The organism is Nocardioides sp. URHA0032, from assembly GCF_000620645.1.
Lineage (GTDB): Bacteria > Actinomycetota > Actinomycetes > Propionibacteriales > Nocardioidaceae > Nocardioides.
Map to the genome: position 1 here is coordinate 57,672 of NZ_JIAV01000002.1, position 56,373 is coordinate 114,044.

The 56,373-nt window shown below is 70.9% G+C and carries 55 protein-coding genes (2 of these 55 running past the window's edge); 31 read left to right on the top strand and 24 right to left on the bottom strand.

What is annotated here, in order from left to right; all coding sequences use genetic code 11:
* The 3 genes in view from N538_RS0101360 to N538_RS0101370 are tightly spaced (at most 4 nt apart) and all read right to left on the bottom strand, a layout consistent with a single transcriptional unit that may run on beyond the window.
* Positions 1-1,075: the 5' portion of an MFS transporter gene (locus N538_RS0101360; RefSeq protein ID WP_028635801.1), read on the bottom strand. 680 nt of this gene lie to the left of the window's left edge; only the first 1,075 of its 1,755 coding nucleotides appear in the window; its start codon is at positions 1,073-1,075; its stop codon lies beyond the left edge, outside the window.
* Complete coding sequence (locus N538_RS23295; RefSeq protein ID WP_197025203.1) at positions 1,072-1,770, bottom strand: LppX_LprAFG lipoprotein; 699 nt, start codon at positions 1,768-1,770, stop codon at positions 1,072-1,074. The genes N538_RS0101360 and N538_RS23295 overlap by 4 nt, the downstream gene beginning before the upstream one ends.
* A 4-nt stretch (positions 1,771-1,774) precedes the next feature.
* A complete protein-coding gene (locus N538_RS0101370) occupies positions 1,775-4,249 on the bottom strand; it encodes a DNA gyrase/topoisomerase IV subunit A (RefSeq protein ID WP_028635802.1) in 2,475 nt (824 codons plus the stop codon).
* A gap of 79 nt (positions 4,250-4,328) precedes the next feature.
* Here N538_RS0101370 and N538_RS23300 point away from each other — a divergent pair, with 79 nt between their 5' ends.
* Genes N538_RS23300 through N538_RS0101390 form a run of 4 tightly spaced genes read left to right on the top strand, consistent with a single transcriptional unit; the run spans position 4,329 to position 9,369 of the window.
* The gene (locus N538_RS23300; protein WP_036569104.1) at positions 4,329-7,016 is read left to right on the top strand and encodes a bifunctional acetate--CoA ligase family protein/GNAT family N-acetyltransferase; all 2,688 of its coding nucleotides are present in this window, start codon (positions 4,329-4,331) and stop codon (positions 7,014-7,016) included.
* 22 nt (positions 7,017-7,038) lie between these two features.
* Positions 7,039-7,662, top strand: coding sequence for a sulfotransferase family 2 domain-containing protein (locus N538_RS0101380; RefSeq protein WP_028635803.1), 624 nt, complete (start codon positions 7,039-7,041; stop codon positions 7,660-7,662).
* Positions 7,663-7,694: 32 nt separating this feature from the next.
* Positions 7,695-8,255, top strand: a complete 561-nt coding sequence (locus N538_RS0101385; RefSeq protein WP_028635804.1) for a DUF5998 family protein — start codon at positions 7,695-7,697, stop codon at positions 8,253-8,255.
* Between the two features lie 4 nt (positions 8,256-8,259).
* A complete protein-coding gene (locus tag N538_RS0101390) occupies positions 8,260-9,369 on the top strand; it encodes an alkaline phosphatase family protein (RefSeq protein ID WP_028635805.1) in 1,110 nt (369 codons plus the stop codon).
* A gap of 5 nt (positions 9,370-9,374) precedes the next feature.
* Here N538_RS0101390 and N538_RS0101395 read toward each other — a convergent pair whose 3' ends face one another.
* Positions 9,375-10,028: a thymidine kinase gene (locus N538_RS0101395; protein WP_028635806.1), complete on the bottom strand. Its 654-nt coding sequence runs from the start codon at positions 10,026-10,028 to the stop codon at positions 9,375-9,377.
* Positions 10,029-10,065: 37 nt separating this feature from the next.
* Here N538_RS0101395 and N538_RS0101400 point away from each other — a divergent pair, with 37 nt between their 5' ends.
* Entirely contained in the window at positions 10,066-10,878 is an 813-nt protein-coding gene (locus N538_RS0101400) for a sulfurtransferase (RefSeq protein ID WP_028635807.1), read from the top strand.
* Here N538_RS0101400 and N538_RS0101405 read toward each other — a convergent pair.
* Together N538_RS0101405 and sepH are read right to left on the bottom strand one after the other, a co-directional pair.
* Positions 10,859-12,853 carry an SDR family oxidoreductase gene (locus tag N538_RS0101405; RefSeq protein WP_028635808.1) on the bottom strand — a complete coding sequence of 665 codons (1,995 nt, stop codon included), beginning with the start codon at positions 12,851-12,853 and terminating at the stop codon, positions 10,859-10,861. The two genes, N538_RS0101400 and N538_RS0101405, sit on opposite strands and share 20 nt — an antisense overlap.
* Positions 12,854-12,885: 32 nt before the next feature.
* A complete protein-coding gene (sepH, locus tag N538_RS27060; protein ID WP_051548567.1) occupies positions 12,886-13,809 on the bottom strand; it encodes a septation protein SepH in 924 nt (307 codons plus the stop codon).
* A gap of 119 nt (positions 13,810-13,928) precedes the next feature.
* On the opposite strand from sepH, the gene N538_RS0101415 reads away from it, so the two are divergent.
* Positions 13,929-14,564, top strand: coding sequence for a trimeric intracellular cation channel family protein (locus N538_RS0101415; RefSeq protein WP_028635809.1), 636 nt, complete (start codon positions 13,929-13,931; stop codon positions 14,562-14,564).
* A gap of 46 nt (positions 14,565-14,610) precedes the next feature.
* Here the strand turns inward: N538_RS0101415 and N538_RS0101420 are convergent, their stop codons facing one another.
* Positions 14,611-15,912, bottom strand: a complete 1,302-nt coding sequence (locus tag N538_RS0101420; RefSeq protein WP_028635810.1) for a D-arabinono-1,4-lactone oxidase — start codon at positions 15,910-15,912, stop codon at positions 14,611-14,613.
* On the bottom strand, positions 15,905-17,104 hold the full coding sequence (locus N538_RS23310) for an MFS transporter (RefSeq protein ID WP_051548569.1): 1,200 nt from the start codon (positions 17,102-17,104) through the stop codon (positions 15,905-15,907). The genes N538_RS0101420 and N538_RS23310 overlap by 8 nt, the downstream gene beginning before the upstream one ends.
* 69 nt (positions 17,105-17,173) lie before the next feature.
* Between N538_RS23310 and N538_RS0101430 the strand changes: the two genes are divergently transcribed.
* The 3 genes from N538_RS0101430 (at position 17,174) to N538_RS0101440 (ending at position 19,507) form a co-directional block, all read left to right on the top strand.
* Positions 17,174-18,265, top strand: coding sequence for a ferrochelatase (locus N538_RS0101430; RefSeq protein ID WP_197025204.1), 1,092 nt, complete (start codon positions 17,174-17,176; stop codon positions 18,263-18,265).
* Positions 18,262-19,092: an inositol monophosphatase family protein gene (locus N538_RS0101435; protein ID WP_028635812.1), complete on the top strand. Its 831-nt coding sequence runs from the start codon at positions 18,262-18,264 to the stop codon at positions 19,090-19,092. The genes N538_RS0101430 and N538_RS0101435 overlap by 4 nt, the downstream gene beginning before the upstream one ends.
* A 121-nt stretch (positions 19,093-19,213) precedes the next feature.
* Positions 19,214-19,507, top strand: coding sequence for a DUF4193 domain-containing protein (locus N538_RS0101440; RefSeq protein ID WP_028635813.1), 294 nt, complete (start codon positions 19,214-19,216; stop codon positions 19,505-19,507).
* A gap of 122 nt (positions 19,508-19,629) precedes the next feature.
* Here the strand turns inward: N538_RS0101440 and N538_RS0101445 are convergent, their stop codons facing one another.
* Complete coding sequence (locus N538_RS0101445) at positions 19,630-19,926, bottom strand: DUF4235 domain-containing protein (protein WP_028635814.1); 297 nt, start codon at positions 19,924-19,926, stop codon at positions 19,630-19,632.
* Positions 19,927-19,948: 22 nt separating this feature from the next.
* The gene (locus tag N538_RS0101450; RefSeq protein WP_028635815.1) at positions 19,949-20,407 is read right to left on the bottom strand and encodes a DUF3093 domain-containing protein; all 459 of its coding nucleotides are present in this window, start codon (positions 20,405-20,407) and stop codon (positions 19,949-19,951) included.
* 53 nt (positions 20,408-20,460) lie between these two features.
* On the opposite strand from N538_RS0101450, the gene dut reads away from it, so the two are divergent.
* The 4 genes from dut to N538_RS0101470 are packed head-to-tail and all read left to right on the top strand — an operon-like array spanning position 20,461 to position 22,652.
* On the top strand, positions 20,461-20,946 hold the full coding sequence (dut, locus tag N538_RS23315; protein WP_051548570.1) for a dUTP diphosphatase: 486 nt from the start codon (positions 20,461-20,463) through the stop codon (positions 20,944-20,946).
* Positions 20,943-21,575 carry a DUF3710 domain-containing protein gene (locus N538_RS0101460; protein WP_028635816.1) on the top strand — a complete coding sequence of 211 codons (633 nt, stop codon included), beginning with the start codon at positions 20,943-20,945 and terminating at the stop codon, positions 21,573-21,575. The genes dut and N538_RS0101460 overlap by 4 nt, the downstream gene beginning before the upstream one ends.
* A gap of 10 nt (positions 21,576-21,585) precedes the next feature.
* The gene (locus N538_RS0101465; protein WP_028635817.1) at positions 21,586-21,957 is read left to right on the top strand and encodes an OB-fold nucleic acid binding domain-containing protein; all 372 of its coding nucleotides are present in this window, start codon (positions 21,586-21,588) and stop codon (positions 21,955-21,957) included.
* On the top strand, positions 21,954-22,652 hold the full coding sequence (locus N538_RS0101470; protein WP_028635818.1) for a DUF3159 domain-containing protein: 699 nt from the start codon (positions 21,954-21,956) through the stop codon (positions 22,650-22,652). Before N538_RS0101465 ends, N538_RS0101470 begins: the two co-directional genes overlap by 4 nt.
* 3 nt (positions 22,653-22,655) lie before the next feature.
* Here the strand turns inward: N538_RS0101470 and N538_RS0101475 are convergent, their stop codons facing one another.
* Together N538_RS0101475 and N538_RS0101480 are read right to left on the bottom strand one after the other, a co-directional pair.
* Positions 22,656-23,327 carry a potassium channel family protein gene (locus N538_RS0101475; RefSeq protein ID WP_028635819.1) on the bottom strand — a complete coding sequence of 224 codons (672 nt, stop codon included), beginning with the start codon at positions 23,325-23,327 and terminating at the stop codon, positions 22,656-22,658.
* 19 nt (positions 23,328-23,346) lie between these two features.
* Positions 23,347-24,009, bottom strand: a complete 663-nt coding sequence (locus tag N538_RS0101480; protein WP_028635820.1) for a potassium channel family protein — start codon at positions 24,007-24,009, stop codon at positions 23,347-23,349.
* 80 nt (positions 24,010-24,089) lie between these two features.
* On the opposite strand from N538_RS0101480, the gene N538_RS0101485 reads away from it, so the two are divergent.
* Complete coding sequence (locus tag N538_RS0101485; RefSeq protein ID WP_028635821.1) at positions 24,090-26,132, top strand: APC family permease; 2,043 nt, start codon at positions 24,090-24,092, stop codon at positions 26,130-26,132.
* Complete coding sequence (locus tag N538_RS0101490) at positions 26,129-27,355, top strand: class I SAM-dependent RNA methyltransferase (RefSeq protein WP_028635822.1); 1,227 nt, start codon at positions 26,129-26,131, stop codon at positions 27,353-27,355. The genes N538_RS0101485 and N538_RS0101490 overlap by 4 nt, the downstream gene beginning before the upstream one ends.
* Before the next feature lie 58 nt (positions 27,356-27,413).
* Here the strand turns inward: N538_RS0101490 and N538_RS29640 are convergent, their stop codons facing one another.
* Both N538_RS29640 and N538_RS23320 read right to left on the bottom strand, forming a co-directional pair.
* Positions 27,414-27,944 (bottom strand): DUF2399 domain-containing protein, encoded by a 531-nt coding sequence (locus N538_RS29640; protein WP_442937132.1) that lies wholly within the window; start codon positions 27,942-27,944, stop codon positions 27,414-27,416.
* Positions 27,945-28,353: 409 nt separating this feature from the next.
* Positions 28,354-29,250: a PIG-L deacetylase family protein gene (locus tag N538_RS23320; protein WP_051548572.1), complete on the bottom strand. Its 897-nt coding sequence runs from the start codon at positions 29,248-29,250 to the stop codon at positions 28,354-28,356.
* Between the two features lie 175 nt (positions 29,251-29,425).
* On the opposite strand from N538_RS23320, the gene N538_RS0101500 reads away from it, so the two are divergent.
* Positions 29,426-30,610, top strand: a complete 1,185-nt coding sequence (locus N538_RS0101500) for a lysylphosphatidylglycerol synthase transmembrane domain-containing protein (RefSeq protein ID WP_197025205.1) — start codon at positions 29,426-29,428, stop codon at positions 30,608-30,610.
* Complete coding sequence (locus N538_RS23325) at positions 30,610-31,785, top strand: glycosyltransferase family 4 protein (RefSeq protein WP_231496107.1); 1,176 nt, start codon at positions 30,610-30,612, stop codon at positions 31,783-31,785. Before N538_RS0101500 ends, N538_RS23325 begins: the two co-directional genes overlap by 1 nt.
* A 193-nt stretch (positions 31,786-31,978) precedes the next feature.
* Here the strand turns inward: N538_RS23325 and N538_RS0101510 are convergent, their stop codons facing one another.
* From N538_RS0101510 to N538_RS0101525, 4 genes are all read right to left on the bottom strand, one after another.
* Positions 31,979-33,241, bottom strand: coding sequence for a COG4705 family protein (locus N538_RS0101510; RefSeq protein ID WP_028635824.1), 1,263 nt, complete (start codon positions 33,239-33,241; stop codon positions 31,979-31,981).
* 102 nt (positions 33,242-33,343) lie between these two features.
* Positions 33,344-34,081, bottom strand: coding sequence for a hypothetical protein (locus N538_RS27065; RefSeq protein WP_051548576.1), 738 nt, complete (start codon positions 34,079-34,081; stop codon positions 33,344-33,346).
* 208 nt (positions 34,082-34,289) lie between these two features.
* Entirely contained in the window at positions 34,290-35,543 is a 1,254-nt protein-coding gene (locus N538_RS23335) for a sensor histidine kinase (protein WP_197025206.1), read from the bottom strand.
* Positions 35,544-35,697: 154 nt separating this feature from the next.
* Positions 35,698-36,363, bottom strand: a complete 666-nt coding sequence (locus N538_RS0101525) for a response regulator transcription factor (protein ID WP_028635825.1) — start codon at positions 36,361-36,363, stop codon at positions 35,698-35,700.
* Between the two features lie 117 nt (positions 36,364-36,480).
* Here N538_RS0101525 and N538_RS0101530 point away from each other — a divergent pair, with 117 nt between their 5' ends.
* From N538_RS0101530 to N538_RS27070, 4 genes are all read left to right on the top strand, one after another.
* Entirely contained in the window at positions 36,481-38,151 is a 1,671-nt protein-coding gene (locus N538_RS0101530; RefSeq protein ID WP_155991912.1) for a hypothetical protein, read from the top strand.
* 8 nt (positions 38,152-38,159) lie between these two features.
* The gene (locus N538_RS0101535) at positions 38,160-39,128 is read left to right on the top strand and encodes an alkaline phosphatase family protein (protein ID WP_028635827.1); all 969 of its coding nucleotides are present in this window, start codon (positions 38,160-38,162) and stop codon (positions 39,126-39,128) included.
* A 72-nt stretch (positions 39,129-39,200) separates the two neighbouring features.
* Complete coding sequence (locus tag N538_RS23340) at positions 39,201-39,956, top strand: polyprenol monophosphomannose synthase (protein WP_155991913.1); 756 nt, start codon at positions 39,201-39,203, stop codon at positions 39,954-39,956.
* On the top strand, positions 39,953-41,287 hold the full coding sequence (locus tag N538_RS27070) for a bifunctional DedA family/phosphatase PAP2 family protein (protein ID WP_051548582.1): 1,335 nt from the start codon (positions 39,953-39,955) through the stop codon (positions 41,285-41,287). Before N538_RS23340 ends, N538_RS27070 begins: the two co-directional genes overlap by 4 nt.
* Before the next feature lie 96 nt (positions 41,288-41,383).
* Here the strand turns inward: N538_RS27070 and N538_RS29645 are convergent, their stop codons facing one another.
* Positions 41,384-41,659, bottom strand: coding sequence for a PepSY domain-containing protein (locus tag N538_RS29645; RefSeq protein WP_081790221.1), 276 nt, complete (start codon positions 41,657-41,659; stop codon positions 41,384-41,386).
* Positions 41,660-41,865: 206 nt separating this feature from the next.
* Between N538_RS29645 and N538_RS0101550 the strand changes: the two genes are divergently transcribed.
* The 3 genes from N538_RS0101550 (at position 41,866) to N538_RS0101560 (ending at position 44,412) form a co-directional block, all read left to right on the top strand.
* A complete protein-coding gene (locus N538_RS0101550; protein WP_155991914.1) occupies positions 41,866-42,306 on the top strand; it encodes a hypothetical protein in 441 nt (146 codons plus the stop codon).
* Between the two features lie 160 nt (positions 42,307-42,466).
* Complete coding sequence (locus N538_RS0101555; protein ID WP_197025207.1) at positions 42,467-43,297, top strand: ZIP family metal transporter; 831 nt, start codon at positions 42,467-42,469, stop codon at positions 43,295-43,297.
* Positions 43,298-44,175: 878 nt separating this feature from the next.
* Entirely contained in the window at positions 44,176-44,412 is a 237-nt protein-coding gene (locus N538_RS0101560) for a hypothetical protein (protein ID WP_051548583.1), read from the top strand.
* Between the two features lie 496 nt (positions 44,413-44,908).
* On the opposite strand, the gene N538_RS0101570 is transcribed toward N538_RS0101560, so the two are convergent.
* Positions 44,909-46,564 carry a sigma-54-dependent Fis family transcriptional regulator gene (locus N538_RS0101570; RefSeq protein ID WP_028635832.1) on the bottom strand — a complete coding sequence of 552 codons (1,656 nt, stop codon included), beginning with the start codon at positions 46,562-46,564 and terminating at the stop codon, positions 44,909-44,911.
* A gap of 298 nt (positions 46,565-46,862) precedes the next feature.
* Here N538_RS0101570 and N538_RS0101575 point away from each other — a divergent pair, with 298 nt between their 5' ends.
* Both N538_RS0101575 and N538_RS0101580 read left to right on the top strand, forming a co-directional pair.
* A complete protein-coding gene (locus tag N538_RS0101575) occupies positions 46,863-47,084 on the top strand; it encodes a hypothetical protein (protein ID WP_028635833.1) in 222 nt (73 codons plus the stop codon).
* 11 nt (positions 47,085-47,095) lie between these two features.
* On the top strand, positions 47,096-47,713 hold the full coding sequence (locus N538_RS0101580; RefSeq protein ID WP_197025208.1) for a sigma-70 family RNA polymerase sigma factor: 618 nt from the start codon (positions 47,096-47,098) through the stop codon (positions 47,711-47,713).
* Here the strand turns inward: N538_RS0101580 and N538_RS0101585 are convergent.
* The 3 genes from N538_RS0101585 to N538_RS0101595 are packed head-to-tail and all read right to left on the bottom strand — an operon-like array spanning position 47,710 to position 50,250.
* A complete protein-coding gene (locus N538_RS0101585) occupies positions 47,710-48,666 on the bottom strand; it encodes an ABC transporter ATP-binding protein (RefSeq protein ID WP_028635835.1) in 957 nt (318 codons plus the stop codon). The two genes, N538_RS0101580 and N538_RS0101585, sit on opposite strands and share 4 nt — an antisense overlap.
* Positions 48,663-49,463: an ABC-2 family transporter protein gene (locus tag N538_RS0101590; RefSeq protein WP_028635836.1), complete on the bottom strand. Its 801-nt coding sequence runs from the start codon at positions 49,461-49,463 to the stop codon at positions 48,663-48,665. The genes N538_RS0101585 and N538_RS0101590 overlap by 4 nt, the downstream gene beginning before the upstream one ends.
* The gene (locus N538_RS0101595; RefSeq protein WP_028635837.1) at positions 49,456-50,250 is read right to left on the bottom strand and encodes an ABC transporter permease; all 795 of its coding nucleotides are present in this window, start codon (positions 50,248-50,250) and stop codon (positions 49,456-49,458) included. The genes N538_RS0101590 and N538_RS0101595 overlap by 8 nt, the downstream gene beginning before the upstream one ends.
* A gap of 139 nt (positions 50,251-50,389) precedes the next feature.
* On the opposite strand from N538_RS0101595, the gene N538_RS0101600 reads away from it, so the two are divergent.
* The 5 genes from N538_RS0101600 (at position 50,390) to N538_RS23350 (ending at position 56,038) form a co-directional block, all read left to right on the top strand.
* On the top strand, positions 50,390-53,203 hold the full coding sequence (locus tag N538_RS0101600) for an aconitate hydratase (protein WP_036569107.1): 2,814 nt from the start codon (positions 50,390-50,392) through the stop codon (positions 53,201-53,203).
* Positions 53,204-53,318: 115 nt separating this feature from the next.
* Entirely contained in the window at positions 53,319-54,635 is a 1,317-nt protein-coding gene (locus tag N538_RS0101605) for a hypothetical protein (RefSeq protein ID WP_028635839.1), read from the top strand.
* Complete coding sequence (locus N538_RS0101610) at positions 54,622-55,098, top strand: SigE family RNA polymerase sigma factor (RefSeq protein WP_028635840.1); 477 nt, start codon at positions 54,622-54,624, stop codon at positions 55,096-55,098. The genes N538_RS0101605 and N538_RS0101610 overlap by 14 nt, the downstream gene beginning before the upstream one ends.
* On the top strand, positions 55,095-55,394 hold the full coding sequence (locus tag N538_RS0101615) for an MTH1187 family thiamine-binding protein (protein ID WP_028635841.1): 300 nt from the start codon (positions 55,095-55,097) through the stop codon (positions 55,392-55,394). Before N538_RS0101610 ends, N538_RS0101615 begins: the two co-directional genes overlap by 4 nt.
* A complete protein-coding gene (locus tag N538_RS23350; protein WP_051548588.1) occupies positions 55,394-56,038 on the top strand; it encodes a DUF3105 domain-containing protein in 645 nt (214 codons plus the stop codon). Before N538_RS0101615 ends, N538_RS23350 begins: the two co-directional genes overlap by 1 nt.
* A 1-nt stretch (position 56,039) precedes the next feature.
* On the opposite strand, the gene N538_RS0101625 is transcribed toward N538_RS23350, so the two are convergent.
* Positions 56,040-56,373, bottom strand: partial view of a GNAT family N-acetyltransferase gene (locus N538_RS0101625; RefSeq protein ID WP_028635842.1) — the 3' end only. The gene runs 443 nt beyond the window's last position; 334 of the gene's 777 nt are visible here — the last part of the coding sequence; its start codon lies beyond the right edge, outside the window — the gene reads right to left on this strand; it ends in the stop codon at positions 56,040-56,042.

Consider the following 56,373-nt stretch of genomic DNA (forward strand, 5'->3'; position numbering starts at 1 on the left):
CGAGCATGGCTCCCCAGGCCGGCGTACGACGGAGCGCGCCGGTCGGCACCAGCGGCGCCTCGGCCCGGCGCAGGTGCAGGACGAAGGCGACCGCGGCCGCCGCCGCGCCGAGGAGGTACCAGATGCCCTGGTCGGAGAAGACCTGGACCTTCGGGTCCGCGGTCGCGAACGCGAGGATCACCCCGGCCAGGGCCAGGGCCAGGAGCAGCGCACCGACCAGGTCCGCCTCTCGCACGGTCCGGGACCAGGCGGGCAGGTCGAGCAGCGGCCGCCTCGCGGTGCAGCACCGGACCACGAGGAGCAGGAACGCCGCGATCGCGGCCACCCCGAGCGGGGTCAGCCACCGGCTGTCGCCGGCCACGGGGATGAACAGCTGGCCCCAGGTCAGGTCGCGCATCAGGGCGTCGGGCTGGGTGAACACCAGGATCCCGGCGCCGAGGGCCACGAGCGCGAGGGCCAGCCCGATCCAGTCGACGCCTCGGTGCACCGCCGCTCGTCCCTCGCGACGGCGCTCGCCGACCGAGAGGGTGCGGATCGCGGCGGCGAGCACCAGCCCGACGGCGAGGTTGACCACGAAGATCACCCGCCAGTCGGCGACCGCCAGCACGAGGGCGCCGAACAGCGGGCCGAGCACGCTGCCGAGCTCCTGGACGGCGGACACCACGCCGAGCGGGACCCCGCGGCGCTGGGCCGGGTAGAGGTCGGCGACCAGGGCAAGGGTCGCGGGCACCAGGCCGCCGCCGCCGACGCCCTGGAGGAACCGACCGGCCACCAGGGTCGGCAGGTCGTAGGCGAGCGCGGTGACCAGCGAGCCGATCGCGAACACCAGCAGCGCGGCGACCAGCACCGGCACCCGGCCGCGCAGGTCGGCGATCCGACCGATCAGCGGCAGCATCGCGACGTAGCCGAGCAGGAAGCCCGAGACGATCGGCGCGGCCCGCTGGAGCTGGTCGATCGGGACGCCGGCGCTGGCCATCATGTCCGGCAGGGCGAGCACCACGACGTAGGTGTCCGCAGCCGCGAACGCCACGGCGACCGCTGCGAGCGCGAGCAGCACCCGCGGCGACCGGGTCATGGCGCCTTGATGTCCTTGTCGGTGCCGTAGTCCTCGAACGTGACCGTGTAGCTCATCGGGACGGAGTCCTGGTAGAAGACGCCGGTGAGGTGGGCCTCGCGGAGCTCGTCGTCGTCGGTGATCGTGTACGTCACGTCGAAGTCGCCGGAGGCGGTCGGGATGATGTTCTTGACGACCTGGCTGGAGACCTTGCCGGAGTACTCGGTGAGGACCTCGCTGTTGTCCTTCCCGCCGCGGACGCTGTCGCCCTTCTCGAGCGCGGTGGTGGCGCTCAGCAGCGAGGAGAAGCCGTGGTCGGGGCTCATCAGCTGCGCGGGGTCGGGGGCGCCGTAGTCGACCGGGTCGATGTCCTGCCAGCCCGAGGTCAGCGGCAGCTGCACGTAGACCTTGCGGTCGACCGCGATCACCGGCACCTCGAAGGCCTGGCCGTTCAGGACCACGGTGATCTTGCCGTCGAACGCCGGGTCGTGGGTGCCCACGCCCTGCGCGTCCTCGACCCCCGTGACGCCGTCGGGGAGGTTGTCGGTGTGCAGCGTGAGGTCCACGCCGCTGGTCTCGTCGAGGGTGGTCTTGGCCGCCGCCAGCACGTCCACGGGCGCCTCGTCGGAACCGCTGGAGCCGCCGTTGCAGGCGGACACGGACAGGAGCAGGGCGCCGGCCGCGAGGGCCGACGTCACCCGGTGGGGAGGGAGCACCCGCTCACCCTTCCACACGCACGCGCAGCGCCACCGGTCCGGCGATCGCCGCGATCGGCTGGCTCCCGGGCGTGCCGGAGCCGTCCCGCTTGCCGGTCGCGGGCGGCAGCTCGACGGGCGCCCCGCTCGCGGCGGCAGCGCGCGGCGGCGCCGTACCGGCCCAGGCCACGACCAGGGCGTCCTCGCCCTTGAGGAACCGGTGGCAGCGCACGCCGCCGGTGGCGCGACCCTTGCTCGGGTACTCCGAGAACGGCGTGACCTTGAGCGCCCCCGGCTCGGTGCCGGGCAGCGCCGTCGAGGAGCCGGAGGCGGTGACCACGACCGAGCCCTCGGGCGCGTCCGGGTCGATCGCGCCGAACCACGCGACCCGCTCGCCGGCGGCGACCCGGACGCCGGCGATGCCGCCGCCCGAGCGACCCTGCGGGCGTACGGCGTCCGCGCCGAAGTGCAGGAGCTGGGCGTCGGAGGTGATGAAGCAGAGCGACTCCCGGCCGGTCGTCAGCTCGACCGCGCCGACGACCTCGTCGCCGTCCGCGAGCCGGATCACCTCCCACTCGTCCCTGCCGAGGACCTCCGGGTTGACCCGCTTCACGATGCCCTGACGGGTCCCGAGGGCGATGCCCGGGCCGTCGGTGGCGAGCGTGCAGAGCGCGAGCAGCCGCTCGCCGCTCTCCAGCGGCAGGATCTCGCTGACCGGCAGGCCGCCGGCCAGGTGCGGGTCGTTCGCGGTGTCGGGGAGCTGCGGCAGCTCGAGCACGCCGATCTTGACCAGGCGACCCAGGCTGGTCAGGCCGCCGACCTCGCCGCGCGCGGTCGCCCGCACCGCCGAGACCACCACGTCGTGGCTGGAGCGGCCGCCACCCTGGCCGGGCTGCTCCGCGTTGGCGGTCCGGGCCAGCAGCCCGCTGGAGGACAGGTAGACGAAGCACGGGTCGTCGGCGACCTCGAGGGCCACGGCGGTCGCGGTGACCGCCGTACCGGCCGACTCGAGCAGCACGGTGCGGCGCGGGGTGCCGTAGGTCTTCGCGACCTCGCTGAGCTCGTCGCCGACGACCTTCCAGCGCAGCTTCTCGTCCTGGATGATCGCGTCGAGGTCCTCGATGGTGCGGCGGAGCTCGTCCTGCTCCTTCTCCAGCTCGATCCGGGAGAACTTCGTGAGCCGGCGCAGCGGCATGTCGAGGATGTAGTCGGCCTGGATCTCGCTGAGGTCGAAGACCGACATCAGCCGCTCCTTCGCGGCCGCGGCGTTGTCGCTGGCGCGGATCAGCTGGATGACCTCGTCGATGTCGAGGATCGCGACCAGCAGGCCTTCGACGAGGTGCAGCCGGTCGGCCGCCTTCCTGCGGCGGAACTCCGAGCGCCGCCGGACCACCTCGAAGCGGTGGTCGAGGAAGACCCGGAGCATCTCCTTCAGCGACAGCGTCCGCGGCTGGCCGTCGACCAGAGCCACGGCGTTGATGCCGAACGTGTCCTCCATCGGCGTGAGCTTGTAAAGCTGCTCGAGCAGCGCCTCGGGCACGAAGCCGTTCTTGACCTCGATCACCAGCCGCAGGCCGTTCTCGCGGTCGGTGAGGTCCTTGATGTCCGAGATGCCCTGGAGCTTCTTGCCCTGCACGAGCGTCTTGATCCGCTCGATGACCTTCTCGGTGCCGACGCCGTACGGCAGCTCGGTCACCACGATGCCCTTGCGGCGGTTGGTGATGCTCTCGACGCGGGCCGTGGCGCGCATCCGGAACGTGCCGCGGCCGGTCTCGTAGGCGTCGCGGATGCCCTCGAGGCCGACGATCTTGCCGCCGGTGGGCAGGTCCGGCCCGGGGATGAACCGCATCAGGTCGTCCACCGAGGCGCTCGGGTGGGCGATCACGTGCCGCAGCGCCTGGACCACCTCGACCAGGTTGTGCGGGGCGCAGTTGGTGGCCATGCCGACCGCGATGCCGGTCGTGCCGTTCACGACGAGGTTCGGGATCGCCGACGGCAGCACCGCCGGCTCGAACTCGCGGCTGTCGTAGTTGGGCTTGAAGTCGACGGTGTCCTCGTCGATGGATGAAGTCATCGCCACCGCGGGTGGCGCCATCCGGCACTCGGTGTAGCGCATCGCGGCCGGGGAGTCGTCGGGCGAGCCGAAGTTGCCGTGCCCGTCGATCATCGGCAGCCGCATCGACCACGGCTGCGCCATCCGCACCAGCGCGTCGTAGATCGCGCCGTCGCCGTGGGGGTGCAGCCGGCCCATCACCTCGCCGACGACGCGGGCGCTCTTGACGTGACCGCGGTCGGGCCGCAGGCCCATGTCGTTCATCGTGTACAGGATCCGGCGCTGGACCGGCTTCAGCCCGTCCCGGGCGTCCGGGAGGGCGCGGGAGTAGATGACGGAGTAGGCGTACTCGAGGAACGACGACTCCATCTCCTGCTTGATGTCGGTGTCGAGGATGTGCTCCTCGAAGTCGTCGGGGAGGTCCTGCTTCGTGCTACGCCGTGCCATGTCCGTGATCCTCTCAACCGGCGCCGACGGAAATGTCGCGGGCACGCCGATGTCACGGCGGCAGGCTAGATTTCACCGCGTGACCGGCACCGACGCACCCAGGCACTGGGAGGCCGACGTCCTGCTCCGCGACGGCCGGACCGCCCACATCCGGCCGATCCGACCGGAGGACCGGGACGTGTTCGTCGAGTTCTACGGCCGGGTGTCGGACAAGTCGAAGTACTTCCGGTTCTTCTCCCCGATGCCCCGTCTCTCGGAGCGGGACATCGACCGGTTCACCCACGTCGACCACCAGGACCGGGTCGCGTTCGTGCTGACCCTCCAGGACCGGATCATCGCCGTCGGGCGCTACGACGTCGTGAAGCCCGGCGAGGCCGAGGTGGCCTTCCTGGTCGAGGACCAGCACCAGGGCCGCGGGATCGGGCAGCTGCTGCTCGAGCACCTCGCCCAGGCCGGGCGCGAGCGCGGCGTGGACCGGTTCGTCGCCGAGGTGCTGCCGGACAACGCCCGGATGATCCAGACCTTCCGCGACGCGGGCTACCGCGTCGCCAGCGAGTACGACGAGGGCGTGCTCCAGCTGGAGTTCCCGATCGACCCGACCGACACCGCGATCGGCGTGATGATGAGCCGCGAGCACCGGGCCGAGGCGGCCTCGATCGAGCGGTTCTTCAAGCCCCGCTCGGTGGCCGTGATCGGTGCCAGCCGCCGCCAGGAGACGATCGGCCAGGCGCTGGTCCGCAACCTCGTGACCGGTGACTTCAGCGGCCGGGTGTACGCGGTGAACCCCAGCGCGAGCGCGGTGAGCGGGCTCCCGACGTACAAGACCGTCGCGGACATCCCCGACGACGTCGACGTCGCCATCGTCGCGGTGCCGGCCGAGTCGGTGCAGGACGTGGTGCTCGACTGCGCGGCCAAGGGGGTGCACGGCCTGGTCGTGATCTCGTCGGGCTTCGCCGAGACCGGTGAGGAGGGGCGCGTGCGGCAGCGGAAGCTGGTCGGCCTGTCCCGCTCCTACGGCCTGCGGCTGATCGGCCCGAACGCGCTCGGCATCATCAACACCGCCGCCGACGTGTCCCTCAACGCCTCGCTGTCGCCGCTGATGCCACCGCGCGGGCGGGCCGGCTTCTTCTGCCAGTCCGGCGCCCTCGGCACGGCGATCCTCGAGAAGGTCTACAACCGCGGCCTCGGCCTCTCCACGTTCGTCAGCGCCGGCAACCGCGCCGATGTCTCCGGCAACGACCTGCTCCAGTACTGGGAGGAGGACGACTCCACCGAGGTGGTGCTGCTCTACCTGGAGTCGATCGGCAACCCGCGCAAGTTCTCCCGGATCGCCCGGCGGGTCTCGCTGCGCAAGCCGATCATCGCGGTGCGGTCCGGGCGTACGACGCAGGGCGTGCCGATGGGCCACGCCGTCCGGAAGATCGCCGCGCCCCCCGCTGCCGTCGACGCGATGTTCCGGCAGGCCGGGGTGATCCAGGTCGACACCCTGGAGGAGATGTTCGACGTGGCGCAGCTGCTCGCGCACCAGCCGCTGCCGCGCGGCCGCCGGGTCGCCATCGTCGGCAACTCCGACGCCCTCGGGCTGCTGGCGGCGGACGCCGCCGCGGCGGTGGGCCTGGTCGTGAACAAGTCCACCGCGCTCGGCGCCGAGGCCAGCGCGGAGGACTTCGAGGACGCGCTGGACGCCGCGATCGACGACCCCGAGGTCGACTCGGTGATCGCGGTCTACGTGCCGCCGATCAACGTCTCCGGCGAGGACGTCGCGAACGTGCTCGCCGCGGTGGGCGAGCAGTCGGACAAGCCGCTGGTGTCCTCGTTCCTGGGCTCCGAGGGGGTCCCGGAGCTGCTCCGGGTCCCGGACGTCGCCGGCTCGACGGCCGGCCGCGGCTCGGTCCCGTCGTACCCCGGTGTGGAGGCGGCGGTGCGCGCGCTCGCTCGCGTCGTCGACTACGCCGTGTGGCTGCGCACGCCCGACGGTGCTGCCGCCGACCCGGCCGAGGTGGACGCCGTGGCGGCGAAGCGGCTGGTCAACCAGCTGCTCGCCGAGAACCCCGACGGCACCGAGCTCGGCGCGGAGCCGCTGACCGAGCTGCTGGCGGCGTACGGCATCGAGCTGTGGCAGACCCGGCCGGTCGCGACCCGCGACGAGGCCGAGGCCGCGGGGGAGGCACTGGCGTGGGACGTGGTGCTCAAGGCGACCGCGGAGCACCTGCGCGAGCGGCCCGACCTCGCCCACGTGTGGCGCAACATCGACAACGTCGAGGAGATGCGGGACGCCTGGGACTCGCTGACCGCGCTGATCACCGAGCCCGAGCGGGCCGGCTTCGTGGTCCAGAAGAACTCCAGTCCCGGCGTGCCCGTGGCGATCCGCAGCATCGAGGACCCGCTCTTCGGGCCGGTCGTCTCCTTCGGCATCGCGGGCCCGCTGACCGAGCTGCTCGCCGACAAGGCATACCGGATCCCGCCGCTGGGGGAGCGTGATGCCGCCTCGATGGTTCGGGAGATCAAGTCGGCGCCGATGCTGTTCGGCTACCGCGGCAGCGAGGTCGTCGACGTCGCCGAGGTGGAGCGGCTGATCCAGCGGGTCTCCCAGCTCCAGAACGACCTGCCGCAGGTCAGCTCGCTCGAGCTGTCGCTGGTGCTGGCGGGGGCGGACGGCGCGACCGTGCTGACCGCGGCGGCCCGCGTCGACCCGGTGACCGACCCGCGGTCGGACTGGTTCGTGCGCCGGATGCCCAGCCCGGCGGGCGATACCTTGCCCAGCTGAGGTTGGACATAGGATCGCCGCCATGGTCATCAGTGACGCCCACAAGCTGCTGTTCGTGCACGTGCAGAAGACGGGTGGATCGACCATCGACAACCGCTTCGACGAGGTGCTGCAAGACACCCGCCACGTGACCGGCCTCGACCGGCACGCGACGCTCGGCCAGATCCTGGCCGCCGAGCCCGACCTCGCGGCGTACTGGACCGTCGGCTTCGTGCGGAACCCGTGGGCCCGGATGCTGTCCTGGTTCCGGATGGTCGAGCGCTTCAAGGATCGCGCCGAGAAGGGCCGCCGCGGCGCCGACGCGTTCCTGAAGAAGAACCAGTTCATCAAGGGTGTCGCCGACGCGTGCCCCGACTTCGAGACCTTCGTGATGAAGGGACCCGAGCAGTGGGCGCGGCTGCGCACCCCCCAGATCCGCTACCTCACCAGCAAGACCCGGCGGGCCGACTTCATCGGCCGTCAGGAGTCGCTCGAGGCGGACCTGCGCGCGATCCTCGCCCGGCTGGAGCTGCCGTGGGAGCCGTTGCAGAGCGTGAACGTCGACAAGCGCCGCCCGGACTACCGCGAGGTCTACACGGACCCGATGCGGCGCCGCGTCGAGGACCTGTTCGCGAAGGACATCGCGGCGTTCGACTACTCGTTCTGACCCCGTCCCACCTGCGTGACAGACTGACCGGCATGCGGAGCAGCACCCCCGAGCTCAGGGACGCCATCAACCGGACCGGGTACTACCCGGACGTCGTCGCCGACGGTGTCGAGTCCGCCGTGGCCGGCGAGAGCGTGGTGTCGTTCTTCGTCCACCACGAGCCGACGTTCGATCGCGACGAGGTGCGGCGGCACCTGTCCGTGGTCGTGCTGACCCCCACCCGCCTGATCCTGGCCCACACCGACGAGCACGAGGGCGACGACCTGCTGCCCGAGCCGTACACGTCGACGTCCACCGAGGCGATCCGGCTCTCCTCGGTGAAGTCCGTGGTCGTGACCCGGATGATCGCCAACCCGGCGTCCGGCCCGAGCCGCCCGGCCGAGGCGGTCGTGACCATCGGCTGGGGCGGCGTGAGCCGGGTCGACCTCGAGCCCGCCGGCTGCTCGGACCCGGAGTGCGACGCCGACCACGGCTACACCGGGGTGCTCGCCTCCGACGACTTCTCGCTGCGGGTCTCGGCCGCGGCCGACGGCACCGAGGCCGTCGACCGGCTGCTCGCGTTCGCTGAGTCCCTGTCCGCCCGGACGCAGTGACCTGGTGTCGGAGTTCCTGGAACCGGCGTACGGCCAGCGCTCCCTGGGGGACGTCGTGCCTGCGGTCGGCGCCGCGCTCGGGTTCCTGGAGCCGGCCGGGCTCGAGCTGCCGACGGGCTCGGCGTACGTCGTGTTCCTGGTCGACGGCCTGGGCGCCCGGCTGCTCGAGCGGTACGCGCATGCCGCGCCGTTCCTCGCCTCCCAGCTGACGGCGTCGTCGGTCGCGACCGCCGGGGTCCCGTCGACGACGGCGACCAGCCTGACCTCGTTCGGCACCGGGCTCACGCCCGGCACGCACGGGCTCGTGGGGTTCACCTCGCGGGTGCCGGGCACCGGCAAGCTGCTCAACGCGCTGTTGTGGGACAAGGACGTCGACCCGGTCGAGTGGCAGCCGCACCCGACGGCGTTCACGCGGCTGCGGGAGCTGGGTGCGACGGTCACCGTGGTGAACAAGCGCGAGTTCGCGCGGTCCGGCCTCACGGTCGCGGCGCACCGCGGCGCGGAGTACGTCGGCGCCGACAAGGTCGGTGAGCGGATCGCGGCCGCCGTCGCGGCGTCAGGGGAGCGCGGCTCGCTGACCTACCTCTACGACGGCGACCTCGATTGGACGGGCCACCGCTACGGCGTCGCGTCGCGGCAGTGGCTCCAGCAGCTCGCGATGGTCGACGCCGAGGCCGAGCAGCTCCGCGAGGCGCTGCCGCCCTCGGTGCGGCTGGTCGTCGTCGCGGACCACGGGATGGTCGACTCACCGACGGAGAGCCGGATCGACGTCGACGAGCACCCCGACCTGCGCGACGGTGTCGCGCTGCTGGGCGGCGAGGCACGGTTCCGCCACCTCTACTGCCCGCGCGGCGCGGTCGAGGACGTGGTCGCCACCTGGCGCGCGTTCCTCGGCACCCGGGCCGACGTGCTGACGCGCGACGAGGTGATCGGCCGCGGCTGGTTCGGCCCGGTCGCCCCCGCCGTGCTCCCGAGGATCGGCGACGTGGTCGTCGCCTGCCACGGCGACGTGGCCGTCCTCTCCACCGCCGACTTCCCCTACGAGGCCACGCTGGTCGGCCTGCACGGCTCGCTCACCCCGGACGAGATGGTGATCCCGCTGCTGGTGAGCTGACCGGACTACCCGAAGGGGAGGGGCTCCGGCGCGAGGGAGACCGCCTTGGCGCGGGCGGCGGTGAGCCGCCGCCGGTGGTGCTGGCGGCAGAGCACCTCGTAGGCCACGTCGGCGGGCGGCTGGTCGATCGCCTCGACGTCGCCGACGACGATCACCTCACCCTCGACCACCATCACGCCGTTCTCGGTCCGGGCGTTGTGGGTCGCGCGCTTGCCGCACCAGCACAGCGCCTCGACCTGGAGCACGTTCATCCGGTCGGCGAGCTCGACCAGCCGGGCGCTGCCCTCGAACAGCTCGGTGCGGAAGTCGGTGAGGATGCCGAACGCGAACACGTCGATCTGGAGCTCGTCGACGATCTTCGCGAGCTGGTCGATCTGGACACGGGTGTAGAACTGCGCCTCGTCGCAGACCAGGTAGTCGATCCGGCCGCCCTGGGTCAGCGAGTCCACGACGTACCGCCAGAAGTCGAAGTCGCGCGCCACCTCGAGGGCGTCGTGGGTCAGCCCGAGCCGGCTGGAGAGCTTGGCCTGGCCGGCCCGGTCGTGGGTGGTGAAGAGCCGGCCGACCCGGGCCCGGGCGGCGTGGTTGTGGTTCGTCTGGAGCGCCAGCGTGCTCTTGCCGGAGTCCATGGTGCCGGTGAAGAAGTGCAGTTCAGCCACGAGCCGGGATCCTTTCACGGTCCGGCAGGATGGGCGCATGCCGACACCCCTCATCTCCGCCGCGGAGCTGCACGAGCGGCTCGGATCGGTGACCGTCCTGGACGTCCACTACCGGACGGGTGGCCCCGGCGGCCGCGCCGAGCACGAGAAGGGGCACGTCCCGAGCGCTGTCTACGTCGACCTGGACACCGAGCTCGCCGGACCCCCGGGCGCGGGCGGCCGGCACCCGCTCCCGGAGACCGCGGTCTTCGAGATCGCGATGCGGAGGGCCGGCGTGCGTGCCGACCGGCCCGTGGTCGTGTACGACGACTGGTCCGGGCTCGCCGCCGGCCGCGCGTGGTGGCTGCTGCGCTACCACGGCCACGACGACGTGCGCGTCCTCGACGGCGGCTGGCCCGCGTGGGTGGAGGCCGGCGGAGCGGTGCACACCGGGACGACGCTGCCCGGTCGGGGAGACTTCGTCGCCCGGCCCGGCCGGCTGCCGGTGGTCGAGGCGGACGAGGTGCTCGGCGTACCGGTGCTGGTGGACGCGCGGGCGCCGGAGCGGTACCGCGGCGAGGTCGAGCCGATCGACGCGGTGGCCGGGCACATCCCGGGAGCGGTCAACGTGCCCACCACCACGAACCTGCGGGCCGACGGGCGGTTCCGCTCGGTCGACGAGATCCGCGCGCTGTACGCCGCCGCCGGCGTGACGGGCGACGAGGCCGTGGCCGTCTACTGCGGCTCGGGCGTCACCGCGGTGCACGACATCATCGCGCTGGAGCTGGCCGGGATCCCGGCGGCGCTCTACCCCGGCAGCTGGTCGGGCTGGATCGCCGACCCCGACCGGCCTACCAGTGGACGCCCTTGAACACCTTCGCGAGCATGATCTGCTCGGACTCGCGGGTGCCGCCGGCCGGGAGCTCGCCCTTGGCCGCGGCCGAGTCCGGGAACACGTGGTAGGCCATGTTCAGCACCCGGAACGCGAGCTTCGGGGTCAGCGTGTGGGCCACCGCACCCGCGTTGCCGAGCAGGGTGTTGATCTCGTGCGGGCGGTCGACCATCGCGTCGATCACCAGGTCCGCGGCCTGCGCCGGTGAGATCGTCGGGAACTTGTCGTAGAGCTTGGTCGGCGCGATCATCGGCGTCCGCACCAACGGCATGTGGATGTTGGTGAACGTGATGCCGTCGCCGACCAGTTCGGAGGCGACCACGTTGCTCCACGAGTCGAGCGCCGACTTGGAGGCGACGTACGCCGAGAACCGGGGCGGGTTGGTCTGCACGCCGATCGAGGAGATGTTCACGATGTGCCCGCGCTTCTGCGCGCGCATCGCCGGGACCAGGCCCATCACCAGCCGGATCGCGCCGAAGTAGTTGAGCTGCATGGTGCGCTCGAAGTCGTGGAAGCGGTCCTGCGAGAGCCGCAGCGACCGGCGGATCGAGCGGCCGGCGTTGTTGACGACGAAGTCGACCGACGGCAGCTCGGCGGTCAGCGTCTCGCAGAGCGCGTCGATGGCCTCGAGGTCGGATAGGTCGCACGGCTGGACGACGGCCTGCCCGCCGCGCTGCTCGATCAGGTCGCGCAGCTCGTCGAGCTTCTCCTTGCCGCGCGCGACGAGCACGGGGGTGCCGCCTGCCTGGGCCACCTTCAGGGCGGTGACCTTGCCGATCCCGGAGGAGGCGCCGGTGACCACGACGTACTTGCCGGTGAGCTTCTCCCGCACCCGGGGGTCCCGGGCGATGGAGTCGTCGAGGTGCTCCTCCCAGAACGTCCAGAGGTTGCGGGCATAGGAGTCGAGGTCGGGTACGCCGATGCCCGACCCGGCGAGCGCCTGCTCGGTGCGCCGGGAGTCGAACGTCGACTGGAAGGACGTGTGCGCCAGCACCTCGGCCGGGATGCCGACCCGACTGGTGGCGACGTCGAGGACCGACTGCACCAGCGGCTGACTGGCGAGCAGGTTGAGCGCACCGGCCGGCGTGAGGGCCCGCGGCACGAACCGCATCCGGCGGCGGTCGACCGGGGTCATGAAGCGCGGCGCGCCGGCCGCCGCGCAGAACGCGTTCAGCATGTCGTGCACCGGCTGCGGCTCCGGGTTGACGAGGTGGAACGCCTCGCCGTCGCGGTCCGGCAGGTGCGCGATGTGGTCCATCGCCGCGCTGACGTAGTCGACCGGCACCACGTTGGTGTCGCCGAGGTCGACGCCGACCAGCGGCAGCCACGCGGGCAGCCGGTCGCGCATCGCCTTGATGATCTCGAAGAAGTAGTAGGGACCGTCGACCTTGTCCATCTCGCCGGTCTCGGAGGCCCCGACCACGATCGCGGGGCGGTACACCCGCCACGGGACGGTCGCCTCGGTGCGCACGATCCTCTCGGACTCGAACTTCGTGCGGTGGTACGCCGAGGGCAGGTGCTGCCCCTCGTCGAACATCGTCTCGTCGAACCGGCCCCGGTGCTCGCCGGCGGCGGCCACGGACGAGACCTGGTGGAAGCACCCGACCTGCAGGGCCTCGGCCAGGGCGAGCGCGTTGCGGGTGCCGCCGACGTTCAGGGCCTCGTTGGTCTCCTCGTCGGCGGTCATGTCGTAGATCGCCGCGACGTGGAAGAAGTGGTCGATGCCGCCGCGGTGCTCTGCGACCCAGGCGGGGTCCACGCCGAGGGCGTCGGTGGCCAGGTCGCCGACGACGGGGACGACCCGGTCGGTGCCCCAGCGCGCCGCCAGCGCCTGCATCCGCGGCAGCGACGACTCGCGCACCAGCACGAAGATCTGACCGTCGCGGTGGTCGATCAGCTCACGGACCAGGTGCCGGCCGATGAAGCCGGTCGCGCCGGTGACGAAGTACGACATGGGGGGACGCTACCCGCAGGTAGACCCCCGGGTCACTCCGTCCCGCCACCGCCGAACATGATCTCGTCCCAGCTCGGCACCGAGGCTCGACCGCGGGTCTTCTTGACCGCGCGGCGGGCGGGCGGCTCGTCCTGGTGGTCCGGTTCGCGCTCCGGGTCGTGGAGATCGTCCTCCGCGGCGGCCTCCTCGGCCTCCTCGCGCAGGTCCGACTGCTGCCGCTCGAGCTCCGGCTCGGCCGGCGGCTCGGCGTCGAGGAACGCCTCGACCGGCTGCTCGGAGACCAGGTCGATCGCGTCGTCCCCGAGGGGGAGCTCGTCGTCGCCGACCGTGCTCAGCCGGCGCTGGCGGGCCTGGCGGAGGTCGTCGCGCGCCTCGGGCGCGGCGGCCACGGCCTCGCCGACCAGCCAGCGAGCGTCCTCGTTGTCGAGGGTCACGTAGTTGCCGGGGGCGTCGAAGGTGAGCTCCGCGGTGCCGCTGCGCTCGGCGGTGGAGTAGCGGCCGACCAGCGACCAGCGGCCGTCCTCGCGGCGCCAGGCGTCCCACTCGACGGTCTCGGGGTCGACGTTCAGCGCCCGGAGGTGGCTGGCCACGGCGTCGCCGAGGGTGCGGGCGCCGTGCGGGGCCGACCCCTCGCCGCGGCGTACCGAGGACCGCTGGGCGCGCTCGGCGACGTGCTGGCGCTCGGCCATCACGGGCGCGGCGAACGCCATGATCTTGTCCACGGACGTCTGGGCTGCCTGTGCCACCGCCTCGGGACTCTCGCCCGCGCGGATGCGCGCCTGGATGTCACGGGGCCGGAGGGCACTGTCCATCTTGTTCTCCAATCGGCGGGACTCGCCGCGGGTGGCGGACCGGAGACGCTCGTCGAGGTCGACGGTGTGCTCGGTCCCGTCCTCGTCGACCAGGCGCAGGCGCTTCCCGTCGTCGCTCACTCCAGCGAGCGTCAGGTGCGCCATGGTGGGTCGTGCTCCTGTCCCATCGTGCGAGGTACGTCTTCGGTGCGCCGAGCCTACGCCAGCGGGGGCGCCGGAGCCGGGAGCGTCGCCGCGTGGCTCGGGACACGTACCCTCCTGTCGTGTCGACCTCCGAGCCCAGCGCGATCCTGGTCGTCTTCGACCTGGTGGGCATCTTCGTGTTCGCGATCTCCGGCGCCCTGGTCGCGGTCCGGAAGGGCCTCGACGTGTTCGGCGTCCTCGTCCTGGCGGGTACGACGGGCCTCGGCGGTGGCTTCCTCCGTGACGTGCTCATCGACGCGACGCCGCCGGCCGCGCTCGCCGACTGGCGCTACCTCGTGGTGCCCGTCGCCGCGGGCCTGCTGGCGTTCTTCTACCACCCGGTCCTCGGCCGGGTGGAGCGCTCGGTCAACGTGCTCGACGCGTTCGGGCTCGGGCTGTTCTGCGTCACCGGCGCGCTCAAGGCGCTCGACTACGGGCTGGGCGTCGTGCCCGCCGCGCTGATGGGCATGGTCACCGGCATCGGCGGCGGCATGCTCCGCGACCTGCTGGCCGGCCGGGTCCCGGCCGTCTTCCGCGGCGAGCTCTACGCCACGCCTGCGCTCGCCGGCGCGGTCGTCGTCGTGGCGGGCGCGCACACCGACCTGCCGACGTTCGTCATCGCGTTCGCCGGCGGCGGGCTCTGCGTGGGCTGGCGGCTGCTCGCGCTCTGGCGGCACTGGCAGGCGCCCGTGCCCACCGGTCCCGCCTCGGTCTGACCGCCGAGTCGGCGCAGTCTCAGCTGAGACTGCGCCGACTCGGCGCTCAGTCGCCGAGGACGCGGCGCAGGTAGGGATTGGCGAACACCCGGTCCGGGTCGAGCCGGTCGCGCAGCGCGAGGAAGTCTGCGAACCGCGGGTACGCCGGGGCGAGGTCGGCGGCGGTGCGGTCATGCACCTTGCCCCAGTGCGGGCGGCCGTCGTGGGCGCGCATGATCGGCTCGATCAGCCGGAAGTAGTCCCGGTGGTCGGCGTCGCGGTGCGTGTGGAAGGCCAGGTAGAAGGAGTCCCGGCCGAACGAGGTCGACATCGCGATGTCGTCGGCGGGGGTCACCCGGATCTCGACCGGGAAGGTGATCCGCAGGTCCGAGGCGTCCAGCGCGGCACGCGCCTCGCGGAGCGCGGCGAGGCCGGCCTCGCGCGGCACGGCGTACTCCATCTCCCGGAACACCACGGTTCTCGGCGAGGTGAACACCTTGTGCGCGACGTCGCTGTAGCTGCGTGCCGACAGCAGCCGGCTCGAGAGCTGGTTGAACGACGGGATGATCGAGGGGAGGGCGTTCGTGAGGTGGTTGAGCGCGCCGAACAGGGAGTTCGACAGGAACTCGTCGCCCCACCACTCGCGCAGCCTGGAGAGCGGCTCGACCTCGAGGTCGTCGAGCCGGTCGTTGGTCTTCACCATCAGCCGGTCGGTGTGGGGGAACCAGTACGTGTCGACGTGGTGGTGGGCCGCGACCCGCTCGTCGAAGCCGCCGAGCGCCTCGTCCCACGACATCGGGGTCTCGTTGGCCTCGAGCGCGAACAACGGCTCGACGCGGAACGTCAGCGTCGTCAGGACGCCGAGCGCGCCGAGCCCGACCCGGGCGAGCTCGAGCAGCTCCGGGTTCTCGGTCTCGGTCGCCCGGACCACCTCACCGGTGCCGGTGACCAGCTCGAGCCCGCAGACCTGCGCGGACAGCGACGCCGCGACGCCCCCGGTGCCGTGGGTGCCGGTCGAGATCGCACCGGCGAGCGTCTGCTCGGCGATGTCCCCCATGTTGTGGAGGCTGAGGCCCATCCCCTCGAGACGGGCGTTGAGCACCTTGAGCTGGGTGCCGGCCAGCGCGGTGACGGTCAGCGCCTCCCGGTCGACCGAGACGATGCCGCCCAGGTTCGTGGGCCGCAGCATCGTGTCCTCGGGCGCCGAGATCGCGGTGAAGCTGTGGCCTGTGCCGACCATCTTCACCGTGGAGCCCTCGGACCGGGCGCGCTCCACGGCCCCCACGATCGCCGCCGTGTCGACGGGCTCCTCGACCCGGCTCGGCCGCGCCGTCTCCAGGCCCGACCAGTTCCGCCACGACTCAGTCACGGATGGAGGGTACTGGCGCCTTCCGGCGCGGGATCGCCAGGGCGGCCAGCGCGGCGACCGCCCCAGCGGCGAGCGAGACCAGGTACGCCGCCGAGGCGCCCTGGTGGTCGACCACGAGGCCGCTCAGCGTCGCACCGGGAGCGACCCCGGCGACCAGCCCGGTCTGCATGATCGCCATGCCCTCGGTCAGCCGGCCGGACGGCACGACCTCCTCGGTCAGCGACATCGTCGCGATCATCGTCGGGGCGATCGCGAAGCCCGCGACGAACAGCGTGGCGCCCATCAGCGGCAGCGACCCGACCAAAGAGAGGGGCGCCATCGCGCAGGCCATCGCCAGCGCGCCCCAGCGCACCCGGAACGACGGGCCGCGCCGCCAGTGCACCGCACCGGTGATCACGCCGGCGGTCAGGCTGCCGAATGCCCACAAGGCGAGCAGCGCCCCGGACACCGCCTTGTGCCCGCGCTCGTCGGCGAACGCGACCGTCGTCACCTCGGCCGCGCCGAACAGCACGCCGAGCGCCGCGCACACGACCGCCAGCGGGACCACCGTGCCCCACGGCATCCCGGGCCGCGGCCCCGACGCACCGGTCCGGGGCTGCGCCGGCGGCTCGGTCGCGCGCTGGGAGCAGAAGAACAGCGTGCCGCTCACGCACGCGACCACCGCGACCAGGATCCCGGCCACCGGGTGCCACGCGGTCGCGAGGACCGTCACGATGATGGGGCCGAGGATGAACACCGCCTCGTCGAGGACCGCCTCCAGCGCGTACGCCGTCTGCACCTCGGTCGGCTGGTCCAGCACGTGCGACCAGCGCGCCCGCACCGACGACCCGACCTGCGGCAGGCACCCGCCGGCCAGCGCCGCGAGCACGTAGCTCGTCGCGATCGGCCAGTCCGCCTGCACCGACACGACCAGCAGCGTGACCGCGACGCCGAACCCGAGGCTCGCGGCCGACAGCACCCGGCCCTGGCCGAAGCGGTCCAGCAGCCGGCCCTGCACGATGGCCAGGCCCGCGTTCGCGAACATGTACGCCGCCGACACGGCACCGGCGACGCCGTACCGCCCGGTCGCGGCCGAGACCAGCAGCACGATGCCCAGGCCGACCATCGAGATCGGCAGCCGCGCCACCAGACCGGCCATCGAGAACCGGAGCGTGCCGGGCCGGGCCAGGATCCGGCGGTACGACGTGAACATCGCGCTGAGCGTAGGGCGCCCCCGCGACCACCGACGAATCGTTATCAACGGCTCCCTACGATGAACGACATGACCCCCGACCCCTCGCCGTACGACGCCGTCCTGCTGGTGTCGTTCGGCGGCCCGGAGAAGCCCGAGGACGTGCTGCCGTTCCTCGAGAACGTCACGCGCGGGCGGGGGATCCCGCGGGAGCGGCTCGAGGAGGTCGGGCAGCACTACTTCCTCTTCGGCGGCCGGTCCCCGATCAACGACCAGAACCGCGCGTTCCTGGCCGCGCTGCGTGAGGACCTGGCCGGCGCCGGGGTCGACCTCCCGGTCTACTGGGGCAACCGCAACTGGGACCCGTACCTCACCGACACCCTCCGCCAGATGGCCAGCGACGGGGTCACCCGGGCGGCGTGCTTCGTGACCAGCGCCTACTCGTCGTACTCCTCGTGCCGGCAGTACCGGGAGAACCTCTTCGACGCCGTCGACGCGCTGCCGGACGGGGCGACGGCGCCGGTCCTGGACAAGCTCCGCCACTACTTCAACCACCCGGGCTTCGTGGAGCCGGTGGTCGACGCGACGCTCGCCGCGCTGGCCGACCTGCCCGACGAGGCCCGCGAGGGTGCGCACCTCGCGTTCGTCACGCACTCGATCCCGGACACGATGGCCGCGAGCAGCGGCCCCGACGGCGACGCGTACGTCGAGCAGCACCTCAGCATCGCCGACGAGGTCGTCGAGCGGGTCCGCCAGGAGACCGGCCGGAGGCACCGGCACGCGCTCGTCTACTGCTCCCGCTCCGGTGCCCCCCACGTCCCGTGGCTGGAGCCGGACATCAACGACCACCTCGAGCGCCTGCAGGCCGACGGCGCGGCGGGCGTCGTGATGGTGCCGGTCGGCTTCGTCTCCGACCACATGGAGGTCGTCTACGACCTCGACACCGAGGCCCGGGCGACCGCCGAGAAGCTCGGCCTGCCCGCCACCCGCGCCGCGACCGCGGGCGTGGACCCTCGGTTCGTGGCCACGGTCCGCGACCTGCTGCTCGAGCGCGCCGCGGTCGAGCGGGGCGAGGACGTCGCCCGCGCGAGCGTCGGCACCTACCCGGCCTGCTGGGACCGCTGCGCGCCCGGTTGCTGCCCGAACCCGCGGGCCGACCGGCCCGCCCTGGCGGGCGCATGAGCGCCGGCAACGCCGAGCTCGCCGCCCTCGCGCTCGACGTCGCGCGGGAGGCGGCCGCGCTGGTCCGCGACCGGCGCCGCGGCGAGGTGACCGTGGCGGCGACCAAGTCGAGCGACGTCGACATCGTCACCGAGGCCGACCGGGCCAGCGAGGAGCTGATCCGCGACCGGCTGCTGGCCCGGCGTCCCGACGACGGCGTGCTCGGCGAGGAGGGCGACGACGTGCCGTCCCGCTCGGGGGTGCGCTGGGTGGTGGACCCGATCGACGGCACGGTGAACTTCCTCTACGGGCTGCCGGAGTACGCCGTCTCGATCGCCGCGGAGCGCTGGACCGACGAGGGCAGCGAGGTGGTGGCCGGCGTGGTCGTCAACGTCGCGCGCGGCACGGAGTACGTCGGGCAGCTCGGCGACGAGCACGGCCCCGCCGTCGTCACCCGGGACGGCGAGCCCATCGAGGTGCGCTCGCCGGCCGACCTGCACCTGCGGTTGCTGGTGACCGGCTTCAACTACGACGCCGGCATCCGGCAGCTGCAGGCCACCGCCCTCGCGAACCTGATCACACGGGTCCGCGACGTACGCCGGCTCGGCTCGTGCGCGCTCGACCTCTGCCACGTGGCCGAAGGCACCGTGGACGGGTACTTCGAGGAGGGCGTCAACCTGTGGGACTACGCGGCGGGCGGACTCATCGCCCGGCTCGCGGGGGCCAGGTTCGAGACCCGTCCCGGGTCGGGCGGCACCTTGATGGTCGTGTGCGCTCCGCCACACGGCTTCGACGACCTGCTGGACGCCCTGCAGACGGCCGGGTTCTCCCCTGAATCGGGGGAATAGCGCCCCGTCACCGGATGTTCACGCTCCGCCATGCGGATCTGGTGTGCGAAAGACAGGCCGCATGGTGCACAATCTGGCGCCGACGACGGCGCAGAAGCAGGGAACGGGAGTGAAGTGACGGATGGCGACTGACTACGACGCACCGCGCAAGAACGAGGACGAGCAGTCCGAGGAGAGCATCGAGGAGCTGAAGGCGCGTCGTCACGACAAGAACTCCGGCAAGGTCGACGAGGACGAGACCGAGGCGGCCGAGTCCTTCGAGCTGCCCGGCGCCGACCTGTCGCACGAGGAGCTCGCCGTCGAGGTGAAGCCCAAGCAGGAGGACGAGTTCACCTGCATGAGCTGCTTCCTGGTGCACCACCGGAGCCAGCTGGCGGACGCGAAGAAGATGATCTGCCGCGACTGTGCAGCGTGACGCACGACGACGCATGACGATGCATCACGGCGCATGACGATGCAGGCTGACGCAGCCTGAGTCGACGACGAAGGCCGCAGCCCGGCAGGGCTGCGGCCTTCTGCGTGTCCGGATCGCCTGGCTCAGGCCTCCTGGCCGTCCTTGCGGAGGTCGGGCGGCAGGTGGCCGGTCGAGCGTGCGTAGTACGACGCCGCCTTCCGCTGCGCCATCATCCGGGCCAGCCCGACGGCGATGCCGCTGGCGACGGCCCAGCTGACCGCCTCCCAGATCTCGACGTCCGGGTCGGCCGGGTTCTCCGGCGGCTGCTTGCCGGTGGCGAGCTGCCACACCTTGTCGAGGCCCTTCTTCGCCACGGCGGCCGCGCCCAGGGCGGAGACCAGGGAGAAGACGGTCCAGACCTTCGAGGAGTCCTTTGCCATGGGGCGACAGTACCCAGACCGGTCAGTGCCGACTCAAGGCCGTCAGCGCCCGGGCCAGGTCCTCGGGGTGCCGCGTGCTCACCAGCCAGTACGGCGCCGGGTCCGCGGGGTCGGTGATCTCCACCTTCACCGCGCGGTGAAGGTAGGGCCGCAGCAGCAGGTACGCCCGCGCGTCGGCCTCGACGCCGGCCGTGCGGCGTGTCTCCTCGGCGTCCAGCGCCGTGACGGCGCCCAGGTGCTCGGCACCGATGTGCGCCCGGCCGGCGCGGAACCGACCGTCGGCGACCACCACGCGGGCCGCGCCGATCATGCTGAAGAGGAAGGCCATCGTCGCCAGCGCCACCAGCGTCACGACCCAGGCCGCCACGGCCGGGAGGGCCACGACGACCGCCAGCCACAGCGTGGCGACCAGCATCGTGCCCTGGACCCACCAGCGCAGCGGGACGCCGAGGCGCTCGGCGTACGCGGGGGAGACGGTCACGGCCGGAATCCTTCCATTGGTCACCGGGGCGCCTGCGGGTAGGGTCGCGCGACGTGTCCGACGCGCATCTCGAGGTGCTGGTGAGCCGCCTCGACCCCGACCTGCCGCTGCCGGCGTACGCCCATCCCGGCGACGCCGGCGCCGACCTCCTCACGACCATCGACGTCAGCCTGGCGCCGGGGGAGCGTGGCCTGGTGCCGACGGGCATCGCCCTGGCCCTGCCCGACGGGTACGTCGCGCTCGTGCACCCGCGCTCCGGCCTGGCCGCCCGGCACGGGCTGTCCATCGTGAACAGTCCCGGCACCGTGGACGCGGGCTACCGCGGCGAGATCAAGGTGATGCTGATCAACCACGATCCGCTGGAGCCGATCCACCTGCGCCGGGGGGACCGGATCGCGCAGCTGGTGATCCAGCGCGTCGAGCGGGCCCGGTTCACCGAGGTCGGCGAACTGCCCGACTCCGTCCGGGGCGCCGGGGGCTACGGTTCTACCGGGGGCTTCGGCGCCCCGCCCGTCCCGATCGAGGAGAAGCAGTCGTGAAGTTCCGCCGCAAGTCCACCGAGGCCGAGCAGGATCCGGGGCCCGAGGTGGAGCAGGATCCTGCCGAGGGCGTCGACCTCTCGACACTCCGCGCGACCGGGCCGTACGACGCCGACGACGCCCCCGACGACGACGTGCTCCGGATGGACCTCGGATGCGTGCTCATCGCCCCGACCGAGGGCAGCGAGGTCCGGATCCAGGTCGACGAGGCCACCGAGGCCGTGCAGGGGGTGCTGCTGGTGGCCCAGGACGGCGCGATGGAGCTCCGGGCGTTCGCCGCACCCCGCAACGGCGACCTCTGGAGCGAGGTGCGGCCCAAGATCGCGGCCGACTTCGCCCAGCGTGGCGGCACCGCCGACGAGCGCGAGGGCCGGTTCGGCACCGAGCTGCTCTGCCGCGTCACCGTCACCACGCCCGACGGCGGCACCGGCACCCAGCCGTCCCGGGTGATCGGCATCAACGGCCCCCGCTGGATGCTGCGTGCGACGCTGCTCGGCCGTCCGGCGGTCGAGGTCGACGACGCCGAGCTCTGGGAGGAGGCCCTCGCGCGGGTCGTCGTGCGCCGCGGCACCGCCCCGATGCCGCCCGGCGCCGAGCTGCCGCTCTCGCTGCCGCGCGACGGCTCCTAGGCGGCCCGGCATGTCGGAGAAGAGCCGGCTGCGGCGCACGATCAGCCGGTGGGCCAGCACCGACGACCAGCACGCCCGGGACATGCGCAAGGAGTACGGCGCGGACCACGGCCACGGTCACGACCGCATCGGCGACGCGCCGGACCGCGAGCGGGTGCGCCTGCGCGGGACCCTGCGGACGGTGACGCTGCGCCCGCGTGGCGGCGTACCCGCCCTGGAGGCGGAGCTGTACGACGGCACCGGCACCATCACCGTCATCTGGCTGGGCCGCCGGCGGATCTCCGGGGTCAACCCCGGGCGCTCGATCGAGATCCAGGGCCGGATCGGCCGGCACGACTCCCAGCGGATCATGTACAACCCGCGCTACGAGCTGATGCCGTGAGCGAGCCGCACGCCCCAGCCACGCTCGACACCGTCGAGGCCGTCGTGCGGGCCCAGATCTCGCGAGCGCTCGGTGGCCGGCGCGGCATGGTCGAGGCTGCCGTCCCGACTCTCGTCTTCACGGTCGTCTGGCTCACCACCAAGGAGCTGCGCTACGCGCTGGTCGCCAGCATCGCCATCGCCGTGACGCTGCTGGTGGTGCGGCTGGTGCAGCGCTCGACGGTGCAGTTCTGCCTCAACGCGCTGTTCGGCATCGGCATCGGCTGGGTGTTCGTCACGATCTCCGCGCGCCAGGGCGGCAGCGCCGACGACCAGGCGCTCGCGTACTTCCTGCCGGGCATCATCTACAACGCCGGCTACACCGTGGTGCTCTCGCTCACCTGCCTGGTCGGCTGGCCGCTGATCGGGTTCATGGTCGGCAGCGTCACCGGCGACCCGACCGCCTGGCACGGCGACCGCCAGGTCGTCCGGCTGTGCACCCGGCTCACCTGGCTGCTCGCCGTACCCTGCCTGCTCCGCGTGGTCGTGCAGACGCCGATCTGGGTCGCCGGCCACTCGGCCGCCATGGACCCGGACCGCGCGGTCGCGCTGCTCGGTGTCCTCAAGATCGCGATGGGCTGGCCGCTCCAGCTCGCCGCGCTCGGCGCGATGGCGTGGATCCTCAGCCGCAACAGGACCCCGGTCACCGCCGCCTGAGCGTCAACCGCCGTGGGCGGAGGGGGCGAGCAGCCGCTCGAGGTTCTCCTCGATGTCGCTCGGCACCACGAACAGCAGCTCGTCGCCGGCCTCGATCGGCTGCTCGGCGTCGGGCACGTAGACCTGGCCGTCGCGCAGGATCGTGACCAGCGCGCAGTTCTCCGGGAACGGGATCAGGCCCGCCGGCTTCCCGACGTACGGCGAGTCCGCGGGCAGCGTCATCTCGACCAGGTTGGCGTTGCCCTGGCGGAACGTGAACAGCCGCACCAGGTCACCGACGGTGACGGCCTCCTCGACCAGGGCGGACATGATCCGCGGCGTCGAGACGTTCACGTCGACGCCCCAGGCCTCGGTGAACAGCCACTCGTTGTTGGGGTGGTTGACGCGGCCGACCGTGCGCGGCACGCCGAACTCGGTCTTGGCGAGCAGCGAGGTGACCAGGTTGGCCTTGTCGTCACCGGTGGCCGCGATCACCACGTCGCAGCGGTCCAGGCGGGCCTCCTCCAGCGAGGAGAGCTCGCAGGAGTCGGCGAGCAGCCACTCGGCGTCCGGCACCCGCTCCGGCTTGATCGAGGAGGGGTTCTTGTCGATGAGCAGGACGTCGTGGCCGTTCTGGATCAGCTCCCGGGCGATCGAGCGGCCGACGGCCCCTGCCCCGGCGATGGCGACGCGCATGTCGGTCTCCTAGCTCTCGTCAGCTCTCGTCGGGGCCGGCGTCGATCGTCCGGTAGGCGTGCGCGGCGTTCTCCTCGCGCATCACCAGGTGCAGCAGGTCGCCCTCCTGGATCACGCTCTCCCGGGTGGGCAGCATGCCCTCGCCGAGGCGGTCGATCCAGGCGATCCGGCTCTTGGACTGCATCTGGAAGTCGACGGTCCGGTGGCCGATCCACGCCTCGGTGACCGGCACCTGGTCGAGCCGGACGGTGCCCGACGGGTCCCGGTAGTCAGGCTCGGCACCGGCCGGCAGCAGCCGGCGCAGCACCTGGTCGGCGGTCCACTTGACCGTCGCGACCGTGGTGATGCCGAGGCGCTGGTAGACCTCGGCGCGGCCGGGGTCGTAGATGCGCGCGACGACCTGCTGGATCCCGAAGGTCTCCCGGGCGACCCGCGCCGCGATGATGTTCGAGTTGTCACCGCTGGAGACCGCGGCGAACGCGTCGGCGCGCCGGATGCCGGCCTTCTCCAGGACCTCCTGGTCGAAGCCGTAGCCGGTGACCTTGTCCCCGTTGAAGCCGGGCCCGAGCCGCCGGAACGCGTCCGGCTCGCTGTCGATGACCGACACCGTGTGGTTGCGGTCCTCGAGGCTGCGCGCCAGCGTCGAGCCGACGCGCCCGCAGCCCATGATCACGACGTGCACGGTCGAACGCTACAACAGGCGGGCGCCGATCCCGGCGCGGATGCCCCGGGGCTCACCCACGGGGTCTAGCCTTTCCGGTCGTGAGCGTCGGTGATGTGTCGAAGCGGATCCTGCTGGGTCGCAAGCTCCGCAGCTCCCAGCTCGGGGAGACGCTGCTGCCCAAGCGGATCGCGCTCCCCGTCTTCGCGAGCGACGCGCTCTCCTCGGTCGCCTACGCCCCGGACGAGATCTTCATCATGCTGTCCCTGGCCGGCGCGTCGGCGTTCATCTGGTCCTGGAAGATCGGCATCGCGGTCGCCTGCGTGATGGCGGCGGTCGTGGCGTCGTACCGCCAGACCGTGCACGCCTACCCGAGCGGGGGCGGCGACTACGAGGTCGCCACCGTGAACCTGGGGTCCAGGGCCGGTACGACGGTCGCCAGCGCGCTCCTCGTCGACTACGTGCTGACCGTGGCCGTGTCGATCTCGTCGGGCGCGCAGTACGCCGCCGGCGCGATCCATCCGCTCAACGGCCACGAGGCGTGGTTCGCGACCCTGCTGGTGATCGTGCTCGCGGCGCTCAACCTGCGCGGCATCCGCGAGTCCGGGACGTTCTTCGCGATCCCGACGTACGCCTTCATGGTCGCGGTCCTGGGCATGTGCGCCTACGGGTTCTTCGAGCTCGTCTTCGGTGACCTGCCGATGGCCGCGAGCGCCCAGTACGACCTCGAGCCGGCGAGCGGCTACGGCGACTCGATGACCACCGCGGCCCTGATCTTCCTGCTGGCGCGCGCGTTCTCGTCGGGCTGCGCGGCGCTGACCGGTGTCGAGGCGATCTCCAACGGCGTGCCGGCGTTCCGGCGGCCGAAGAGCAGGAACGCCGCGACCACCCTGCTGCTGCTCGGCCTGATCGCGATCACCATGATGCTCAGCATCATCGTGCTGGCCAAGCAGATGGGCGTGCAGATCGTCGACCCGGGCGACCTGAGCCGCCTGAGCCTCAACGGGCAGCCCGTGACGGCCGACCAGCACCCGCTCATCGCGCAGATGGCGGACGCGATCTTCCACGACTTCCGGGCCGCGTTCTACGTGGTCATCACGGTCACCGGGATCATCCTGGTGCTCGCGGCCAACACGGCGTTCAACGGCTTCCCCGTGCTCGGGTCGATCCTGGCGAAGGACGGCTACGCGCCGCGCGCCCTCGGCTCCCGCGGGGACCGGCTCGCCTACAGCAACGGCATCCTGTTCCTCGCGGTGATGGCGATCGTCCTGATCCAGATCTTCGACGCGGAGCCCACCCGGCTGATCCAGCTCTACATCGTCGGCGTCTTCGTGTCCTTCAACCTCAGCCAGCTGGGGATGATCCGGCACTGGACGCGGCACCTGAAGACCGAGTCGGACCCCGCCGCACGCCGGCGAATGATGCAGTCGCGGGCGATCAACACCGTCGGCCTGAGCTTCACCGCGGTCGTGCTGGTGGTCGTGCTGATCACCAAGTTCTTCGCCGGCGCCTGGATCACGATCCTGGCGATGATCGTCTTCTACGTCATCATGCGCAGCATCCGGCGGCACTACGACAACGTGAACGCCGAGCTCGCCGCCGACGAGGACGACAAGATCCTCCCGACCCGGGTGCACGCGATCGTGCTGGTCGGCAAGCTGCACAAGCCGACGCTTCGCGCGCTCGCGTTCGCGAAGGCGACCCGGCCGAACGTCCTCGAGGGCGTCTACGTCTCGACGGATCCGGAGTCCACCCAGCGGCTGATGGAGGAGTGGGACGAGCGCAACCTCGGCGTACCGCTGAAGGTGCTGCACTCGCCGTACCGGGAGCTGGTCCGGCCGATCGTCGACTACGCGATGGAGATCAAGGCGGCCAACCCGCGCGGTGTGGTGGCGGTCTACATCCCGGAGTACGTCGTCGGCCGCTGGTGGGAGCAGCTGCTGCACAACCAGACGGCGCTGCGCCTCAAGGGCCGGCTGCTGTTCGCCCCCGGAGTGATGGTGACGTCGGTGCCCTACCAGCTCCGGTCGTCCGAGATCGCCCGCGAGCGCGAGGAGCGGCTCGGCGTCTGGACCCGGCCGACGGCCTACCGGACCGGCGACGTCCGCGAGAGCGGCGGCACGGACCGTCAGATCCAGCGATGAACCGCCGGCCGCGGCAGCGCCAGGCCCGGGGCGAGTCCCGGGTCGGCGAGCGGTTCGAGGCAGTGGTCGGCGCGGTCGCCCACGGCGGCCACTGCATCGTCCGGCTCGACGGGACGGCCGACGGCCCCTCCGACCGGCCTCGCGTCGTGTTCGTGCGGCACGCGATCCCCGGCGAGCGCGTGGTCGTCGAGATCACCGAGGGCACCGAGGGCGACCGGTTCTGGCGGGGCGACGCCGTCGAGGTGCTCGAGGCCTCCGCCGACCGGGTCGAGCCGCCCTGCCCGTACGCCGGCCCGGGCAGGTGCGGCGGCTGCGACTTCCAGCACGTCGCGCTACCCCGGCAGCGCCAGCTCAAGGCGTCGGTGGTGCGCGAGCAACTCGGTCGGCTGGCCGCGACCGAGGTGCACACCGAGGTCGAGGCGGTGCCCGTTGACGAGCACGGGCTGCGGTGGCGGACCCGGATCCAGTGGGCCGTCGGGCCGCGGGGCCGGCGCGGCCTGAAGAAGTACCGGTCCAACGAGGTCCTGCCCGTCGACGACTGCCTGATCACCCGGACGGACGCGCGCTCGATCAGCCGCGCGGGCACGACGCTCGACCGGCACGCCGCCGCGCTCTCGACCGTCGTGGGGGAGCGGGTCGTCGCACCGCCGTACGGCGAGCACGTGTTCGCGGTCGAGGCCGACGGCTTCTGGCAGGTCCACCCCGGCGCTCCCCGTGTGCTCGTCGAGACGGTCCTGGGCCTGCTCGAGCCGCGGCGCGGCGAGGTCGCGCTCGACCTGTACTCCGGCGTCGGCCTGTTCGCCCGGTTCCTCGCCGACGCGGTCGGTCCCACCGGTCAGGTGCTGGCGGTCGAGGCCGACCGCGGCGCCTCGCGGCACGCGCAGGCCAACCTGGCCGGCCTACCCGGGGTGGTCGTCGAGTGCGGTGCCGTGGACCGGGTGCTCGCGTCGCCGCTGCCACCGGCGTTCGGCAGCGCCGACCTCGTCGTCCTCGACCCGCCGCGCGAGGGCGCCCGGGCGCTGGTCGTCGAGCAGATCGTGGAGCGGCGGCCCCGGGCGGTCGCCTACGTCGCCTGCGACCCGGCCGCCCTGGCTCGTGACGTCGCGACCTTCCAGAAGTTCGGCTACGAGCTGCGCTCACTGCGGGCGCTGGACCTGTTCCCGATGACGCACCATGTCGAGTGCGTCGCATTGCTGACGAAAATCGGCTCTGACCTGCGCTGATGTGATCTGGGCTCTCGGGCGTGAGTCCCGAGAACGGGCCTTGAGGCTCACTGTGGGCTCACTTTGAGTTCTCGGGCTCGGTTTGTGACGCCTCACTCGCCCTGTTGGGACGGCCTGAGGAGCAAGTCGGTCGGTGGCGGCCCGGTAGTCGGGCACGACGAGCCGTCGATCGATGGAGTGCCGCTCGGTGACCGCCTTGGATGTGTGGCCGAGCTGGTTCATGGCGGCCGCGGCGTCGTAGACCTCGTCGATCTCGGTTGCCACCGTTCGGCGGAACGGGTGGGGTGACACATCCTGGAGGGCGGCGAGGTCTGCATAGTCGGCGAGCTGGCGGATATGCCACAGCCGGCCCTGGACGTCGGTGGGGAAGTGCCAGGGGCCGTTGCGGGTGATGAACACTGCGTCGAGGGCGTTGGGTGGCTGGGCAACCTTGCGTCGGCGTAGCAGCGCCGCAGCCCAGTCCGGGAGCGCGATGGGCGGCGCCCGCCGCGAGCATGCGGCCAGCGATCGCGACGCCTGGCCAGTCGAAGTCGCCGTGGTATCGAATGAGCGGGGACCGACAGCCCTTTGCTGATGTGCGACGTCGCATTCTGCTGGTGAGCCGACGTCGGCCTCTCAGCCTGATCTGATCCACCTCGCCGTCGAGATGGCGCTCCGAAACGCTCTCCGCCGAGCCGATCGCCAACCTCGTGTCAATCGGAACCGCCACGGGACACCTGGACCCCGACCTGCCGATCTGACCCCGTCCAGCGCGGCCTGGCTGGAGCTACCGGTCACCACCGTCACGCAGCGGGCGTTGGCGAAGTCCGTCACGTCCGGGTCGTCGATCCAGAAGTACGACGCTGACGAGTGCTTCGACACGGGAGGACCGTTCAGTCGGGAGAGGCCAGCCATGGGCGTCCCGACGTTGTCGACCCGCCGTCCCAGCCCGACCGGTGAGAGCCCCGACATCGCTCAGGATCGCCGAAGTCGCTTACCTGCAGCCTGAACAGATTGCGTCACGTGTCCGCGCGGGGCCCGGCTGGGTCAGTGTCGTCCTCGTCGGTGACCGTGCTGCCTGTCCTCAGGGAGTCGAAGATGTCGTCGATCATGACCCCTGTCGGGCTACGGCCGCGTTCGGTGAACCATTCGTATCGCAGCGCGCGTCGGCGGAGCGGCGAAGGAAGCCGAAGAAGCAGCGCGATCGTCCTGACATCGGTGCCCGCCGCATCGGTCGACTGGCTGGCGTGCGCCCGGAGTGCGGCGATCTTGACGCGCACCTCCCGACCCACGTCGACCCGGTGCGTGATGTCAGCTCGTGCACAGTATCCGCGCGAAACATCCGGCAGATCCGGCAGAGGCACGAGTCTGGCGATTCGCCGAAGCGCGCGAACGGCGTGGCCGAGCGAGTTCCGATCGATGGTCGCCTCAAGGACGACCGGTGTCTGCGCCAGCTCGGCAGCGCGAATCCCGACGCGGTGCACCTGCACATGGTCGGGGTGTCCATAGCCACCGTTCTCGTCGTACACGGTCAAGACGTCGGCGGCCTCCTGGGTCAGGAGTGCGGCGAGGTCGATGGCGAGTGTCTCGACGTCCATCTTGCTGAACGGGACCGTGCAACCCGGGCGGGCTCCCGTCGGGCCGGCGACGCCGAAGCCGGAGTCGGGATAACCGAGGACCTCGACCCGAGCAGCGCCGATAGCGCGAGCCGACTGCAGCAGCTCCGCCTCCCGCCGGCTGCCGAGCCCGTCAGCAGCCCAGTCCGCTCGGGCGAGTCCGGCTTCGCCCGCCGTTGCGACGACGACGACGACGCGGTGCCCTTCGGCAGCGGCCCGCGCCAAGGTGCCCGATGTCAGCAGTGCCTCGTCGTCGGGGTGGGCGTGGAACGAGACGACCGTGAACCGGTTGCCGGGCATCCGTCGTCGGCCCCGTCGTACGGTTGGGCCAGGAGGCTGGCGAGCTGAACCGGTCATGATGGAAGTCTCGTCCCCGCCACCTGAACTGCACCTGACAGGATCCCCAGCTACTCGGCCCGAGCCGCAGCTGGCATCGTTCAGGTGGGATGCAGGTAGCAACCGCGACGCTCTCCTCGTGACCGCGCTCGTGACCGACGGCCGAACGCCGCCGTCGCGACCTGAGACGAGTCCCGCAGGAGCCGGCACCCGGTGCGTCGGGCCGATCGCGTCGGGGCGTCGTCGCCGGCTCGCGGGTCGGCTCCGGTTCGTCGCTTGTGTGGCAGCAGCGGGCGCCCTGATCTGGCGCGCCCTTCCCATCCTCGCAGGTTCGACCTGGGGGGACCTCGTGCCGGCGGCCCGCGACATCCACCCCGATTGGTTGGTCGCACTGGTGCTGATCTGGGTGGCGGGTCTGCTGGTCCACACCATCACCCTGACCGCCGCTCTGCCGGGGTTGACCCATCGCCGGGCCCTGACCCTCAGTCTCACCGGAAGCGCAATCGCCAACGTCCTTCCCCTCGGCGGCGCCGCGGGAGTGGCCCTGAACTACCGAATGGCCAAGCGGTGGGGGCACTCAGGCGCCGCGATCGGCACCTACACGGTCATCACGAATGCCTGGGACGTCTTCGCCAAGTTCCTCCTCCCCGTGCTCACCCTCCCTGCACCCATGGTGGAGACCTCAGCCGTCAACCTCGCGGTCAGCTACGCGGTCGTCGGCGCTGCGCTGGCGCTTGCCACACTCACCGGTCTCGGCCTGGTCACCCTCTCCTCGCCCACAGCAGCAGCTCGTGCCGGAGGTGTCGCGGACCGGGTACTCGCTCGTTGGCTCCCGCCCGGGACGTGCCGGGAATCGCTCGTCGCTCTGCAAGCCGACACGAGCCAGATCGTCCGGACGAGCTGGCGGCGCCTGAGCATCGGGATGCTGCTCTACACCGCGCTCCTGTTCGCGTTGCTGCTCGGATGTCTGACCGCCGCTGGGGCGGGGCTGAGCATCGGTGCGGTACTCGCCGGGTTCACCGTCGAACGGCTGCTGACGCTCGCCGGGCTCACCCCCGGAGGTGCCGGGATCGTCGAGGTCGGTCTGGCGAGCACGTTGCTGACCTTCCCAGGTGCGCCGGTAGGTGTCGCGTTGGGAGTTCTGCTCTACCGCGCGCTCAGCTTCGGCCTGGAGATCCCGGTCGGCGGCATCGTTCTCGTCGGCTGGCTGTGGGTGCAGCGGCGGACTCCGTCCCGACATCAGTCGCCTACCCAACCGGCGACCCGTGGCGCGACCAGGCACGGCAACTCGGGCGACGCCGAATGCCCTGGAGTGACGGCGTGATGCGGGTACTGCACGTCACCGACTGCTACCTGCCCCGACTGGGAGGTATCGAGGTGCACGTCAGCAACCTCGCCGCCCACCAGCGCGCCGAGGGCATCGACGCTCGTGTGGTGACCCTGACCGGTGCGAGTCTGGCTATCTCCGACCCGTCATGGGTCGTCCGGGTTGGTCGCAAACCTGGACGACCGGCAACGGATCCGAGCAGGTCGGTCCTGTCAGCCGACTCGGACCTGCACGATGTGCTGGTGTCGTGGGCGCCTGACGTCGTCCACATCCACGTGTCGGTGTTCTCGCCCTTCGCGACGCTGGCAGCGCGACGCGCGAGCGCATCAGGTCTCCCCACTCTGGTCACCGTGCACTCCATGTGGAGCCGGCTCTGGCCACTCCCGGGCGTCGCTCAGACGCTCTTGCAGCTGCGACGCTGGCCTGTTCAGTGGTCGGCTGTGAGCGACGCCGCGGCGCGGCCGCTGCGCGAGATGCTCGGTCCGGAGATCGAGGTCGCGGTGCTGCCCAATGCGGTCGACCCTGCCGTGTGGCGGTCGCCGTCGAGCACCGATGCGTTGCCTCGCCCAGGCGAACGGGATCCTGCGCCGACCGTGGTGAGCGTCATGCGATTCACGAGAACCAAGCGGGCGATGCCCCTCGCGCGCATGCTCCTGCACGTGCGACGCGAACTCCCGGAGCAGACCGCAGTACGTGCCGTCGTCATCGGTGACGGGCCACAGCGGCCGCCCTTCCGTCGCTTCTTGAAGCGCCACGGCATGTCCGACTGGGTGGACCTGCCAGGTCGGCTCGACCACAGCGCGGTGTGCGATCAGCTTGCACGCTCAGACGTGTTCGTGGCTCCGGCTGAGCTGGAGTCCTTCGGGCTCGCGGCCCTCGAGGCACGCGCTTCGGGCCTTCCCGTGGTGGCCTCCGCCAAGTCCGGGATCCGAGAGTTCGTCCACGACGGTCACGAAGGGCTCCTCGCCGTCGACGACCGCACCATGGTCCAGGCTATTGCGCGCATGGTCACCGACAACGCTCTCCGCGAGGCGATCCGTGCGCACAATCTCCACACGCCGGTGATGCACGATTGGCCAGCCGCGAGCGCCCGGACACGAGTGCTGTACGACAAGGCAGTCTTGGTTGCATCGGCGAGCCAGGGACCGGTCGCCCGGACGATCGCAGCCTAGGATCGTCGCGGATGCGCCCGCCGCCGCCCCTTTCGTCGTCAGTGGCGCGCGTGGTCCGGCCGCGTAGGGACCGCCGAGATGCCCGATCCGACCGCCGTGCCGACGCCCTGTCCGGTCGGGGGTTGGTTTCGGTCTCGTCCCCGATGCCGAGAAGCCTGCCCCGCCGTCAGGTCGGCTGACCGCGGCCAGCGGTCTACCCGAGCGTGGTCAACAGAGCGTTGAGGGCCTGCTGCTCCTCGGCCTTGTCGGGATTCGCGGCGCGCACCGCCGAGAGGACGGGGTCGATCTGCTTGTCCACGTAGGTCCAGGCCTGGCAGTCCTTCGGCTGCAACGAGTCCTGGTCGTCGTCCCACGCAGTTTCCAGATCCGTGACGCGGCTTGCAGCTCCAGACTGGTCGCCGGAGTTGACGAGTTGGAGAGTGTCCTTCGCGATCGTGCGGTAGTTGTCCACGGAGGAGGCCGGGAACTTGGACGCCACGTGCTGGGTCGCCTGCTGCTGGTTGAGCGTGGCACCCGAACAGCTGGGCGCGGGTCCCTCCGCCTCGAGAGCACTCGCATGCGGCTGCTGGTTGGCCCACGCGAGGAGTCCGATGGTCGAAAACGCGACCGCGACCAGTACGCCGAGCAGCGGCCGTTCGCGCCCGGGTCGCGCATACCTGCCCGTGGGGCGCGCCTCCTCGCTCTCGATCACGTCCGCCCTGGAGATCGACAGGTAGATGACCGTCGCCAAGATCGCACCCAAGAAGATGATGCTTGTCACGAACGTCCCGAGGCCCAAACCCTTCTCACTGCTCGGCGTCGCCAGCCAGTCGCCGATGTTGGCGCCCAGCGGCCTGGTCAGGATGTAGGCGAGCCAGAAGGTGAGAACCTCGTTGGCGCCGAGCCGCCAGACCACGGTGACGATTCCGATCAGGGCCAGCGGCAGGAGCACCGACTTACCGGGGCCCCAGCCGGTCAGCTCCAAGGTCCAATCACCGGCCGCGGTACCAAGCGCGAAGGTGACCAGAACCGCCAGCCAGTAGAACGACTCGCGTGGCACGGTGACAATCGTGTGGATGGACAGTGTTCGCTCGCGGGCGTACCAGATCCCGAATACGGCAGCCAGGAGAACCGAGAAGACTGTGGTGCTGATCCAGAGGGGCACGCCAAGCTGGTCGGTCAGGATGTCGGTGTACAAGGTCCCCGTCACGCTCACGACTACGACGGTGAGCCAGTAGGCGATCGGCACGTACTGCCGAAGCGTCATCTGGACAGTCAGCACCGCGGCGAAGATCACGGTGAACAGGATCGCTGTGTCCACCAGCCCGACACCTAGGGTCATGTTGATCCAGTCGGCGAAGCTCTCGCCGACGGTCGTGCACAAGATCTTGATCACCCAGAACCAGATGGTGACTTCGGGGACCTTGTTGAGCATCTGCCGGGCCCCGATGCGAGCGGGGACTGCTTGCTGGGTCATGAGATCACGGTTTCGTGCCTTGCCTGCTAGCAACCTGAATGCGTCGCAGAGTCAGTGCGTCGGTGGAGGCCGGGGGCCGAGAGCGAGCGGGTTCTGCCCGGGTCAGGGTCGGTGAACCGAGACGAGTTGGAACCTCTCGTGGCCGCCAGCCATGTCGCCCTCCCGGATGATCCCGAGGTGCGGACCGTAGAGCTTCACCGAGACCACGGCCCTCTCGAGCCGACTCCATTCCAGTGACCGGACCACGTGGCGCACTGTGCCGTAGGCGACCTTCGCCGAGAAGCCCCGCTCCACGATCCAGGCCTGGTCCTCGGCGACCCCGCGTTGGAACTCCTGGCGGTAGGCGTCCGTCGGCTGCGGGTGGTGGGGCATGATCATCCCGGCCACGGCGTCCCCGACTCCGGCCTCCCAGGAGCCGTCACGGCTTTGTACGTCGCCGTGCCGGTTGTACGTCGCAGTCCGTTCGCCGAAGTACCAGACGTTGCCTTGGTCGTCCGCGGCGTACCAGTCCGACGTCTTCTCCGCGAGGGTGCCATCGGAGCGCCGAAGCACGTCGGAGATCACGCGGGTGCGGACGCCTTGGATCGTCTTCTTTCGATGGGTGACTGCGAGTCTCTCGGTGAAGTGCTGGCGCTCGTCACTGCCCCGATAGCGGAAGACGGTGCCCGGGCGGAGCGGGAAGTAGATGTTCGCCGCAGGGTGCTGGAAGTCTCCGGGGTCGAGCGCTCGGACAGCCTGGGTGCTGTGCGCTGCGTCGGCGGAGGTGGCGACTGTCGGCGCCGTTCCCGCCGCTCCGGCGGCCAGCACGGCCACCGCCGAGATTGCGACTCTGCTCCTCATCGTGTGCTCCTTGCCTCGGGACCTGTCTCACTGTCGACCTCGAGTCTTCATCTCGGCCGCTGAACCCTTGCTGAAGCGCGCAGGCCGCCTCCGATCGGCCGCCATCAGCCGGCGGCCAGTCTCCGTCCAGAGACGGCCCGCACGTGACCAGGAGGCCGGGGAGCCGCAGAGGGGACGGCTTGGATCCGGCGCACCTGGCGGAAGCAACTCATGCTCGCGGAAGCCTGATGGTGAACATCGCGCCGGTCGTGGTCGTCGCGGCGAGCACGTCCCCGCCGAGCGAGCGTGCTACTCGTTGCGCGATCCCGAGCCCGAGGCCGGTGCCGCCTGTCCCGGACGCGCCAACCTCGAAGATCCTTTCGCGAATCCGGTCGTCGATGCCGGGACCGTCGTCGCTGATGCTGATGGCGACGCGATGGGGCAGATCGACCGCGCGGACCGTGACTGTGGACCTGGCGTGGCTGATGGCGTTGTCCAGCACCGGTGCGACCGCGCGTAGGACGATGGGGCGCGGTCCTGCGATCCGCGCGGAGGAGTCGCTGACGTCCTCGACCAGGTCGAGGTGTACTGGAACCGATTGGCGCATCGCACCGACGACATCGCCGACGCGGCAGGTGGCAGAGGCGCCAGCGGCGGCCGGGTCCCTGGCGACGTCCACGAGCGTGGTGATCACCTCTGCCATGACGCGAGCGGCCTTCGAGATCTCCACCAGGTCGGCCCGGACGTCGTCGTCGGAGACCCCGCGCATCAGCGCGAGGTCTGCCGAGCCCTGGATCGCGGTCAGCGGCGTTCGGAGCTCGTGTGCGAGCTCAGAGGTGAGTCGCTGCTCGGAGCGGATCGCCATGGCAACACGATCGAGGAGATGATCAAGTGTCTCCCCGAGCTGGCAGAGCTCGTCGTCGGTTGGGCCGAGGTCGAAGCGGTGGTTGAGGTCGTGCTCGCTCCAATCGGCGGCACGTGCGGCCATCTGGGTAACGGGTGCGAGGGCCTGAGAGGTGACCCGTCGCGCGATGATGACCGCGAGTGCGATCGCCAGCAGGCCGATACCGATCGTTGCGGCAAACGCGTACATCTCTGCACGCTCGTACGGCGAGGCTTCCTGGCTGACGACGACCACGCCCCGTTGGCCGTCTGGAGTGGTGAACGGCACTGCGAGGAGTCGGAGCTCCTCGTTCGCGGCGGCCGTGGTGGGAACGGTCACATTCGCCAGATCGTCCGCCTCGTCTCGCGCCTCGGTCTCGATGGTGCCGGCGACCAGCTGGCCGCCTTGGTCGTAGACGCGAACGCCTGGCTCGACGGCGTCAGGAGGGACCTCGAGGGGCGTGCTGGCGCGGGACTGAGCATCCACCACACCGATGACCGCGTCGGCGCGCTCGGCCAGTACTCGGTCGATGTCGCGGTGCGCAACATAGCCGAGTAGCAATTGGACCCCGATGCCGACGCAGACCATCACGACGGCCATGAGTGCCACGGTCGACGTGACGATCCGCCCGCGGAACGAGGTGGGCGTCAGCCTCAGCAGCGTCTTCGACACCATCCTCATGACGATCGCCCTTCAAGTCGCGGCGCGCCGCCGGGTCGGAATCCCGACCTGTCGGATCCACCACCGGCAAAGATCACCTGAGCGTCAGCCCTACGCCGCGGACGGTCTGCAGACGAACCGGGGACTCGACGTCCGCCAACTTCACCCGTAGCCGTCGCACGTAGGTGTCGATGGTGTTCTCACTGACCATCGCACCGTCCGGCCAGGCTGCGGCGACCACGGCGCGACGCCGCACCACCTCGCCAGGCCTCGAGGTGACCGCTGCGAGCATGCGGAACTCCGTCGGCGTCAGCAGCACCTCCTTGTCCTTGCACACCAGCGAGTGCCGGGCCGGGTCAAGCACGAGGTCACCGGGCGATTCAGCGACAACGATCCTTCCGCGCTTCGTCAGCGCCTCCACCCGCGCAATCAACTCCTTGAGGTCAAACGGTTTGGGAAGGTAGTCGTCGGCGCCGGCGCTGAAGCCGGCAAGACGGTCGTGCACCGCGCCGAGCGCGGTCAGGAAGAGCACAGGCGCGGTCTGCCCGGCTGAGCGCAATGCCATGCACACGTCACGGCCGTCGGCGTCGGGAAGTCCGATGTCGAGGATGAGGACGTCCAGCGCATCGTCCTCGGCGAACAAGCGAACGGCTTCCCGTCCGTCGTGTGCGGCGATGCCGACATGATCCGCATGGCGGAGTGCGCCCAGAACGATCCGCCGGATCGACGGGTCGTCCTCACACAGTCCGATTCGAGCCATCGCCGCCGCCTCTCTCCTGACTCAGAGAATGCGCAGCCAAACCTGAAACGTACCTGACTGTCGCCCCGCCGCCGGCCGTTCAGGTTGCCTGCAGGTGCTCCGGCAGAGCGTGAACTCATGCTGCCGCCGCCGGCACCGCTTGGTGCTCCACGCGCCCACCTCGGCGCAGGTACCCGCCGGATTCGCCACCCGCACAACCTTCGGCGGGCAGACACCGTCCTCGCTGGAGGTAGCGTGACAGGAGTGGCACTCGCCGCCGCCGCGTCGATCCACCCGGTTCGGTACGCTCGCGGAGCACTGGGCATGACACCGCGCGAACAGGCTCGGGACGCACCCAACCGTGCCGCCGCCGGCCCCCGCCTGGTCTGGCCGGCGGTCATCGCAGTCGCCGCAGCCTTGGTGCGGCTCCCGTTCATCACCCGGCCGCTCACCCCGGACGAGGGCGGGTACATGCTCGTCGCATCCCAATGGTCGCCGGGCAACTCGCTCTACGGGGCCTACTTCGTGGACCGCCCCCCGCTCCTGATCGCGATCTACGGCCTGGCGAACCACCTCGGCAGCGCCACCGGCCTGCGCATCATCGGTCTGGTTGCGGTCGTCCTCGCGGTCGCGCTCTCGGCCCGGCTCGCCGGGACGACCGGAGCCGTGGTGTGCGCGGCACTGCTGTCAACGCCGCTGTTCGACGGCATGGAGATCGACGGTGAACTCCTCGCGGTCCCGTTCGTACTGGGCGCCTTCGTGCTTCTGCTGCGCTCGGTGAGAGCCAACACCGACGTCGACCGCCATGCCGTGCCGTTCTTCGCTGGAGTGCTCACCGCTGCCGCGGTCCTTGTCAAACAGAACATGATCGACGGCATCGTCGTCGCAGTCATTCTCCTCGCCGGTCTGGCACTTCGGCGCCGCTGGTGGGATGCCGTGGTGCGCGCAGTCGCGTTCACCGCCGGAGCTGCCAGCGCGGCCGTGCTTGTGCTGGTACTCGCCGACCTGCGCGGCACCAAACCGCTCGCCCTGTGGGACGCACTCGTGACCTTCCGCGCCCAGGCGGCCTCCGTCATCAGCAACTCCGCGGCAAGTACCAACGCGGACCGCTTCCACACGATGATGCTGGCCGGTCTCGTCGCCGGGATACCGATGGTGCTCGCAGCCGCACTGCTCACCCTCCGGCGGCCGTTGCGCGAGCCGCTGTTGCTGTCGGCCGCCATCGCGACCTTGGTGTGGGAGATCGCCGGGGCCCTGCTCGGCGGCAGCTACTGGCAGCACTACCTGATCGCGGTCGTCCCGGGCGTCGTGCTCCTGACCGCCGCGTCCGACGGCGGACGGTGGCTACGCCTCGCGGCGGGCTACGCGGCTGCCTGCGCCGCACTCGCCCTCGTGTTCGCGGTCCAACACCCGTTGCAGATGTCGTCGGACACGAGGGTCGCCACCTACATCCGGGCCGAGTCCCGCCCCGGCGACACCATGGTGGTCGAGCTGGGCCACCCGAACATCGTCCTCGCCGCAGGTCTGCAGAGTCCCTACGAGCACCTGTGGAGCCTGACGGCCCGGGTCCGGGACCCGCAACTCGCCGACTTAACCCGACTCCTGACCAGCCCGGATGCTCCGCGATGGGTGGTCGTCTCCGGTGGCTCGCTCGCCACGTGGGGGATCGATGCCACCCACGCACAGGTCGTCTTCGACAACCGCTACCGGGAGGTCACCGCGGCCGGCGACTGGCACGTGTTCGAACGCACGGTTTTCCCGTCGGGCAACACTGGGGACGGGACCGTGGGCGCCGGCCCCGCGAAGTGAGGAAGCCGATGGATCGACGCACTCCCGGCACGGCGGCACACACCAGCGCCGCCGCCGTCCTGGTCGCCGTCGTCCTCGGCGCCCTCGCCGCCTGCGGGTCGTCGGCGCCCTCATCGGACGAACCGTCGGGAGCGAGCGCCGCCAGTTCCGCAACCTCGACTCCCACGGCGACGACCGCGCCGAGCACGGCGGCACCCGGAGGCGGGCGGGAGGTGACCAAGCTGCTGGTCTTCGTGGTGGAGAACCATTCGCTGGACCAGATGCAGCAGGAGATGCCGTGGTTGAACAGCGTCGCGCAGCGCTACGGGTATGCCACCAACTACCAGGCCATCACCCATCCGTCCCTGCCGAACTACCTGGCGATGGCCGGCGGCGACACGTACGGCATCACCGATGACGCTTCGCCGGCCGGGCACCCGATCGACGCTCCCAGCGTCTTCGGGCAGGCCCTGGACGCGGGCCGGACTGCGACGGTCTACGCCGAGGCCATGTCGACCCCCTGCGAAGACGTCAACGACGGCACGTACGCGGTCCGGCACAACCCATGGACCTACTACGTCGCAGAGCGACAGCAATGCCAGGAGCACGACCTGCCGCTCCCCGCCCTCCAACAGGACGTCGCAGCCAGCAACCTCCCGAACATCGGGCTGGTGGTGCCCGACACGTGCAACGACGCCCATGACTGCCCCCTGTCCCAGGCCGACGAGTGGATGCGGCAGTACGTGGGGCTGGTGCTGGCCGGCCCTGACTTCGCCTCCGGCCGGCTCGTGGTGGTCGTGACGGCCGACGAGGACGACCGGCACCACGACAATCGGATCCTGACCGTCGTCGCGCACCCGAGTCTCGAGCACCAGGTCTCGAGCACCGCTCTGAACCACTACTCGCTGTCGCGCGCCTACGCGGAGACCGCCGGCATCGCGCCGCTGGCCAACGCCGCCGACGCACCGTCCCTGCTCGGCGCGTTCGGCCTTCGCTGACAGAACAACACCGCCTAGCATCGCACTCCACCGGTCAGGTTGCGTGCAGGTCAGCCGAGCGAGGGTGCGTGGGTGAACCTGATTGTCGTCCCGACCTACCAGGAAGCGCTCACCATCAGGAGCCTGCTCGATCATCTTCTCGAGGTGGCCGCGCTTGCTGACTTCCACGTTCTCGTTGTCGACGACGCAAGTCCTGACGGAACCGCCTCCCACGTAGCGGCCCATCCCAGCTACCGGAGCCGTGTGCACCTGCTGAACCGCCCGAACAAGGCAGGTCTCGGCCCCGCCTATCGCGCCGGGTTCGCATGGGCCCGCGAGCAGGGATTCGAGGTCGTAGTCCAGATGGACGCCGACGGCTCACACCCGGTCGACGCCGTACCCCGGCTGGTCGCCGCGCTCGACGACGCCGATCTGGCAATCGGCTCCCGCTACGTGCCCCACGGATGCACGGTCGGCTGGCCCTGGCATCGGCGCCTCATCTCCCGCGCCGGGAACGCCTACGTCCGGCTCGTGCTCGCACTTCCAGTCCACGACTGCACCGCCGGCTTCCGTGCCTACCGACCCCGGGCGCTGGCCGTCCTCGCCGAAGAGGGCACCCACGCTGGCGGGTACTCGTTCCAGATCGAAACCACGTGGCAGGCCGCCCGCCAAGGCCTGCGGATGGTCGAGGTCCCCATCACCTTCGTCGAACGCCAGGTCGGCAGCTCGAAGATGTCGACCGCCATCGCGGTTGAGGCCTTGTGGCGGGTACTCGCCTGGCGGATCCAAGAGGCACGGACGCGCCACCTACGGACGCAGAGCCGCCGCCAGCAGGACCGAGTCGCATGAACGGAGCCATCGACGCGCTCCTGTCCTCTCTCGGCCCGCTCGCCGTGCTGGTCGTGATGGGAATCGTGGTGGCCGAGACCGGTCTCCTCGCGGGGTTCTTCCTACCCGGCGACTCGCTGCTGTTCACGACGGGCCTCCTGGTCGCACAACACACCATCAACCTGCCGATCTGGCTCGTCATCCCGCTCGTAACCCTCGCCGCAGTGGTGGGCGACCAGGCCGGGTACGGCATCGGCCGCCGTTATGGCCCGCGGGTCCTGACCCGGCAACGCTCACGCCTCCTCGACCCCGGACACCTCGACCGGGCCGCGACCTTCTTCGACCGCTACGGCCCGAAGGCCGTCGTACTTGCCCGCTTCGTCCCGGTCGCCAGAACATTCACCCCTGTCGCCGCCGGCGCCGCCAAGATGCGCTACCGGACCTACCTCGCCTACAACGTGGTGGGAGGCGTCGCGTGGTGCACGACGATGCTGCTGGCCGGCTACCTTCTCGGCGGCGTACCGATCCTGCGCGACCACATCGAGCTCATCGTCCTCGGCATCGTGCTCGTGTCGCTCCTTCCCGCCGTCGCCGCGGTCCTTCGAGCGCACGACGTCAGGATCGCACCCTGGCTTACCGGCCTCACCGGGGTCGCCGCAGCCGCAGGGGTAATCCTGCTGGCGGACGCAGCAACCGAACGCGATGGACTGGCAACCCACGACCCGACGGTGGCGGCGGACGTCGCCACCCACCGCACCACCTTCTTGAACCACGTGGCGAGCGCCGCCTCGCTCATCGGCAGCGAGGCCAGCATCGCGGTCCTCGCGGCGGGGGTCCTCGTCGTTCTCGCCGGGCGTCGCCGTTTCGCGGAGGCCGGTGTTCTCGGCGTAGGCATGGCAGGCGCTGCGGCGCTCGTGCTCGGACTGAAACAGCTGATCGACCGGGCACGTCCGGGCACGTCACTCAGGCTCGGACCCGCGGACTCGAGCTCGTCGTTTCCTTCCGGGCACACGTCGATGACCGCCGCGTTCGCCGCTCTGCTGGTGTGGCTGTTCTGGCCCCACCTCACGCGTGCCGGGCGGGCGGTGGTCGTGGGAGCTGCGGGGGCGGTGTGCCTGGTCGTGGGCGCGAGCCGTGTCTACCTCGGCTACCACTGGGCAACAGACGTGATAGCGGCGTGGCTGGTGGTCACAGCCTGGCTGGGCTTGCTGTTGCTCGCCGTGTCGCAGCGAGCGCGGCCCAAGGCTGCGCCGAATCAGCCGGCCGGAACGACAGGATCCGGCGACGAGGGCGCCCGCGGAACCGTCGCCTCACGCTTCACCGCTGAGGCGACCGCTCGCAGCGCCCGTTGACGGCCGACACACCAGCGAGAGGTCGCAGGCGCGGTCTGACGGGGTGCAGCTAGGGCGGAGAGAGATCTCCGCGCCCCCGCTGTCCACAGAGTGCCGTCAGTTGCCGCCGGAGTCGCCATCACCTTCGATGACCACGATCTGATACTTGTCGTCGAGGCGAACGTCGACGGTGGTGCCGTCGGGCTTCGTGACCTCGACCTCGTAGGTCGCTCCGTTCTCGTTGTCGGTCTCGACGCTGTTCGCGGTCCCTCCGCCGGTCGCCTCGAGGGCGGCCTTCGTCGCAGCGTCGGCCTGCTCCTGGGTGTACTGGTGACTGGCCGCTCCGTCGTCCCCGCTCGTCGCGACAGCGACGCCGCCAGCGGTGACGGCCAGTGCCGGCGAGGGCTACGCCGTCGATGTCGCGTTGACCGGCACCGATGGCGAGTGGTTCGCCGCCGAGAACGCCTACGACTCGCGAGGACGCTCGCCCAGTCCCAGAGAGGTCGTTTGTTGCTGACCCAGGACGAGGACGGAACGCGGTTCACTCTGCTCGTGCCGCGTTCAGGTCGTGAACAGGTTGATCGCGGCACCGTCGATCCATGACGGAGAGCTCTCGTCCAGCCCGCGTCCTGGTGGTGTCCCATGGGACCGCGTTCACGCCTGACCTGGTGGCGGCTGTGCGCGAGCGCGCCTTGCGGAGTCCGGCCCGCTTCCGCCTGGTCGTTCCGAACCCCGCGCGCGGGGAGGTGCATCTGCTCCATCCGGAGCGCCATGACAAGGCGGAGGAGGCGGAGCGTGACCTGCTGCGTGCGCTTCCGGCGTTGGAGGCGGCAGCCGGTGGCCACGTCATCGCCTCGGTCTCGGTGAGGAACAACCCGATGGACGCGATCGAGGAGATCCTGTTCGGAGAACCGGTCGACGAGCTCATCCTGGCGCTCGCCCGGCACCCGGTCGCCGAGCGACTCCACCAGGATCTCGCTCACCGGCTCCGGCACTACGGACTACCGATCACCACGGTGGGGGAGACCACGACCTCGTAGCCAGTTTCGGCCAGCCGGCTGACTGCCACCGCAGACGAAGGCCGCCGGACTGTCCTAAACAAGGGAGGGCAGGCTAACCTAAGCGAGTCATCCGTACTCTGTGGAATTGGGGCCGCTCGTGGGACTCGGAACCACCCTGCTGTTAGGACTTCTCGCCGGGGTGACGATCCTGATCGGTCTCCCGATCGGTCGACTGCGCGCCGCGTCGCCATCGCTGCGCGTCTTCCTCAACGCCACCGCCGTCGGTGTCCTGCTCTTCCTCGTCTGGGACGTGCTCTCCGCGGCGTGGGAGCCCATCGACGAAGCGCTCGCGTCGGTCCACGAGGGCGAAGGCGGGCTGGGTGCGGCGATCGGCTACGGCCTGATCGCAGTCGCCGGTCTGGCTGTCGGCCTGCTGTCGCTGGTGTGGTACGAACGCTGGATGGCACGCCAGGTCGGGAGGCCGGCACGGCCGTTCGGACCCGGTGCGATGACGGTCGGAGAGACCGCGCGCGTCCGGGGGATCGCCAGCTGGTCGGATGCGCGCCGGCTCGCGCTGATGATCGCCGTGGGCATCGGGCTGCACAACTTCGCCGAGGGCCTGGCCATCGGCCAGTCGGCTGCCTCGGGCGAGATCGCGCTCGCAGTGATGCTGGTCATCGGGTTCGGCCTGCACAACGCCACGGAGGGCTTCGGCATCGTCGCCCCGCTCGCTGCCGATCTGGACGAGACCGGGGCGACCCGGCGACCCAGCTGGGGATTCCTCCTGGGGCTCGGTGCGATCGGCGGTGCCCCGACCTTCGTCGGCACCCTGGTCGGTCACGGGTTCACCAGCGAGCCCGTCAGCGTCGCCTTTCTGGCCCTGGCCGCCGGGTCGCTCATCTACGTCATCACCCAGCTCATCGGGGTCGCCGCGAAGGCCCGGCGGAGCGACCTGCTCGCGTACGGAATCCTCATCGGCCTGATCGCCGGGTTCCTCACCGACGCGATTGTGACCGCCGCTGGCGTCTAGGTGCGGGCGGAACGGGTCCGAAGCCGTTCCAGATGCGCCCGGCCCGACGGTCGTGGGCATACCCAGCCCCACCCAGTACTGTCCGCCTCCCCGGGGAAGCCGGACGGGAGAAGACGGCAGTGCAGTTCGACACGACGTCGCATCGCATGTGAGTGAGCGTGACGGCTCAACGCGTCACGTAGCCCGCGCGTCATCTGGGCCGTCACTGCCCCTCGACCTGCCCAACGAGAGTCGCCCCGCCCGGCGAAGCGTCCTGTGAGCCGGGAGCCCGAAACCAGATGTGCAGCATCTGACTTCGGCTCTCCTTCCGGTCCCTGGTGGGCCGAGTGTGTGGAGTCAGATCTCCGCCTCAGGGCCTGGCGCGGGGAGAGCGATCGTCGTCGGGGCTACCGGCCCAGGAGGGTGGCGACCTGTGCGCGCAAGTGCCCGTGCTGGAACGGCTCGGCCATGGGTGCGCTGATGCCGCCTCGTTGGCGCGGATGTCTTGGTTATCAGCAGCCACGGACATCGAAGCCGTGCCCTGCCTCTCTGTGTGACGAGGTGGGCTGCCGTTCGACGGGGGAACGAGCGGCAGCCCACCTGCCAGGGAGGCGTCGACCCGCATCGGACGGGCCGGCGCTTCCCCCGCTTCTACCCCGCGGCCGAACTGATTGAAACCTGGCGGAAACCTGGCGGACCCGAGCGATCTCCCCGGGTCGGTGTCAGCGTTCGGCCAAGGACAACCCGTTTGGGCGTGGTTGCGCCTGAGACCTCGAGGTAACCAGAGGGCCGGTCGTGCGCCAACTCGGCGCGCTACGTCAACCGAGAGAGAGACGGCAACCTCGATGACACAGTCCACGCATCACACCGGAACACCTGACAGGGTCAACGCCCGTCGCGTGAGCACCGAGACGAAGGCCGCGGTCAAGACGACCGAGCTCATCGCCTTCATCCTCGTGACCGTGGCGATGCTGATCGCCTCACAGATCGCCGACAACTTCGACGCCCAGCACGCTTGGTTCTACGCCTCACTGCTGACGATCGGCTACATGATCAGCCGCGGCCTGGCGAAGTCCGGAAGCCGCGACTACTACGACGACGAGGACCACCGCGAGTACGCGGGCACCCGTCGCTGAACCCCTGAGCAACCACATCGAGCGAAACGCCGCACCGGCCGTGCCCGGTGCGGCGTTTCCTTTGACGCGTGGGCGTCCTGGCCGCGATGTCCGATCTGGCCGTGGCCGTCGTCATCGGGTCACCACGATCTTGCCGTTCACGCCGGCAAGGTCGTGGCCGAGGACGAAGGGCCGCTTGTACCTCTCCCGGAGAACGGTGGGTCAACCTGGAACATCTCATCCACCGGAACCGGGCTTCGATGGAGTGGCAAAGGGCTCGAGGGAAGAGGAGGTGCCTCAGATGTCCCGAGACATTCCGGAGGTGTTGGCGTTGGTGCGCGACGAGCTGGTGCGCGAGGAGCTGGTTCGCCTCGCTCGGTTCGAGGATGCGTTGGCGGCGGCCGAGGCGGAGGCCGTGCCGTACTGGGCGTCGTGCCCGGACTCGGTGCAGGTCCATCGGATGGCCGCAGTGGCACTGCGGGCGCGCGCCGAGGCGGTCGTCGCGGGCCCGGACGGGTCAGCTCAGCAATGCGGAGGGGTCCAGACCCAGCTGGCGCAGCCGTCGGTAGAACGTCGAGCGTGACATGCCGAGCGCCTCGGCGGCGCGTAGCTTGTTGCCGCGCTGCTCGCGAAGCGCGGCGATGATCGCTTCACGCTCCAGCTCCTCGATCCGGCTCAGCGCCCGAGGCCCGCGAAGCGCCCCGGCGACCTCGCCGGGCAGGTGCTCGAGCCCGATGACGTCCCGCCCCGCTGCCTTCGCCGACTGGGCGAGTACCGACCGTAGCTGGGTGAGGTTCCCGGGCCAGCCGTAGCTCTGCAGTGCGGCCAGGGCACGGCCACTCACGTGCACCCCGGGGGCGATGTCGTCGAGCATCGCCGCAGCGAGGGTGGCGAGCTCGGACCGTCGATCACGTAGCGGGGGAAGCTGGACCGTCTGCTCTCCGAGGGCCTCGTGGAGAGCGCCACTCCGACCGTCGGTGAGCGGGTCGGACGCCGTCGCCATCACCCTGGGGCCGGTGGTGCCGCGGTCGAGGAGGGCGACCACGGCCTGTGCGACCGGTGCCGTCAGCACGTCGACATGGCGCAGGACGATCGTCTCCTCGGTTCGCTGCAGACGGGTCGCGACCTCCTCGAGCCAGAGCTGTCCGGCGCCGACGAGGGAGAGGTCGCAGGAGATCAGGGTGATCGGCTGATCGCCGTTGAGGCGCTGATGCACCTGCTTGGCGAGGGTCACCTTCCCGGACCCCCGTTCGCCCAGGATCAACAGCCGCTGGGGGTCGGCTCGTACGACGTTGTCGAGGATCGACCCGACGGTCGTGGCCGGCCGGCGGCGGCCCGGACGGCGGCTCGCGCGGGACCGGTTGCCGGGGGCCTGCGGTGCCAGCTCCACCAGATGTCCGCCGATGGCACGACCCAGGCGAATGACCTGCGACTTCACCTCGATCGTGCGTCCACTGCTCAGCGTGATGGCGTGGACCCCTCCGCCCGCGCGGTCGTCGCTGAGCGCGGACCAGATCACCGCTTGGTCTGCTGGTGCGAGCAGGTCCGTGGCGGCGGCGTTGGTGATCATGTACTGGTCGCTGAGTCCGATCACCGCGGTCGACGTCTCCCGGCACCGTGCGATGAACTGCTCGAAGATGAGTCGTTGAGCCAGCGGGGCCCTGGCCGCCATCTCGCCCTCGACGTCGTGGCGAAGCTGTTCGAGGGCAGGGGAGATGAGCTTGGACCACTCTCCCCGCGGGCACGCCAGATCGAGAACGCCTTCGAGTCGTCCGGTGACGGGGTTACGGATCGGGGTGCCCGCGCAGATCAGGTGCCTGAGCGGCTCGCTGTAGTGCTCCTCACCGATCACCACCATGGGTCGGCGCTCCTCGAGCACGGTCCCGATGCCGTTCGTGCCGGCGGCCGCCTCGCTGAGGACGTATCCCCGCTCGATCGACAAGGAGGCCAGGTGCCGGCGCATGTCGTCCGCGCCCGAGAACGTGTTCACCACGCGGCCGTTGCGGTCCGCGAGAACCAGACTGAAATGAGTCTCGGCGAGGTGCTCGGCGAACCGAGCCAGCACCGGACCAACGGCTCCCAGCAGGCGCCGGTCATCGTCGTCGATGTCGTCGAAGGGCACCTCGAGCTTGTCCGTGGGGGCGCGCGCCAGCCTGCTGCGTCGCCACGACACGTGAATGTCTTCTCGCAGGCCCAGGTCCGAGAACTCGTCACACCGGGCGCTCCCGGGTGCCCGTTCCGTCCCGACCGGTTGTCGCGCCGTGGACGTCATCTGCCTTCCACCCTCTGCGAAGAGTGATCTCCATTGTTGTGCCAACGTGACACAGTCACATCACCTTACGCCTGGGGCGCCGGCCTCGGGTGCCTCAACCTGCGACAGATCGCACGTCCGGAGCGGCCTTCCATGGAAGGGCAAGCACGGGATCGGCGGATGAGAGGTGAGTCAGGTGTCAGGTGATGAGGCAAGGAAGGTGCTGGCCCTGGTCCGCGAGGAGCTGCTCCGCCTCGCTCGGCGTGAGGATGACCTGGCCGCGGCAGAGGCCGGATCCGTGCCGTACTGGGCGTCTTGTCCCGAGACGGTGCCGGGTCATCGGCGGGCGGCAGCGGCGTTGAGGGCGGACGCGGAGGTGGTGGGTGCCGGAGCCGGGTTCCAGGTGATGTGCATCGATGCCGAAGGTTCGTCGGTCGCATGAACGAGGTTGCGGTGGACGATCCCGAGATCGATCGCGAGAACCGCCGGTGGGTGCGAGCACTCGCCGCCGTGGGCCCCCCGAGGGAGGCGGCGTGCAGTGAGCTCTACCTGATGCTACTTCGGGTCGGCAGGGCCGAGGCGCGACGTCGGGCTCCCCTTCTGCACCTGGACGGTCCCGAGCTCGAGGACATCGCCCACCAGGCCGCTGCCGACGCCCTGATGGCCGTCTGTGAACGCCTGGACAGGTTCCGGGGCGAGGCCCGGTTCACGACGTGGGCCAGCAGGTTCGTCATCTTCAACGTCGCCACCAAGATGAACCGCCACTTCTGGCGACGACACGAGGTGCCGTACGACGAGGAGGACTGGTCCCGGCTCGCCCGGAGGTTCGACTCGGGGCCCGAGGACGAGGCCCAGGTCCGGGAGCTCGTGGCCGCGGTCGCCTCAGCGGTGGACGAGAGCCTGACCGATCGCCAGCGCCTCGTCTTCGTCGCGACCGTGCTCAACGGCATGCCGATCGACGTGCTGGCCGACGAGCTCGGGTCGACCCGGAACGCGTTGTACAAGGTGCTCTTCGATGCCCGGAAGAAGCTTCGCGCCGCGCTGGTGACCAGGGGCCACCTCTGTCGCTAGCGCCGCGCCGCGTAGACCCGGCGCACGATCTCCTCGACGTCCGGCTCCTCGACCGCCAGGTCGACGAGCTCGGCGCGCCCGCTGAGCGCAGCGAGCACGCGGGCGGCAGTGGTCACGTCGGGGTCGAACCCCAGCCGCTGGCGCAACCCGCCGCCCTCGCTGCCGAGGTGGCGGGTGTCGGGGACGTCGTCGAGGTCCGGCGTCGGCTCGGCCAGGTCGACCACCAGCACCCGTTCCGCGCCGACCGTCCGGGAGAGCCCGGCCAGGGTGCCGTCGAAGACCAGCGAGCCGCGGTCCGCGAGCAGGATCCGGTCGCACAGCCGCTCGACGTCGCCCATGTCGTGGGTGGTGAGCATCAGCGTGGTCCCGTGCAGCCGGCGCTCCGCGACGAGGAACTCGCGCAGCCGCTGCTTGGACAGCACGTCCAGGCCGATCGTCGGCTCGTCGAGGATCACCAGGCGAGGGGAGTGGAGGAGGGCCGCCGCCACCTCGGCGCGCATCCGCTGCCCGAGCGAGAGCTGACGCACCGGCGTGCCGAGGAACTCGCCGAGCTCGAGCCGCTCGACCAGCTCGTCGGTGCGCTCGCGCTCGGCGGTGGTGCCGAGGGAGTGGATGGCGGCGAGGATGCGCAGCGAGTCCCGGACCGGCAGGTCCCACCAGAGCTGGGTGCGCTGTCCGAACACGACGCCGACCTGCCGGGCGAGCCGCTTGCGGTCCGGCACCGGCTGGAGGCCGCAGGTCCGCACGCTGCCGCGGGTCGGCACCAGGATGCCGGTGAGCATCTTGATCGTGGTCGACTTGCCGGCGCCGTTCGCGCCGATGTAGCCGACCGCCTCGCCGGCCCCGATCCGGACCGTGAGCTCCTCCACCGCGACGACCGTGCGCCGACGCAGCCCGTCCCGGACCCTGAAGTCGCGCCCGAGGGCCTCGGTCTCGACGATGGTGTCGGTCATCCGCCGCCTCCCTGGTAGTGACGTACGCCGGTGCGCCAGGTGGTCAGCGCCAGCGCCCAGGCCCAGATCGCGGCCAGCGGCGCACACCAGCCGAGCCCGTCCGGCATCCAGTCCGGGCCGGGCAGCCCGAGCAGGGTGACGACGGGCAGGTACGCCGTGAACGCCATCGGGAAGAAGAACCCGAAGACGACCACGAGCGGCCGGGACCACACCGACGCGGGCTGGCTGGCGGCGTACCGGCCGCCGTACACGAACGCGTTGGTCGCCTCCGCGCCGTCGACGAGGTAGAACTGCGCGCCCGCGGCCCAGACGAACATCGCCGCGAACGTCGCGATCCCGCTGACGACCGCGAGCACCAGCAGCGCCACCGCGCCGGCGCTCCACGGCACGTCGTTCATCGCCAGGCCGGCCACGAGGGCCGCGACGCCGACGGCGGCGCGGGCCAGCCGCCGCAGCGAGATGTCGCTGGTGATCAGCTGGAGCAGCAGCGGCTGCGGCCGCAGGTAGAAGACGTCGAGCGTCCCGGCCCGCAGGTAGGTCGGCAGCGTGTCGCAGTGGCCGAAGGCGAGGTCCGCGAGCGAGAACGACAGGTCGGCCAGGCCGAACACCAGCACCACCGCGGCGAGGTCGAGCCCGCCCAGGGAGTCGACCGACCGGAAGACCACCCAGACCTCGGCGAGCTCGACGAGGCCGACGAGCAGCGAGCTGGACAGGTCCAGCAGGAAGTTCGCCCGGTAGGTGCGCTGCGCACGCACCCGGGAGGCGAGGACGGCGCGGTACGGCGTCAGGTCAACCACCCTGCACCTCCAGCCGCCGGCGGCCGGACCGGGTGGCGAGCTGGCCCGCGGCCACCGTCGTACCGACCCAGAAGAGCTGGAGCCCGACGATCCCGAGCGAGGCGAGCCCCTCGACGCGGCCGGAGAGGATGTCGACGGGATACATCATCATCGACGGGAACGGCGTCGCGGTCGCCACCGCGTGGAGCCATCCCGGGAAGAGTCCGATCGGCACGAACAGGCCGGCCAGGAAGCCGGACACGACCATGTAGAGGATCGCGACCCCGCGCGTCTCGACGAGCCAGAAGCCCGCCGCTCCGACCAGGTACACGGTGGTCGCGGAGACCACGATCGCCAGGAACAGGCTCACGGCGCCCAGGACGTACGCCGAGGCGTGGTCGGGCACGGCCATGCCGACGACGACCGCGCCGATCGCCACGGAGGGCAGGCCGCGGGGGATCAGCGCGAAGACCGACCGCCCGACCTCGGTCGCCACGCTGGCCAGGTGCACGTCGACCGGGCGCAGGAAGTCGACAGCCACGTCGCCGGTCCGGATCCGGTCGGCGATGTCGGTGCGGCCGGAGAGGTTGATCGACCCGAGCAGGCCCTGGGAGATCCAGATGTAGGAGCTCATCATCGCCACGTCGTACCCGGCCAGCTCGCCGCCGGAGGTGCGCACGGCGGCGAAGAGCAGGGCGACCTTCAGCAACCCGAACGTCGCGTTGGCGACCAGCCCGCCGAACGCCGCGAGGCGGTACGTCGACTGCCGGCGGAATCCCGCGACGAACAACCGGACGTAGGTGCGCACGGTCACAGGAACCTACCGGGTCCGATCGCCAAATCATCTCGGCATCATGTATCTTGACGTCAAGAGATATCGCGGTCCTCGACGGGGAACCGGTTAGGGCAGGATGGACCGCGATCAGACCGGGACGACGAGTCAGGAGATGACTGCTGTGGCCAGTCAGGACAGCTTCGGTGCCAAGAGCACCCTGGACGTGGACGGCACGTCCTACGAGATCTTCCGCCTCGACGCGGTGCAGGGCGAGGGCCTCGACGTCGCGTCGCTGCCGTTCAGCCTCAAGGTGCTGCTGGAGAACCTGCTCCGCACCGAGGACGGCGCGGACATCACCGCCGACGACATCAAGGCGATCGCCGGCTGGGACGCGGACGCCGAGCCCAGCAAGGAGATCCAGTTCACGCCGGCGCGCGTGATCATGCAGGACTTCACGGGCGTCCCGTGCGTCGTCGACCTCGCCACGATGCGCGAGGCGATGGCCGACCTCGGCGGCGACCCGTCGAAGATCAACCCGCTCGCGCCGGCCGAGATGGTCATCGACCACTCCGTGATCGCCGACGTCTTCGGCACGCCGGAGGCCTTCGAGCGCAACGTCGAGATCGAGTACGAGCGCAACCGGGAGCGCTACCAGTTCCTCCGCTGGGGCCAGGGCGCCTTCGACGACTTCAAGGTCGTCCCGCCGGGCACCGGCATCGTGCACCAGGTCAACATCGAGCACCTGGCCCGCACGGTCTTCACGCGTGAGGTCGACGGCGAGCTGCTGGCCTACCCGGACACCTGCGTCGGCACCGACTCCCACACCACCATGGTCAACGGCATCGGCGTCGTCGGCTGGGGCGTCGGCGGCATCGAGGCCGAGGCCGCGATGCTCGGCCAGCCCGTCTCGATGCTCATCCCGCGCGTGGTCGGCTTCAAGCTCTCCGGCGACCTGCCCGAGGGCTCGACCGCGACCGACCTGGTGCTGACGATCACCGAGATGCTGCGCAAGCACGGCGTCGTCGGCAAGTTCGTCGAGTTCTACGGACCCGGCGTCTCCGTGCTGCCGCTGGCCAACCGGGCCACGATCGGCAACATGAGCCCCGAGTTCGGCTCGACCATCGCGGTCTTCCCGATCGACGAGGAGACGACGAAGTACCTCGAGCTCACCGGCCGCTCGCCGGAGCAGCTCGCGCTCGTCGAGGCGTACGCCAAGGAGCAGGGCCTCTGGCACGACCCCGACGCCGAGCCGCGCTACAGCGAGAAGCTCGAGCTCGACCTGGCCACCGTCGTACCGTCGATCGCGGGCCCGAAGCGCCCGCAGGACCGGATCCAGGTCACGGACGCCAAGGAGTCCTTCCGCAACTCGCTCCAGGACTACGTCGAGGGCGAGGAGGAGAACGGCTACGACGAGTCGGTCGCCGAGTCGTTCCCCGCCTCCGACCCGGCCACGTCCAACGGTCACGGCCAGTCCGCGCCGCCGAGCAACCACCTGTCCGCGGCCCCGAGCGACGGCGGACGCCCGAGCAGCCCGGTCGAGGTCACCCTCGAGGACGGCACGAAGTTCACCCTCGACCACGGCGCGGTGACCATCGCGGCGATCACGTCGTGCACCAACACCTCGAACCCGTCGGTGATGATCGGCGCCGCCCTGCTGGCCAAGAAGGCCGTCGAGAAGGGCCTGCAGCGCAAGCCGTGGGTCAAGACGACCCTCGCGCCCGGCTCGAAGGTGGTCTCCGACTACTACGAGAAGTCCGGCCTCACGCCGTACCTCGACAAGCTCGGCTTCAACCTCGTCGGCTACGGCTGCACCACGTGCATCGGCAACTCCGGCCCGCTCATCCCCGAGGTCTCGGCCGCCGTCAACGAGAAGGACCTGTCGGTCGTCTCGGTGCTCTCCGGCAACCGGAACTTCGAGGGCCGGATCAACCCGGACGTGAAGATGAACTACCTCGCGTCCCCGCCGCTGGTCGTCGCCTACGCGCTGGCCGGCTCGATGGACGTCGACCTGTTCAGCGACCCGCTGGGCCAGGACCAGGACGGCAACGACGTGTTCCTCAAGGACGTCTGGCCGGCGCCGTCGGAGGTCGAGGAGGTGATCGCCGGTGCGATCAACTCGAAGATGTTCGGCGACAGCTACGAGGACGTCTTCGCGGGCGACGAGCAGTGGCGCTCGCTGCCGACGCCGGAGGGCAAGACCTTCGCGTGGGACGAGGCCTCGACGTACGTCCGCAAGCCTCCGTACTTCGACGGCATGCCCGACGAGCCGGAGCCGGTCACCGACATCGAGGGCGCCCGGGTGCTGCTCAAGCTGGGCGACTCGGTCACGACCGACCACATCAGCCCGGCCGGCGCGATCAAGAAGGACTCGCCCGCGGGCACGTACCTCGCCGAGCACGGCGTCGAGCAGCGGGACTTCAACTCCTACGGCTCCCGCCGCGGCAACCACGAGGTGATGATCCGCGGCACGTTCGCGAACATCCGCCTGCGCAACCAGCTCGCGCCGGGCACCGAGGGCGGCGTCACCCGCGACTTCACCAACGGCGGCGACGTCACCTCGGTGTTCGAGGCGTCGGAGAACTACCTCGCCGCCGGCACCCCGCTGGTCGTCCTGGCCGGCAAGGAGTACGGCTCCGGCTCGTCGCGCGACTGGGCGGCCAAGGGCACCTCGCTGCTGGGCGTGAAGGCGGTCATCGCCGAGTCCTACGAGCGGATCCACCGGTCGAACCTGATCGGCATGGGCGTGATCCCGCTGCAGTTCCCGGAGGGGGAGAACGCCGAGTCGCTGGGCCTCACCGGTGAGGAGGAGTTCTCCATCACCGGCATCACCGAGCTCAACTCCGGATCCACGCCCAGGACGGTGAAGGTCAAGGCGGGCGACACCGAGTTCGACGCGGTGGTCCGCATCGACACCCCCGGCGAGGCGAACTACTACCGCAACGGCGGCATCATGCAGTACGTCCTGCGGAACCTCCGCCGGGCCTGATCCCCGCCGAGTCGGCGCAGTCTCAGCTGAGACTGCGCCGACTCGGCAGCTCGGACCCCTCCTTTTCGGGCGCTCGTGGCGTGGGTAGAGGTGAGACCACCTTCCGGAGGACACCATGACCACGCTGCACGACCGGCTGGCCGACCTGGCCGACGACGCCCCGCCGGGCGGACCGGCTCCCGACCTGTGGGACCGGGGGATGCGGTACCACCGGCAGCGGCGCGCCGGTACGGCGGTGATCGCCGCGGCCGCCGTCGTCCTGCTCGCTGTCGTCGCCGGTGCGGCCTGGCAGCGCTCGGCGCCGGTGCCGGCTCCAGCGCGCGGTCCAGTGGGGCTGCCGGACCGGATGTGGTCACCGAGCCCCTGGCTGTCCTCGACGAGCACCCCCGGGCAGCTGGTGGCGCTGACCCGCGCCGACCGCGGGAGCTGGACGGGCACGGACCCGGGCGTGGTCGGCGTCTCGGCGACGTCGGGGGAGTACGCCTTCGTCGAGCTGCCGGGCGTCGACCTGGCGAGCGGCGACGTCGAGCTCGCCCCCGACGGCCGGCACCTCGCGTACTGGCTGACGGGCCCCACGACCGACACGCCGAACAGCCTGTCGGGCCCGATCACGGGCGTCGCCGTCTACGACACTGTGACGGGAGAGGTGGCGAAGCACTGGATCGCCACCGCACACGGACTGATGCCCGACTTCCTCACCTGGGCCGACGCCGACACCGTGGTCTACTCGGCCGGCGAGATCCTCGGGGGCGACGACGACCCCGACATGGACCAGGCGAGCTCGTCCTTTGGAACGGTGACCTCGTGGGACCTCGGCGGTGCACCCGCGCCGGTCGCGGGCGTCGAGCGGGGCGCGTCGCTGGAGGGTGCTGGGCACGGTCGTGTCCTCCTCGAAGAGGGCGACGGCCATGACGACCTGCTGATCGATGTGGACGGTCAGGCGCAGGTCCGGCACCTCGACATCCCCTCGTACCTGGGATCCTTCGGCAGCCTCCGGCCCGTGGCGCTCGCCGCCGGCGGCGAACCGTTCGCACTCGTCCCTGGGGACAGCAACCCCGGCTCGGTGAGTGCCGGAGCCGCGACCGACCTGCGCGACGTGCCCGGCACGGAGCGCACTTTCGGGGTGCTCGACTGGGTGGGCAGCGACGAGATCGTCACGCTGGCCCGGCTGGGCCGGCAGGCGGTCTCGTCGCGTGTCGCGGTTTACCGGGTGGACGTGTCGACGGGAAGGTCGCGGGTCCTCGTGCGGTTCCCGGACGACTCCCTCGGCGGGGAATGGCAGTTCGCAACAGACCTCCTCGACGCGCCGTCGGTCGACGCTCCCGCGCCGCCGTCGCCACTGGACCCGCGCGTCACGGCGGGACTGGCGGTCGCGGTCTGTCTGGCCGCTGTGGCGGCCATTTTCTGGTGGAGGCGCCGTGTCCGGGCCTGACTCGTTCGAGGAGTACGTCGCGGCGCGGCGCGCGGCGCTGCTGCGTACGGCGTACCTGCTCACCGGCCACCGCGAGGACGCGGAGGACCTGGTGCAGGTGGCGCTGGTGAAGGTGGTGCCGACGTGGAGTCGGATCGCGGACGACCCGGAGCCCTACGTGCGCAAGGTGCTGGTGCACGAGAGCGTCAGCCGCTGGCGCCGGCGGCGCTGGCGGGAGGTGCACACCGACCAGGTCCCGGATGCACCGGTCGAGGCGCCGGCTGCCGATCGGATTGCGCTGCAGCGGGCGCTCGCGCGTCTCGCCCCGCGGCAGCGCGCGGTGATCGTGCTGCGCTACTACGAGGACCTGACCGAGGCCGAGACCGCGCGGGTCCTGGGCGTCTCGGTCGGCACGGTGAAGTCGCAGGCCAGGGATGCCCTGGCGAGACTCCGGGCGGACTCGGTGGATACCGTCCTCGCATGATCGTCGCGTTCAGCATCTCGCCCACGACCGCCGACGACACGGGCTCGGTCTCGGAGGCCGTGGCCGCCGCGGTGCGGGTGGTGAAGGAGTCCGGGCTGCCCTACGAGCTGAACTCCATGTTCACCAACGTCGAGGGCGAGTGGGACGAGGTGATGGCGGTCGTGAAGCGGGCCGTCGACGTCGTCGCCGCGGCCTCGCCCCGGGTCGGGCTGGTGCTCAAGGCCGACATCCGGCCGGGCTGGGAGGGTCAGCTGACCGCCAAGGTCGAGCGGGTCCATCGGCTGCTGGACGAGTGATGTCCGACCTGCCGACCGTCCCTCCGCCGGCGTACCCACCGCCAGCGCCCCCGCCCCCGCCGCAGCCGGTCCGCCGGCGCCGGCTGCCGGTCGTGCTCGCGGTCGTGGTCGCCGCGCTGCTCGTGGGTATGGCCGTGACCCTGCCGTACCTGATCAGCGACGAGCCTCCCGAGCAGGCCCGCGACGGAGCCGTGAGCCTCGCCGAGGTGGCGGTGTACGACGACCTCCAGGCCGCGCACACGACCGCGGACGTGGACTACCCGCAGAGCCCGCCGGTCGGCGGCCCGCACGACCGCGCCTGGCTGGACTGCGGGGTGTACGGCGAGCCGGTGCGCGACGAGAACGCCGTGCACGACCTCGAGCACGGGACCGTCTGGATCACCTACGACCCCGAGGCCCGCGTGGACCTGGCGGCGCTCGAGGCGGCCCTGCCGCAGAACGGCATCATCTCGCCGTACGACGGCCTCGACGCGCCGGTCGTCGTGACCGTGTGGGGACGCCAGCTGGCGCTCGACGGCGCCGACGACCCGCGGCTGGCGCTGTTCATCGACACGTTCGGCGGAGGCGAGACCGCGCCGGAGCCGTTCGCGTCGTGCGCGGGCGGGGTGCGGGCGGGCGACGGCCAGCAGGGGACGGACGTCTGACTCAGGACGGCTTGCGCAGCGCCTGGAGCTCGGTCTCGGTGTCCTCGAAGCCCACCGACCGGTAGATCCGGATCGCGAGGTAGTCCGGGTCGGCGACCATGACCAGCGTCTGTGCGCCGAGCTCCTCGAAGCCGTAGCGGGCGACCCGCTCCACGAGCGTGCCCGCCAGGCCCCGGCCCCGTGCCTCGGGGCGGGTCTGCACCTGCTGGAATCGGGCGAGCCCGGGGCTCGCGGCGACCAGGCCCATCGACGACAGCAGGCGGCCGTCCACGAACGCGCCCCACCAGGCGCCGGCGCCCGTCTCCGTCGTCCGGCGCTCGGCGGCCACCTTGCCG

Excerpts from the sequence above, each read along its gene's own strand:
- N538_RS0101430 (WP_197025204.1), top strand. The coding sequence starts at position 17,174 with ATGACCCCCGACCCCTCGCCGTACGACGCCGTCCTGCTGGTGTCGTTC.
- N538_RS0101530 (WP_155991912.1), top strand. The coding sequence starts at position 36,481 with ATGCTGCCGCCGCCGGCACCGCTTGGTGCTCCACGCGCCCACCTCGGC.
- N538_RS29640 (WP_442937132.1), bottom strand. The coding sequence starts at position 27,944 with ATGCGACGTCGCACATCAGCAAAGGGCTGTCGGTCCCCGCTCATTCGA.
- sepH (WP_051548567.1), bottom strand. The coding sequence starts at position 13,809 with ATGGCGCACCTGACGCTCGCTGGAGTGAGCGACGACGGGAAGCGCCTG.
- N538_RS0101475 (WP_028635819.1), bottom strand. The coding sequence starts at position 23,327 with ATGCGCGTCGCCATCGCCGGGGCAGGGGCCGTCGGCCGCTCGATCGCC.
- N538_RS0101525 (WP_028635825.1), bottom strand. The coding sequence starts at position 36,363 with ATGGCTCGAATCGGACTGTGTGAGGACGACCCGTCGATCCGGCGGATC.
- N538_RS23310 (WP_051548569.1), bottom strand. The coding sequence starts at position 17,104 with ATGTTCACGTCGTACCGCCGGATCCTGGCCCGGCCCGGCACGCTCCGG.
- N538_RS0101380 (WP_028635803.1), top strand. The coding sequence starts at position 7,039 with ATGGTCATCAGTGACGCCCACAAGCTGCTGTTCGTGCACGTGCAGAAG.
- N538_RS0101405 (WP_028635808.1), bottom strand. The coding sequence starts at position 12,853 with ATGTCGTACTTCGTCACCGGCGCGACCGGCTTCATCGGCCGGCACCTG.
- N538_RS0101600 (WP_036569107.1), top strand. The coding sequence starts at position 50,390 with ATGACTGCTGTGGCCAGTCAGGACAGCTTCGGTGCCAAGAGCACCCTG.
- N538_RS0101605 (WP_028635839.1), top strand. The coding sequence starts at position 53,319 with ATGACCACGCTGCACGACCGGCTGGCCGACCTGGCCGACGACGCCCCG.
- N538_RS0101385 (WP_028635804.1), top strand. The coding sequence starts at position 7,695 with ATGCGGAGCAGCACCCCCGAGCTCAGGGACGCCATCAACCGGACCGGG.
- N538_RS0101535 (WP_028635827.1), top strand. The coding sequence starts at position 38,160 with ATGGATCGACGCACTCCCGGCACGGCGGCACACACCAGCGCCGCCGCC.
- N538_RS0101370 (WP_028635802.1), bottom strand. The coding sequence starts at position 4,249 with ATGGCACGGCGTAGCACGAAGCAGGACCTCCCCGACGACTTCGAGGAG.
- N538_RS0101435 (WP_028635812.1), top strand. The coding sequence starts at position 18,262 with ATGAGCGCCGGCAACGCCGAGCTCGCCGCCCTCGCGCTCGACGTCGCG.
- N538_RS0101400 (WP_028635807.1), top strand. The coding sequence starts at position 10,066 with ATGCCGACACCCCTCATCTCCGCCGCGGAGCTGCACGAGCGGCTCGGA.
- N538_RS27070 (WP_051548582.1), top strand. The coding sequence starts at position 39,953 with ATGAACGGAGCCATCGACGCGCTCCTGTCCTCTCTCGGCCCGCTCGCC.
- N538_RS0101510 (WP_028635824.1), bottom strand. The coding sequence starts at position 33,241 with ATGACCCAGCAAGCAGTCCCCGCTCGCATCGGGGCCCGGCAGATGCTC.
- N538_RS27065 (WP_051548576.1), bottom strand. The coding sequence starts at position 34,081 with ATGAGGAGCAGAGTCGCAATCTCGGCGGTGGCCGTGCTGGCCGCCGGA.
- N538_RS0101465 (WP_028635817.1), top strand. The coding sequence starts at position 21,586 with ATGTCGGAGAAGAGCCGGCTGCGGCGCACGATCAGCCGGTGGGCCAGC.
- N538_RS0101490 (WP_028635822.1), top strand. The coding sequence starts at position 26,129 with ATGAACCGCCGGCCGCGGCAGCGCCAGGCCCGGGGCGAGTCCCGGGTC.
- N538_RS0101615 (WP_028635841.1), top strand. The coding sequence starts at position 55,095 with ATGATCGTCGCGTTCAGCATCTCGCCCACGACCGCCGACGACACGGGC.
- N538_RS23350 (WP_051548588.1), top strand. The coding sequence starts at position 55,394 with ATGTCCGACCTGCCGACCGTCCCTCCGCCGGCGTACCCACCGCCAGCG.
- N538_RS0101440 (WP_028635813.1), top strand. The coding sequence starts at position 19,214 with ATGGCGACTGACTACGACGCACCGCGCAAGAACGAGGACGAGCAGTCC.
- N538_RS0101445 (WP_028635814.1), bottom strand. The coding sequence starts at position 19,926 with ATGGCAAAGGACTCCTCGAAGGTCTGGACCGTCTTCTCCCTGGTCTCC.
- N538_RS23320 (WP_051548572.1), bottom strand. The coding sequence starts at position 29,250 with ATGCCCGGCAACCGGTTCACGGTCGTCTCGTTCCACGCCCACCCCGAC.
- N538_RS0101550 (WP_155991914.1), top strand. The coding sequence starts at position 41,866 with ATGACGGAGAGCTCTCGTCCAGCCCGCGTCCTGGTGGTGTCCCATGGG.
- N538_RS23335 (WP_197025206.1), bottom strand. The coding sequence starts at position 35,543 with ATGGCCGTCGTGATGGTCTGCGTCGGCATCGGGGTCCAATTGCTACTC.
- N538_RS23325 (WP_231496107.1), top strand. The coding sequence starts at position 30,610 with ATGCGGGTACTGCACGTCACCGACTGCTACCTGCCCCGACTGGGAGGT.
- N538_RS0101585 (WP_028635835.1), bottom strand. The coding sequence starts at position 48,666 with ATGACCGACACCATCGTCGAGACCGAGGCCCTCGGGCGCGACTTCAGG.